This window comes from Microcoleus sp. T3_B1, from assembly GCF_036700445.1.
Lineage (GTDB): Bacteria > Cyanobacteriota > Cyanobacteriia > Cyanobacteriales > Microcoleaceae > Microcoleus.
The window spans coordinates 1-51850 of sequence record NZ_JAUBOX010000055.1; the positions used below are offsets into that span (position 1 = coordinate 1).

Here is a 51850-nt window from a genome sequence, read left to right on the forward strand (position 1 = left end):
ACTGAGGGATAACCGCTCCCATGCTCCCGATGAAGTAAGAAGCAAATGTCGAGACTTGTCTAGTATTTGTGTAGCAGAGTAGGACACGGCGCCATGCCCATAGGTGTCAACTTAGCGTTAAACCCGCACTCCGGCAGTCCGGCAGGGGTTGAAACCCCTGCCTCAAAGCCGAAGTCCTCTGAAGAGGACTGAAAAACTCATTAGTCCTCTTCAGAGGACTTCAGCTATTAGACAGGGACTTCAGTCCCTGGCGGACTGCCGGGTGGGAGGACTGGCGGACTGATAGATTAAGTTGACACGACGAAAGGCAGTGCCGTTTTCCTACATAATGATTATTTTGGGGTAGGGAAACGGCGAAAGCCTTTGTCCTCCGTTGCCTTACTGCCAAACAAACACTTTGGCTTCGTATTCCGGCAAGTCAATCATAATATTGTCATCGCCCGATTCAATATCATAATTCCCCGTCCATTCGTGCCAATTTCCGTTTGCAGGGAAGTGGGGAACGCTGTAACCTGCCAGATAATTTTCCGACCAATTCACCACTACTACAACTCTCGAACCTTCATCGTTCCAGCGAGTGTAAGCAAAAACTTTCGATTCGGGGTCTTCGTGGAAAAAGTCGATGTTTTCTGTGTAAAGTGCTTGGTTATTTTTACGCAGGTGAATCAAGCCTTTGTAGTATTCCCACAAACTTTTATTGAGGTCATTTCCTAGCAGCGTCCAGTCAATTTTAGCTTGCTCAATTGTTTTGGCTTTGTATTCGCCAAATTCTTCGCCCATCCAAATCAGCGGCACGCCAACTGCTGTCATTAACACCACCGTTCCCAACTTCGCTCGCTTGAATGCTGCTTCATCCAAAATCCCGCACGAACCCAATTCGGCAAAAAGGCGATCGTGGTCGTGATTGGTCAAATAATTCACTACATTCGTAGCACCCAAGTAACCTTGCCGCTTGCAGTCAATCACATCTTTAAGGCGTTCTAAATCAAAAAAGTCGCCGCACAGTTGTGGAACGATGCAGTGATAGAAACTGTCGTGCCAGCAGCCGTCCATCGGCCCGTCTACATTCGTGATGCTGGGATCGTCGGGAATGTATTCGGCAACGGTATAAAACGGTTTGGGGCCGGCGGCATTTTTGGCTTCTTGAACTACCCAGTGCATGAAATCGTAGTTAGCAATTTGTCGCGCCGCGTCGAAACGAATGCCGTCGAGATGATATTCTTGAATCCAGAAGCGGACTGTATCGCCAGCAAATTGGCGCGCCGGGAAAGTTCCTAAGTTTTCGTCGTAGAATTCGTAGTTAAATTCCGGGCCCCAATTGTTGTCAGGATCGCGGGGTTCGTGGTGGTACCAATAATCGTGATCGATTTGAGTGAGGGGGCTCGATGCTTCCGAGTGGTTGTAAATCCCGTCCATGATGACGCGAATACCGCGCCCGTGACACTCGTCTATCAGGTTTTTGAGTTCTTCTGTGGTTCCGTAGCTGGACTCGGAAGCGAAGAAGTAGCGGGGGTTGTAGCCCCAACTGTAGTCGCCTGGGTATTCTTTGATGGGCATGAGTTCGATCGCGTTGATGCCGAGTTCGACTAGGTAATCGAGTTTTTCGACGACGTGCTTGTACTGGCCGCGGGCGAAGGGATCATCTTCGCCACCGGAAAAGTCGGCAATGTGCATTTCATAAATCACTAATTCCCGATCGGCTGGCAGCGGTTTGTCGTCGTGTTTCCAGACGTAGGTATCGATAATGCGATCGCCATCTTTGATCCGAACAATGCCGTTTTGACTTGGATCGTCGATGTCAGTCGCGTAGGGATCGACCACATCTACCCACTGATCTGGTTCCACAAACCAGCTTTTCGACTGAACGCGAAATTTGTATTGATAAACGCCATCCTCCAACTCAACTCGCGTGCGGAAATACCCCTCTTTGTCCTTTTCCATCGGAATATCTTCCCAATTAGAAAAAGAGCCAATCAAGGCAACTCCTTTGTTGTAGGGAGCAAATAACTTGAATTCAATTGGAGCGGCCATAATACCTCTTTCTAAAATATTTCAGTAGCAGTAGATACTTTTAATTTCGCAAATTTAAGCGAACTCAGCATCACTCTACGGATATAATTTCTTTAAGGCTTAACTATTCCTAAAAGTATCGTCATCTGGCCTGTGCCTGCGCCTTTTATGAAGTGAAATCGCGCAATATCGGCAGTGCGATCGAAGTTTATTTAACTGGGGATCGCTCAACAATAAGTATTGGTACTACGATAGTTTTTTAGCATCTATCTTAAGGTAGATTCCTTTTTTTAAATATTTAAAAAAATATCTGTACTGGGATAGATGCGGGTTTAAACTTTATCACTTTTTTAACAACCAACAATTGCTCGGCTAGTGCACACTGCCTGCCCTAATTTTTTGGTAACAATTAGTCAGTCGGTGTACACTGCACACCATAAATCAGTGGCAGTAAGGTGCGCCCAGCGCACCCTACTTTTAACTTGATTTGGCCTGATGATAAGGCTTCATCCAACCAAGCCAGAACGCAGGGCGAGAACGGCTGCCTGAGTGCGGTCATCAGCGCACAACTTGTTCAAAATATTGCGGACGTGAGTCTTGACTGTACCGACAGTAATGTACAGCTTTTCGGCGATTGCAGCATTGCTGTAACCCTGCACGATCAGTTCCAAAACCTCTAATTCCCGCTCGGTTAAAGGGTAAGTCTCAATGATGTGACTAAACTCAGGTTCGGCCGCCTTAATTGTGACTCTTTTGCCCTCAGCCTTCGGTTCTTCCGGCGCAGGTTCCTGAGTGCGAGCTTGTTTCAGGACGATACGGGCGATCGCTGGATCGATCCAAGAGTTACCTTCGTGAGTTACTTTTACTACATCTAATAACTGATCGAAGCTAATATCTTTCATGCAGTAAGAATCAGCTCCGGCGGCAAAAGCTGCCAGAACTTCTTCTTCATTGTCCTGAAAAGTCAGAATCAAAATTTTGGTATCGGGATCGGACTCCGCTACCGATTTTTTGAACTTTTGTGTAAGTTCAATGCCATCAAAATCCGGCAAGCCAATGTCTACAATTGCCACGTCAGGTTTTGAAGACTGAAGCAGTTTCAATCCCTCTGTAGCGTTAGCTGCATCGCCGACAACTTCTATCGTGTCACGCTGTTGTAAAGCAGTGCGGATGCCGACTCTTGTCAGGTCATGGTCTTCTACCAAAGCAACGCGAATTTTACTCATCTTTCTTCCAATAGCCCGCTAAATTTTTAAAATATCGTCAACTGACTCAGCTAAACTGAGAAAATTTGAGAATGTGTCCTGATTTAGGGTTTTACAGGTCGCACATCATTTTAAAGCATACTCATGCAGCCGCCAAGAATGCAAGTTAATTTTTAAGTTATTTTGCCGCGATGCCTGCACGAGCCCGATCGGGACAGGTAAGCTCTCAATGTTTCAATAGTTTAACTGAATTATCTCATTGTCCGCCCGTTGATAGAGGTAAGGATACCACTACCCAGATAAATTTAAAGTATAAAAAATTTTGATGCACTTGGGCCCTCAAAATCAATAAAGCTAGCAGCACGAGTCTTTAATCGGTGTTAGGGCTCTAGTCCAACGCTTATTTATATAACCTGTTATGACTCAGTATCACGGCAATAAGTCTTTTCCCTCGGAGTTTTCCGACTCGGAAATCTTACACAAAGTATCTGAAATAACATCCCCCCAACCGCAAGTTGGCGACTGCCAAACTCAGGACGATCGCCTGTGCTCGGCAATTCCTCAGATAGTTTGGAAAACAAATGCTGACGGCCGGGCGACTTATTTCAGTCAGCGCTGGGAGGAGTACACCGGGGTACCAGCAGCAGCAGCTTTAGGTTTCGGCTATCTGGCGCGCGTCCACCCAGAAGACCGCCCTCGTCTGTTGGCGAGATCGCACACTTCTAAGTTCCCGCCGCCAAGCTACGAAATTCTATTTCGTCTGCAGACGCGAGAAGGCACATACCGCTGGAACGTGGCCAGAGGATGGCCCGCTAACCCCGACAGTCAGGAAGTTTTGGAGTGGGTGGGAACCTACATGGATATGGAACCGATCAAACAAACTCAAGCCGAGCCCCAAGCAGAACCAGAGTTTTGGCGCCATCAAGCGCGCTCGGAAGCTAACTTCAAAGCTGAAAAATTGTGCGAAACCCGGACGGTAATAGAGGCTGGGCGGGATTTACAGGTGATAGAGCGGTTTACAAATATATTGAGCCAGCGCGCGGGTAATTGGGGTGAATTGTTGCAAGCCATCGCGGACGCGACTGTGGAGGCGATCGCCGGAGCGGAATTTTGCCTAGTTGCTCTCCTGGAGTCGGATTGCAGCGGCCTCAAACTCAGCGCTGTCGGGGGCACGGAAAACTTTGGTAAGGGCAAAACCCCGCACGTGCAAAACAAGCTGCTGTGGAAAGCATTTGCGACGGGAGAGTCTGTACTGTGGCGGTCGGAGTACCGCAAAGGCTTGTTGCCGGCGGCGGCTTGTGCAGCGGCGATCGAGTCGGGGCCAAGCGGGCGTTTGGGTGTGTTGGCCATCGGCAACGGGAAAGACAGCACGGCGATTGACGCGCATACTCAGGAACTGCTGGCGGTTATGGGAAAACAAGCTGCGATCGCGATTAACAACGCGCTGGCGATCGAAAAATTAAAAAAGCAGGAACAGCTTTTAGACTTGCAAAACGAGCTGCTAATTCGCCAGCAGGAAGAACTGGAAAATCAGGCGCGACGCCTTCAACAGCAAAAATTGGAACTGCTAGAAGCAGCCAAGTTAAAATCGCAATTTTTGGGCATCATGTCCCACGAATTGCGAACTCCAATGAATTCGATTATCGGCTTTTCCCAATTGCTGCTGCGCCAGCACAAACAACTGCTGACCGCCCAGCAAACAGAAATGGTGGGGCGCATTTTACATAACGGCAAAAATCTGCTACTGCTGATTAACGATATCCTCGACCTCTCCAAAATCGAGAGTGGCCGCACAGAATTAAAAATTGAAAAATTTCATTTAGCGCATTTAGTAATGGATGTGGCCTTGGAATTCGGAAATCAAGCCACCGATAAGAATGTGGCCATGTCCGTCAGCGTGTGCTTGCAGGAGCAGTTTATAGTTAATGACAAGTTGCGCCTGCGGCAAATTTTGGCCAATGTCGTTTCCAACGCGGTTAAATTCACCCATGAGGGCAGCATCTACATTGAGGTGCGGGAATTAAATTGCGATCGGCTAATTATCACCGTTCGGGATACAGGAATCGGCATCTGTGAAAAGGCTCTTCCCCACATTTTCGACAAGTTCCACCAAGGCGACCAAACCACAACTCGCAAATATCCAGGCACCGGTTTAGGACTAGCTATTTGTGCTTCTTTAGTCAAAATGATGAAGGGCACAATCACGGTCGAAAGTCAACCCAAAAAAGGTTCGATATTCCGGATCGAATTCCCGCGAAAAATTTACCCGAAAAAACTCATTTGCTGACTGAAAACTTTTTTATATTTCAATACGGTGCAGTTAATCCCGATCCCCCCTAGCCAAGGGCGGGCACTCTTGGCACCGCCCCTACGAATGGGGGGACAAGAACTTATTCAAAGTCAACCCCTACTCCCCTTCTTAAGGGGGATGCGAGGGGGAACTCCGAGGAATAAACAGTTTTAACCCAAGCGTATTGTTTTATATTTATTAGAATGGCCGGTTTTCACGGCTCATACAAAAACTTTCGTCCCTCTCTATAGCAATCCTAAATGATTTGTGTAATTCTTGTAGGGGCAAAACCCACGCCCGGTTGCCCCGCCTTGGCAGGGGTAGGCACTCTTAGCACTACCCCTACATATTTTTACAACTGATGCGAGGATTGCTAAGTAGGTGTGCAGAATTAATTACACAATATTTCTACTGAAACCCTTGCCTAGCAAGGAGTCTTTATGTAATTAATTTTGTGTGGTTACTTATAAGACACGAAAGAATAAATAAGACTAAGAGCAAAAAAAGGTTTTACCGAAAAATTGGGTCTAAAGCCCCGTCCTTTTAGGACGGCTTTTCCTCTTTAAGCTTATCAATCCAGTCCTCTACAAGTTGGGTCATTGTTTTTTCTTTCTGTTTGGCAATTCTCCGCAACTTCTCTAGCCGACTCACGGCAATGCGAATACTTAATCTTTCTCTGACCATTTGGCTACCCAATTGCTACCTATTATGTTATCATAGTTAGCATGAAAACATTGAAGTTCAAGCTATATCAAAGCAAGCGGAATAAACACCTCAAGCGAAGTATCAATGCTGCGGGGGTGATTTATAACCATTGCATTGCACTCCATAAACGGTACTACCGGATGTGGGGAAAGCATTTGAATTGTGCAAAACTTCAATCGCATATTGCCAAACACAGAAAGCGTAAAGCGTTCTGGCAAACGGTCGGCTCTCAAGCGGTGCAGGATATCTGCCAACGAATCTCGATCGCCTACCAACTTTTTTTTAAGCATCACAAGAAAGGAGTTAGACCTCCCGGATTCAAGAAAGTTCGCAGATACAAATCGTTCACTCTCAAGCAAGCTGGCTACAAATTATTAGGCGGCAATCGAATTAAGATTGGGAATCGCGTTTATCAGTATTGGAATTCCAGAGAGATAGAGGGGACGGTCAAGACGTTAACCATTAAACGCACGACATTAGGAGAGCTATTTATGGTTGTGGTCGTTGACAGCGTTGAAGGACCTGAAACCAAAGTCGAGACGAGTAGAATCGCTGGCTTTGATTTCGGCTTAAAAACGTTTCTCACCTGCTCAGATGGAACGAAAATCGAATCACCGCAATTCCTGAAACAGTCCCTTAACGCTATTAAGAAAGCAAATCGTCAGCATTCCCAAAAACGGAAAGGCTCAGCGAACCGAGAAAGAGCAAGACTTAATCTAGTTCGCAAACATGAAGCCGTAGTGAATCGTCGCTCTGATTGGTTCTGGAAATTGGCTCACGAACTAACTGATAAGTTCGACGTGCTGTGCTTTGAGACGTTGAATCTAAAAGGAATGCAACGACTTTGGGGACGTAAAATCTCAGACCTGGCATTCGGCGAATTTCTCCAAATTCTCGAATGGGTTGCCAACAAGAAAGGAAAACAAGTAGTTTTCATTGATCGTTGGTATCCATCTAGTAAGACTTGTTCCCATTGTGGACACGTTCTGAAAGAGTTGGATCTGTCAGTTCGTGAATGGCGCTGTCCGTCCTGTCAAAAGGTGAATGATAGAGACGAGAATGCAGCTAAAAATAACTTGCTTGTTTTCCTTGGTGGGGCATCAACCGTTAAGTTAGGTGATGTTAGACAGGCTATGCCTGCAATTGCTGTTTGAGCTTAGAATCCCCTCGCCTGAAGGCCCGGGAGTATGTCAACTACTAATTATAGCGGTAGGGTGCGCCTCGGCGCACCCTACATATAGAGGTTTTGGGTAATTCCTTTATTCTTGAGTCCCTCTCTGCTAGGAGGAGAGTTTGTGTAGGATAGGTTGCAACAGCAGACTCTTATCTAAAGACTAGAAGTTTTCCCGACTTCGGCCTGCGTAGCAATTGGTTTAACATCGGTGTAGCCCATAGTATTAGCTACGTCGCGCAGCACTGTAATTTGTTGTTCAAACTCAAGACCTTCAATTTGACCCAACACGCCATTGACAGCCTCAGTTGCCTCATATCCTTCGGGGATATCGACAATTGTTTCCCCCATACCAATAGCCCAAGCATACCAAACCACCAACTGATTGTTAGCAGTTAAAGCTCCGTAAGCGTGAGAATACGGCGTGTCGTCGCCGTTGACAATCCCTCGCATTATATTCAGTTGTTGGTCATGGGAAAGCTTGCAAAAATCATCCAGCAGCATGGGAGCTAATTGTGGGTCGGCAGCGGCGGGAGCGGCTGGTGTAACTGAATCTCCCATTTTTTCATAAACAAAGTAGAGCAGCGCCAGCTTTTCATCTGTACCCAACCCGTTGATTGTCTGAACGATGTTTTGAGTGTCGTTGGAGAGAGAGTGAGGATTGGTCGCGGCGGGTGAGTTCATAAATAAAATTCCTTAAAAATGTTTCCCGAATATATAAGTATCAAGATTTGTAAGTGCAAGTCACCATCCCCTAGAGGTAATACGATTTGAGATTTGAGATTTGAGATTTGAGATTAAACAATGGGGAATGGCTGAGTATGTATGGGTTTGGAGCTTGCCTAAAGTTGCATTATTTTCAGAAACTTGTGTAATGTTGAGCCGCCACCCTAGAAGAAATCATCCTTAAGATAGAAGCCAACGATACATCTGCGGGTAGATGAAAAAGCTGGGGATTCAAGTGATAATTAATAAAGTGCATTGTTAAATAAAACTAGCAAGGAGTCGGCTATGTCTGAAATTAATCCAGAAGTCAATAACATTGAAAACTTTGACGCTCAGCAGATCACTGAAAGCGCGGAAGCTGGAGAACAAAAGTTGCCGACCGTTAATGTATCAGCAGACTACGAAGCTTCAAAAAAATTCAGCGTTAGTGACATCGATCGCACGGGTGCCGGCGCCGAAGCTGCCGCCGCTGCAACTGCACCTAAATTTGATATTCCCGCTCCTACAGAGATCCCACTGCCTGCCGATTCAAGCGGCAATCCCGATGCTTTTCGTTCGATGGCTCACGACATTACGCCTGCAGGTACACCGGGCGAAGTTACCGACGATTTGATCCAGAAAGCGATCGATCTTGGTACTCCCGGCAGTTAATTTAAAAATTCTCCATCCTCGATGCAAAACCTCTGTATTGTAGGGTGCTTATGGCGCGCCTTACCCCTCTAATTCGCGCGTCAAACCACTTTTTGCATAAGTCCTGAGTTCTCAATTGAATGCACGATAAGCTGCAATACAGTAGGGACACAACAATGTTGTGTCCTTAAAGGCTGCAATAAGGTAGGGACACAACAATGTTGTGTCCTTAAAGCGTTAATTTTAACTCTCCCTAATCGCTTAATTTTAAGTCGATCGCCCGACAGATTTTGCCAACAGTGCGATCGCTCAAAACTTCAATTACTAAATCCACCCGATCGCCCTCCAGCATCGACTTAATAAATAATTCGGGATGCAGCGCTTTCCAGAAATATTCGACAAACCGATTAATTTCGGCTTCTGACATTCCCGACTTCCCCGCAGCCATCATTTCCCGTTCCGCCTGATTGCGCCACACTTGAGAAATGCGATAATCTTGGGGATACAAAACCATCAATCGATCTAATCGGTTCCACAGCGGCAGATAGTCGTGCAGCTTTGCATTCATATCGCGGGCAAACTGACAGTCGCCCTCTGTGGAAATCGGAAACGGTGCAGCCGCCAAAAACTCGTTCAATTTGGCATCAACCACCGGATTGACGCCGACAAACCAACCTTCAAAAAGTACAATATCCGCACCGGAAATAATTTCGGGTTGACTTCTATCTCCTGCACCTCCGTAGGCAGATTTGTCAAACCGGGGAATTTCTATATTTTTAATTATATCCGGTTTTATGGCATCAGATTGGGGATTGTCAACTGCTGCTAATTCGCGAGTTTGAGAACCGCGCAACTTGTCTAAAACTGCGATTCCCAAGTCAATATCGTGAGTGCCGGGGGGGCCGCGCCAAATTAAACGCGGGTCTGCTTTTTGGAGTTGTTGGCGATCGGCATAAGTCTTATAAATATCGTCTAAAGAAAGGCTGACAGTAGAATATCCCAATTTTCCCAGAATCAGCCTCAAAACTTGGCATAAAGTAGTTTTTCCCGTTCCTTGCCCTCCTAAAATTCCTTGAATTAAAGGACGGTTTAAACTTTGTTTGGCAGTCGATAATTGCATTGCCAGTGGCAGCCAAAGATTCCACAAAGTTTCGAGGAAAACAGTTGACTTTAGGGGGAAAGTATGCAGTTCGTCAAGAAGAGAAAAGAATAAATCGGTTTTGCAGCGGACAACATCGGCTGCATTATCGGGAGTAATGCCAAAAGCGCGCGATCGCACATCATCCGCAAGTTCCCAACTTGCCAGGTGATCGAAGTCGGAAGCGATCGCGCTAACGCCGCCTTGCCACCGATGTAAAATTTCAACAGGGGTTACAGTCGATCGATTCATCAGCTCAAAACTCTCGCTAGCGGGGGCTGGTTTTGTACAAATACTATCCGCAACTGACAAATATTTCATCTTAAACCCGCGCCGATTCAAAAAGTTTTTAACTACCAGCCGGGAAGTCCCTCGGTATATTTAGAGGGGATTAATCTGAGCGCTGCGCGAACTACCCCGTTGGGAATTACCGCAGGGATGAAAGGCTCGTCGGGTGTAGGTACGGAAACCGACAATTAGACATTGCGAGTACCTTTAACTTTGATGTACTTCCTACAATAGTCCGGACAGTTTTTAATCACTAACGGCAGAATGCGAGTTTCAGCCTTCTCAGGGAGGTCAAATGCTAACGGTAGAATGAGGGTTTCAGCCTCTGTCTCAAAAACTGTCCGGAGTATTGGTCCCTAAATCCTGTTTATTGCAGAGACAAGGTAGATAAGGGAGATAAGCAACATAAGGATTTTAAAGAATTTAAGCATTTTAAAATTCCCAAAGAAGCATCAAAATATTTATTTTAAAAGACCGTATCTTCCCTCCTCAAAAAATTAAAATATTCAACAATGATTACATAACTGAGGGGAAAGCTAGTTGGGCAGAAATAAATCAGCCTATCAAAAGCTTACTTTTCCTCAATAAAAAGCTTGTGTAAATTGGAGAATCAAAAAATGTCTGTATTACATCGCATTAAATCTGGTACATCTGTTTTATTAACACTGGGAACCGTTGCCGGAACCGCAGCGCCGATGCTAGCTCCCGCGCCTGCTTTTGCTCAGACAGCTTTTTCGGATGTTAATAATAACTACTGGGCAAAAGACTTTATTCAAGATTTGTCCGAAAGAGGAATTATCAAAGGATTTCCCGATGGTAGTTTTCGCCCGGATGCACCGGTAACGCGGGCTGAATTCGCGGCAATGGTGCGTTCTGTGAAAAAGGAAAAAACCCGCGCTGCTGTAAGGTTTGCCGATGTTCCGTCTAATTTTTGGGCAAGCGGGGCGATCGCCGAAGCTTACGAAATGGGATGGATGTCTGGCTATCCCGGCAATGTTTTTAGGCCGACACAGCAGATTCCTCGCGTTCAAGTTGTAGTCGCTTTAAATAACGGAATGGGCTATGAGCCTAGGTGCGATTTTCAAGATGTTCTCAGTTACTATAATGATGCGGGTGAGATTCAAAGTTATGCTGTCAAAAGCGTTGCTGCTGCTACTGAAAAACAGTTAGTTGTCAGCTATCCCAATCCTAAATCTCTCAAGCCGAACAAGTCAGCAACACGAGCTGAAGTAGCTGCTTTTATCTATCAAACATTAGTCAGTACCAATCAAGCAAGAGCAATTAATTCTCCTTACATTGCCAAGATTGATGTTAGCGAGTCTGTTGCTGTGCAAATTCCCAGGGGGGTGACTATCCCAATCGAGTATGCAAAAGGCAAGATTTTGCTCGGCCCCAATGACAAGTCTCCAATTACGCTGACTGTAGCTGCGGATATCACGGGCAATAATGGTCAAGTGCTGATACCCGAAGGCTCGAAAATTAGTGGCGAATTGCGATCGACTGCTTCGGGCGTTCAGTTTGTGGCTCAAGAATTAAGTATACTCAACGGCAGCAGAGTGCCTCTCAATGCCACTTCGCAACTGATTACTAGGAAAGAAACTGTTACCAAGGGCGTTAATGTTGGTAATCTGGTTAAGAATACGGCCTTGGGTGCAGCAGCAGCGGCGGCGATTGCAGGTGTTACGGGCGATCGGGCGATCGCGACAGAAGAGGTGCTCGGCGGTGCGGGAATCGGGACTTTGATCGGGGTATTTTTGGGTAGAGATAAAGTCGATTTGTATGCTGTTAATCCCGACACCGATTTAGATTTGCTGTTGAATTCCGATTTGGTAGTTGGTACTGCCAGCACAGACATTTGTAGCGCTCGATAGAGCCGATACTTGGAAATTTCCTCAAACCCCTCGCCTTGCAGGAGAGGGGCTTTAATTTGTGTATTTTACCTCGCTACAGGTGCATCTAATCAAACAATTACTCAGGATTTTTTTTACTTGTAAATTTCTACGGACATCCCAAACTTTCGCGGGTAGAAACTCCCGTCACGGGATTGACCCCATCTGCTTTCTCGCACAGGATACTCACTTGATAAGCGTCGATAATCGCGTCAGTAAAATCAGCGCCGGAAATTGCAGCATCAAAAAACCGAGTTCGAGTCATAATTGCCTCGGTAAAATTAGCATTCATCAAATTAGCGCCGTCGAATGTAACTCTATCTGCCAAAGCACCGGAGAGGTTGGCACCTGACAAGTTGGCATTCAGCAAAACTCCCTTAGTCAAAATCGCATTAGTTAAATCAGCACCTTGAAAATTTGTTCCCCGCATTTCAGCAGCGACAAATGTTCCGCCCGCTAAATCCGAGTTGGAAAAATCGCGATCGGACAAATTAATATTTGTGTAATTAATACTTGTTTTCGGCAAGGCAAATGCCGGAGTAGCACTCAGCAGCACCCACCCAACAGCCAACACTAAACTTAAAACCAGGCTCAGGAAAATTCGGAAAACACTTTTCATGATGATGGGAATGGGGAATTGGGCATAGTTGACTGTTGACTGTTGACTGTTGACTGTTGACTGTTGACTGTTGACTGCTGACTAATGACTAATGACTAATGACTAATGACTAATTAAAATCGTTTTACCCAATCTTCGCCGACGCGAAGCGTCAAGTCAGAATTGATTTCACCCGTAGAAGATGCTTCAATTTTACCGCCGCCTAACTCTTTTCGCAGTAGATTGGCTGCCTCTAAATCTCCTTGCTGAACAATAATTTGACTTTGACGCTGCTTCTGGGGCGAATCCTGCACTACAGATACATTAAAAAAGCCCTTTTTTCGGAGAAATTCAGCAACGGTTTTTGCGGTTGTCGGTTTGCTAGAAGCATTTTGGACAGCTATTTTGAGGTTTTTGGGCAACAGGGAGTCGCTGGGATTGCGAATTCGTCCTTGTTCAAAATCCGGCACGCTCTGGTTCAAGTATTGTGTCATAATGCGATCGCGCCCGATCGCATCTACAATCCAATAACTCCTCAAATCCCCTGTTTCTGAACTCGATCGTCCAGGCAACATTACCATTTTAAAATTATCTCGCTCCAATTGCAAACCGAAATTGGCCAGCGTCAATATTTCCTCATAACTTAGGTTTGTATCCACATATTTTTGCATCAATCGAACAATTTGTGGCAAGCGTACCAATACTGATGGACTTGCGAGGCGATCGCGAATAGCTTGAATTAAAGATTGCTGCCGCTGAATGCGGCCGATATCTCCTAAACCGTCGTTGCGAAATCGAGCAAATTGTTCTGCTTGTTCTCCGTTGAGAGTTTGCCATCCCTGGCCTAAGTTTATTTTTAACTTTTGGGCGGTATCTGTATAGGACATTGGGCGAGGTACAAATACCTCAACTCCGCCTAACAAATCGACTAATTCCCGAAACGCATTGCTGCTGACTCGCACGTATCGTTCAATTGTCGTATTGTTCAGCATACTGCTAACCAATCGCGTCGCCAAAGCTGCTCCTCCTCTAGCATTGGCTTCGCTAATTTTGCTGAAGCTAATTCCGGGAACTTCGACTTTAGTATCTCGTGGAACTGAAAGCAAACTAATAGATTTATCTCTAGGATCGAGGTGGAATAAGAGTATTGTATCGCTGCGACCGTTAAATATCTTAGGGCCATTGGCTGCTGCTTCCGGCACGCGGTCAATTCCCAACATCAAGATAGTAACTGGCCGCGATAGGCGGTATCCTGAGCGGTTGGAGGATAGATAGTCAAAGCCAGTCGCCTCTAATACTCTATTGATAATTGGCGGTTCCACGGGAGCTAACAGGGCAGTAATTGCCCCCAATGTTGCCGAGATGGCGGCTGTGAAAACTAAGAAAAATAGCCCCACTATATAGAGGAAGAATTTAGGCTTTTTTCGAGATGTTTGATCGACTGGTGTAACAAAGTCTCTTTTAAAAATTGACAAGTTTTTCATTGACTTGCTGTTGGTTATTGCAGTTTTTCAGCTTTGCAGTAAAACTTGGGTGGTGCTTCGGAAAAGTATTTCAACATAGCCGGACACAGCCAGCCTTCGAGATTTTTCGATTCCCACCGATACCAGTTACCGCCGTATTCTGCTTTCAACCACAGCATTTCTGCTTGATATCCGGGAAATGGATTGGCTGAAAATAAAAGTCGGAAACCTTGAGCGGCATTGGGAATGTCTGCGACAAGCGTGTTAATCATTTCGGGGACGCCCTGAACAAAAGGTTCTCGGACAAGTCCGACTCTCTCGTCGTCAAAAACCCAGGTGTACTGTTCGCGATAGGGGTAAATTACCATCATGGCATTGGACATGGTATTCGCCTCTTTTTATTTCCTTTGTTTTGTCTGCAAAAATGCAAGTGTGGATACATTATATTCTAATACCGTTTAGTTAAGGCCGATCCCCCCTAACCCCCCTTAAAAAGGGGGGAACAAGAACTTGCTCAAAGTCAACCCCTACTCCCCAACAACCAGGGGGATGCTGCAAGGAATCTCCGAGGAATAAACAGTTTTAACCCAAGCGTATTGCATTATATTCTGTGGCGCGGAAATTGTTCACTATCCGATTTGACAACCCTGTTTTAACTTAGGAAATCTTGCGGGTTATTTACAAACTTTGTTTGGGTTGGGCGGATTGGTGAAGTCTAGGCAGTTCGGGCTTTAGAGCTGTTTTTTTAGTTTTTTTAGTTTCGGTAAATGGTAGCAAAATCAAAGACGCTTAAGGGTGATTTATTGCAGGATGTTTTCTTTTAATTGTGCCTAGTTTTATAACCCTTATTACCTTTGTAGTAATGACGAATAGTCTGTATTCTCCCAAACTATGAGGACGGACACCCTAACTACAAACATTTAAAGGTTTGTAGTTGGGTGTTATGTTTATTTTCGGGAAGCTCCTACTCAAATTCTCGTCAGCTCAACCAGCGCCTTAGCCAAATATTGATACTGCGGCAAAGTATTGTATAACTGAGCCGAAATCCTCACCAACTGCTTACTAGCATCCGGCCAAGGAATCACCGGAACTTCAATTTTAAAAATCTCCCACAGCGCCTCTTGCAAAGGTGGAATTCCTCCCTTTGCAACCTCATCAGACTGGCCGTCTGCCAGTGGCACAACAGCCATCGAACCCACCATTTCATCAGGACAAGGCAGCGGCAAATCTAATTTGTCAGCCAATATTTTTCTCCCTGCCAATGCTAAAGCATGATTCTTTGCCCTCAATTCCGGCCAGCCGCCACTCAACAAAGAACCCATAAAATCAATAGCCACAGGTACGCACAAATAGGGACTCGGATCGACTGTTCCCATCCAGTCAAATTCTAATTGAAAGCGCGATTTATCAGCGCGCGGCGAATTAGCACCGTGACTGATTGTAGTTGGCCGAATGGCATCTTGCTTGTCGCGCCGCACGTACAGAAAGCCCGCACCTTTCGGCGCGCACAGCCACTTGTGGCAATTTCCCGTATAATAAGCCGCGCCAATTTCATCTAAATTCAGTGCTACCATTCCCGGCGCGTGAGCTCCGTCTACCAATACATCCACGCCACGGTTAGCTAACTCGCCCACTAACTGTTTGATGGGAAAGATTAAACCAGTTTGACTCACAACGTGGTCTAATAAAGCTAACTTTGTTTGCGGTGAAACGCACTTAATTATTGCTTCAATAATTTGGTCGGGTGACTCAATGGGAAAGGGGACTTCTGCTACTATTACTTTAGCGCCTGTACGCTCGGCTACAAAATTAAGTGTGTTCCGGCAAGCGTTGTATTCCTGATTTGTAGTGAGCAATTCGTCGCCCGGAGAAAAACAGAGCGATCGCAAAACAGCATTTACTCCCGTCGTCGCATTCGGCACAAACGCCAAGTCCTCGTCAGCCGCACCAATAAATGCTGCTAACTGATTTCTGGCATTATCCAACAATGGTTCAAATTCCCGCATTAAAAAGCGCAAAGGTTCTCTTTCCAGTTGTTCCCGAAAAGCGGTTTGCGCTTCGAGTACGGGAATCGGACAAGCCCCAAAAGAGCCGTGATTGAGGAAAGTTATATCGCGATCGAGCAACCAATATTGGTTAATCATTAGTAATTAGTCAGTAGTCAGTAGTCAGTAGTCAGTAGTCAGTAGTCAGTAGTCATTAGTCAGTAGTCATTAGTCATTAGTCAGTCAACTGTCAACTGTCAACTGTCAACTGTCAACTGTCAACTGTCAACTGTCAACTGTCAACTGTCAACTGTCAACTGTCAACCGTTAACCATTTTACCTTTTAATTGCTCAAACTCTTCTAATGTATTGCAATTCGATAACATTACTGCTTCTCGTTCCCCTACAGGTAGAGGGATTGCGGAGATTTGATTTAACCACACTTGAAAGGAACGTCCCCCTTTGTCAATAAAACTTTGCAAGCTGGGCAGAGCTTTTTGGCGGTAGAAGCCACACAAAGGCTCCCAGCGCGAATTTTGATAAGGCACAACTGCTAAAGTTGATGGGGGAAATTCTGTTAACTGACTCGCCCACTTCAGAATAATCTGGGCATCCAACAAAGGCAAATCGCAAGCTAACAGTAAAATCCACTCGGCGGCTATTTCTTTCAATCCCTGAGTCAATGCAACCAAGGGCCCGGAGCCCGGATTGTACTCTACCAGAAATTGGGATGTTTCGGTTAAGGTCGATCGATAGCGATCGGGCCAAGCAGTCAGAACATAAACTTCGGGGGTTACAACTGCGGCAACTTCCAACGCCCGCTGCAAGAGGGATTTCCCCTCTATTTCCAGTAGAGCTTTATCCCTACCCATCCGCGAACTTTGACCGCCTGCAAGCACAATTACGGCAATTTTATGATTGGTCATTAGTCATTAGTCATTAGTCATTAGTCATTAGTCATTAGTCATTAGTTATCGCAAGAATTGTCTGTTTTGAACAGGCAAGATGCCTGTTCCACAATTATTGGAGATGTCTAGTAGTCAGTAGTCAGTAGTTAACTGTCAACTGTCAACTGTCAACTGTCATTCTAAACTCAAAACACTAACGGCTTGGCTAACTTCCTCAAGTTTTTGCACGACTTGACCGCTACTCAATAAAGTTTCTGCCTCAATTAAACCCGAACTCATATCCAAACAAACTCCGCTGCGCCACAGATAAAAGCCGCCGTTCCAGATAGCTGACTGCATCAATTCCGAGGGTTTTCCCAGCAACACTTCCTGCATTTGTTTTAATAACTCAGAGGTTGATTCCAAGGCCGGATTTGTGCTGCTAAAACCGTAATCTCCGTGGGCTAAAAGCACTCGTTCAAACTCAGCGTCCGGCTTAGCAATGCCGATAATCGCAGTACGATCGCGCGGCAAATCGCAGCTTCCCTCCAATCCCTTGACGGTGGTATAATTTTTGATTCCCCGCAGCTCAAAGGCTTTTTGAAACATACCTTCTGTCGGCGGGTGGACATAACCCGATATAACGTTAACGTCGCCAGCACAGGGACACCACATCAACTCCATTGTCGAAAAAGGTGGCCGTTTACCAATTTCGCGGCGGTAGGGAACTAAAGCGGCGGCTTGAGGAAAATGCTTGGGAAGATAAACAAAACCCAAACCCGTATTGTCAAAAACTTGCTGGACTTTTTCTAAACTCAGTTTTCCCCAATTCACTCCCAAACCGCGCCAAATTTCCATCAGGGGGATGCCTTCCTTGGTTGGCATGGTATCGCCCCCGTGCATGATGGTTGGGACGCCAGATGCGGCTAAAATTAGGGCGGTTATTGGGCTAATTGGAGCCGTGCGCGATCGCCCGTCGTAAGCAACGCCAAACACGGCGACGGTAGAGACGGAAAACCCTTTTTCTCGGTTTGGGGGGGCAAGAAGGGGCCCCAATTGTTCATAAGCATCGAGCATTCCGGCTAATTCTTCCCCAGTGGGCCGTTTAATGCGGTGGGAAATCATAAAAGCTCCGATTTGAGCCGGTGTTGCTTCTCCCAGCAGCATCATCCGCGTGGCTGCTGCTGCTTCGGAGCGAGTTAAGTTGTCTCCTGTGTGTACTCCGCTGCCAATTTTTCGCAGCAATTCTCTAAATGCGTCACTCATAACTTGTGAAGTTAGTAATGGGTAGTTGGTAGTTAGTAATTGGTAGTTAGTAATTGGTAATATTTGAACCGTTTTAAATTTAAAATTCCCAAAATTCAATTCAAAATTATCGAATTATACCAGTTCCCAAAAAGAAGGCAATTGTTGGAAATATCCAAACCATTATTTCATCAGTCATTCCCAATCTAAAATCTAAAATCTAAAATCTAAAATGGTATTAACTCCCTGATTTTTCTAGCTTGATTACATCACATGGCGGCACAAATTCGCGTACCAGATTCCAGAAATGGGCGATCGGCGGAATTTGCATTCGATCGTGAGTTGTCACCAACACCACTTCGCGAGTCCAAGTGGGCTCTGCTGCCAATTGACCGATCGTCGAAACCTTGGAATTTGACCGATCTGGGGCGATCGACCGAATTGCTAAAGTGCGATCGCCCTTGGCGTCCACCAAAGCTGAATGCGGCAGTAAAGCAATCAACTCTCCCTGTCGCACCACACCCCGAAAAGCATCAAGAGTGTTGAGTTCCAAAACAGCATGAAGTTTAGCACCGATGCGTCCAAATTGTTCTTGCACCATCCGCTGCATTCCGTACCCGTCCTTAAACACCACTTGCGGGTAACAAATCAATTCCGGCCAAGGTACTCGATCGTACTGGGCCAGGGGATGACCCGCCGCCATCAACACCTCGATCGGCTCATTGTAGAGCACCTCAACCAACATTTCCGGGGCTTGAGTAAAATAGCGGTTGTTCATCACCACCGCTATGTCCACCAAACCATCTTTGAGGACTTTCAGAGCTCGATCGCTACCGAGGGCAGTCACCCGCAATTGTACGTCTGGATAGTCGCGGCAAAACTTTTGCAGCACAGGTGGCAAATAAGCAGCGCAAACCGAGTGAATCGCAGCCACGCAAAGTTCCGGCTGCTTTCCCGCCCGTAAGTCTCCCAATTCTTCAGCAGCATTTTGCCAAGTCTGACAGATTTTGCGAGCGTGAGGCAGTAGGCATTCCCCTCCCACAGTCAGTTTCGCGTGGGCCGTGCGGTGAAACAGCGACAAACCCACTTCCGCTTCTAATCCCTGCACTTGGCGGCTAATAGTCGATTGGGTAACGCCACACTTCCGGGCCGCTTGCTGAAAGCTACCAGTTTCAGCAACTGAAAGAAATGCTTGAAGCTGCTCTAAGCGCATGGATGTTTAATTCGAGATGGTTTCAGAAATTTTACTGGAAGATAATCTGTGACATTAACCGATTTAGTAGCAGAATTTAGTAGACTTTGATACAGGTACAGATTAGTTTTGATTCCGGGGCCAGAGGCGGGGATGCTACGCTCCAAGCATCAATCTGCTCCGGCAGGATTTCTGAGCCTCCAAGTAGAGGTCGATTCTCCTATTATGTTGAAGGGATTTCTGAATCGGCAAACTTCTCAAAAAATAGATTCCATAAAGATGAATTTATCGAATATTGCAAGCTTCTAGCTAAACCGTTTCAATGAACGGCACTTTAGTAATCCCTTCCTCAAGTGCGCTCGATTGCTCTGTTTTTTAGTAAGTTGTGAATTCAAAATATAGCATTGAATTTCGTACCTCCTTGGGAATTATAGTATCTGACTCTCCCTAAACCTCTCAATAAATGTACGAATATTGTAGGCAGGTTAAAACCTACTGTGAACTTTGCTCCCCAGACTAAAGTTACTCTTGTTTTAGGTTTTTTTGTGTATAAACTAGAAATTAGCGGGTCAGCAACACAAGTGCAACTAGGATCGATCGCACAGGAAAGCCGAAATGCTGCCATTTATTAAGCATTTATTAAGATTATGTCATTTAACCACAATTTTATTCCCCAAGATGGCTGTTGCCAGTGGCAACCCCAGTTGATGGGACTGCACGCCGTCAGCGATGTGTTAATTGCCTTGGCTTATTATTCAATTCCAGCACTTCTGACATACTATGCCCGGAAGCAGCGAGACGTGCCTTTGAGCAAGGGCTTTCTCCTATTGGGAGCCTGGTTTTTCTGCGGCGGGACAACTCACTTGATGCAAGTTTGGATGCTGGTGCATCCCAGCTACTGGCTGTCAAGTTCGATCGCAGCCTTAACCGCTATCATCTCTTTGTGGGCTGTAGCATCCCTGATACCCTGGGTTCCTCAAGTGTTGGCTTTGGCTGGGGCAGCCTTTTCACCAGGAAATACGGCGCTGGGAACCCAAAAGGTCGATCGACTGCAAGCCGACTCTGCTATTAAAAATTCCCTCCCCTCCCTCACAACCGAACTCCAGCAAATTAACCAGCAATTGCTTGCAGAAATAACGCAGCGCGAGCGAGTCGAGGATCTCCTGCTTGACACTGTAGGCAAGCTGCAAGAAAGCGAAGAACGCTTCCGCGTTTTTCAGGAATTATCTCTAGACGGATTTAACGTATTCCGCAGCATCCGCGACGAATCCACAATTGTGGATTTTGAATGGGAATACGTCAATCCCGCAGCGGCCAAAATGCAACACCGTACTCCTGAAGAATTAATCGGCAAGCGATTGCTGCAAGTGCTGCCGGGCCATAAAGATAACAATTTATTCGACAGTTACGTGCAAGTTGTAGAAACAGGAATTCCCCTCGATACCGAGATTTATTATAACAACGAAGGCATTGTCGCCTGGTTTCGGATTATGACCGTTAAATTGGGAGACGGCATTGCTATTTCTTTTAGCGATATTACTGGGCGAAAGCAAGTAGAAGCATCCCTGCGCGAGGCGCTGCAAAAACTCACTTCTCATTTTGAAAATACGCCCCTAGCGGTGATTGAGTGGGATGAAAACTTTCGTCTCAGCGGGTGGTCGCCGGCGGCACAGAAGATTTTTGGATGGGAAAAGATAGAAGTTTTAGGCAAGCATTTTAGCGACTGGGACTTTATTTCAAAGGGCGATTTATCAGAGGTAGAATCGGCAATTTATAGTTTAAAAAAACCAGAAAATCGCTGCAATGTAGTTCGCAACAGCAATTATAATAAGTCGGGTTCGTTGGTACACTGCGAATGGTACAATTCGGCTTTTTACAGCGATTCGGGACAGTTGGTATCGGTGCTGTCTCTGGTTTTGGACGTGACGGAACGCTTTAAATTTCTGGAAGTGCTGCGACAGTCTGAAGAGCGGTTTCGGATTGCTGCAGAAAGTGCCAGTGATTTAATTTACGAATGGGATATCGAAACCGGGATCGTGCTGTGGTTCGGTCACGTTGACGAACATTTGGAGTACGCAAAAGGCGGATTTCCGAGGACAAGAGCAGCTTGGAACAGTATCTTGCACCCGATCGACCGCGATCGAGTTTTAGCCGCAGTCGATCGGTATTTGAGTGCCCCAGACAGTTCTGCCGCCCCATTTTTTCAGGAATACCGCGTTCAGTGCCAGGGGGGTGGCTTGCTCCATTGGATCGATCGGGGCAAAGCAGTGCTTGACAAACAAGGTAATCCCTGCAAATGGATCGGCGTGATTAGCGACATCACCGCTCGCAAAGAGGCCGAAGAACAGCGGAATTGGGCATTGGCGCGGGAACAGGCCGCCCGTCGCCACGCCGAAGCCAGCGAACAGTTGTACCGCGTCCTCGCTGAAGCCATCCCGCAAATAGTTTGGACTGCCAGACCCGACGGCTGGCTCGACTACTACAACCAGCGCTGGTTTGAATATACCGGCTTGACGCTGGAGGAAACTCAAGGCTGGGGGTGGCAGCCAGTTTTGCATCCAGATGACGTGGAAAACTGCCTAGAACGCTGGAATACCTCCGTGGAGACGGGGAGGACTTACGAGGTGGAATACCGCTTTAAACGGGCATCTGACGGGGCTTACCGCTGGCATCTGGGCAGGGCATTGCCCGTGCGGGATGCTGAGGGGAAAATTATCAAGTGGTTCGGGACTTGTACGGATATTGACGATCGCCAGCGAGCGACCCAAACAGCCTATTTTCGCGCTCAAGCTTTGGCTGTGCTGTCGTCGGCTTCCCTGGATTACGAGGAGGCGCTGCAAGGTTTGGCAGATTTAACAGTACCGGCGCTGGGGGATTGGTGCTGCGTGCATTTGGTCGAGGCCGACGGCTCGATCCGCTTGCACGCAGTTGCTCATTCAGATCCGAGCAAAGTCGCTCTGCTGTGGCAAATCGATCGGCGTATGCCGCTAGACCCCCAGGGACGGCACGGAGTAGCAAAGGTGCTGCGGACTGGGGAGTCGAAGCTTTACGCCGAAATACCGGAATGGGTGATCGAGGCGGTTGTGCCCGACAGGGAACTGCAGTTGGTGCTGCGAGCCCACTCCCAGGTGCTGTCGGCAATCTGCGTGCCACTGATCGCTCGCGGGCGGACGCTGGGAGCGATTTCGTTGCTGTGCGGGGAGTCGGGCCGCCGCTGCAGGGAGAGCGATTTAGTTTTGCTGGAGGATTTGGCGCGGGATGCGGCGGTGGCGATCGACAATGCGCGGCTTTACCGGGAAGCAGCGGAGGCCAACCGAATTAAAGACCAGTTTTTGGGAACGCTTTCTCACGAGTTGCGGACGCCTCTGAACGCGATTTTGGGTTGGGCGCAGATGCTGCGGCAGCGCCAGATGAGTGCTGAAAAAACGGCTGTCGGTTTGGAGACTATTGAGCGAAACGCGCGGTTGCAGACTCAGATGATTGAGGATTTGCTCGACGTTTCCCGGATTGTCAGCGGCAAAGTGTGTTTGAAGCTGTTCCCGGTGGATTTGGCACGGATTGTAGAAACGGCGGTGAAGGCGCTGAGCCTTGAGGCTGAAGCTAGGGGAATTGAATTGGTGAGTTTTTGTGGCGAAGGGGTGAGCTCGGTGAGGGGCGATGCTACTCGTTTGCAGCAGGTGGTGTCTAATTTGCTCTCGAATGCTATTAAGTTTACGCCGCCGTCGGGTCGCGTGGAAATCACGCTCTCGGAGGATGGGGAACCGGGAACAGCGGGTGGCGCCATCTTGTCTGGGCCGTCTCCGGTTCACTCTGTTTCGATCGTTGTCAGAGATACGGGAATTGGCATCAGCAAGGAGTTTTTGCCGTTTGTGTTCGATCGCTTCCGCCAAGCTGACAGCACTTCTACACGCAATTACGGCGGGCTGGGACTGGGATTGGCGATCGTCCGTCATCTCGTGGAACTCCACGGTGGCAGTGTCTGGGCCGAAAGTCCTGGGGAAGGACTCGGCTCGACTTTCGGAGTGCGGCTGCCAATAACAAAAGTCAACAGTTAACTGTTAACTTTTGTTATTGGTTACTGGTTATTCGTTATTTTATTGATGCCAGGACTCTGCTCTTGAGCGTAAGATTCATTGGTAAAATAGTAATGGCTGTGCGGTTCGTTTTTAGGACTTACTCCATTTACCACTAAGCCCAGAACGTGTTGGCTTGATTTCTTCAATAGCTCCTTCGCAAAAGCCACAGTACCAGAATGAAGAACTCCAGGTCGCACAACCAATAAAATCCCATCTGCTTTATTCCCGAGAATCAGAGCATCAGCAGCAACATTCAGAGAAGGAGCATCAATAATCACTGCATCATAAGTAGCCGAAAATTGCTTAATCAATAAAGTGATCCGCTGTGAATCCAAGAGAGCCATTGGATTAGGCGGAATTACCCCGCAAGTGAGCACATCTAAATTATCCATGACTTGGGCGATCGCATCCCCAAACCCAGCTTGTCCAACTATCACATTGCTCAAGCCTACTTGATTGGGAAGATCCCAAATCCGATGTTGAACAGGACAGTGCATATCCGCATCTACCAGCAAAACCTTCCGTCCTAATTGAGCTATAGCTACAGCCAAATTAGCCGATACAGTAGACTTGCCTTCTTGCGGTAGCGAACTACTGACAACAATGACTTTCAGCTCTTTATCAGAACTCAGGAACCTCAGATTTGCCTGAAGCATTCGGTAAGCAGCACTGCTCGCAGTATGAGGAGTATCTCTAACAACAATCTGTCGGGGAGATTGTTCTAAATCCTGCGAAGCAGACTTAAGTCGCCAGGAATTGCGCCGAGGATTTTTTTCAGACTTTCTATGCAAAGGAATCACCCCCAACAAAGTAAACCCAAATAATTCCCTCGCCTCTTCAATAGTTTTGACAGACTTATCTTGAGATTCTAAAAGCAGCGCCGCAGCTATAGCCAGCAGAGTTCCCAACAAGCCGCCAGATACCAGCAATAAAGACTTGCGAGAACGCACTGGTTCTTCAGGAACACTCGGCTTTTGGATAATCCGAGCATTCCCGACTTGCTGATTTTCTGTAATCCGAATTTCCTGGAGTTTTTTTTGCAATTCCTGATAATCAGCTTCGGCTTCTTGGAGTTTTCTTTCTAGTTCCCGCTTTTCCTTCTCTAGCTTCGGCAAAACTTTTACCCGCTGCTTGTAAGCAGCTAGAGCATTTGAGAGAATAGTAACTCGCTCAGCCAAACCCTGGCGTTCTACATCTACCTTGATAAATTCTTCGATCAGTTTTGGTTTCACATCTCCTATCTGTAAACTTTGATTTTGCAACGGCTGTTGCCCGCCTAAAACTTGTTGTATTTGTTGGTCTAGTAAAGCTTTCATCGTAGCTTTCTTAGTTTCTAACCTAGTGATTATAGGCGAATTGTCCTGGTAGCGATTTTGCTCAATTGCTAACTGACGCTCTATTTGTTTGTACTCTCTCAGAGCTTCCTGCACAGTGCTAGATTGGCTGAGAGTGCTGGCGGTCAATGCTTGCTGGGGATTCATTTGTAATTCGTCTTCAAATGCTTTAGACTGAGCACGTGCCTTGAGCAAATCCGACTTAGCTTGGTCGATTTGACTTTCTAGTCCCGCCATAACTCTTACTGCTGAGCTAGCTTCTTCTTCAAGATTTACAACTTTATTTTCTTCTTTAAATTTGCTCAATTCGGCCGCTGCTTTCCGCATAGCTTGGTCGGAATTAGGCAGTTTTTTTTCAATAAACTGTCGAACAGACACAGCTTCTAGGCGATTCACTTTTTGATTGTTATCTATATAAAAATTCATCAAAGTTTTTACGACATCGGCTGCTACTTTTGGGTTTTTGTCTTTGTATGAAACCGTTAGGATATCAGCTCCCCGAATAGTAGCTACTGTCAGTTTCTTTAAAACCTCTTTTGTTTTCACAGGATTATTTGTTTCGTCTTTTAACTGAAGCCTATTTATCGTTTTTTCAACATTTTCTAGAGAACGAATCAGTTCGATCTCGGTAGTCAGAGGGTTACTTTGCTCCGCCGCCGGAGTCAACTGTCCGATTTCTTTTCCCAATTCTGTTAAAGCAGAGCCAGCAGTTGTTTTCTTAAATAACAGCTTTCCTTCTGCTTCATAAACTGCTTTTTCCTTCAGCGTGGCGTAGGTGGTGAGTGCCACAACCGAGGCAAATACAGCTAAGGCTGGCAGCCACCGGCGCTTGAGAATCTGCCAGTATTCCGGAAATCCGATACCACTTTCAGTTGATTCCATCTGTTACTCCAGAAAAATGATTTTTTGTAAACTCTAACACCCTAGGGCGTGTTTTTAAACTATAACCACAACAGACAAAGGCGAGCGTAATCATGGCTGTATAATTTCCAGCCAATTTCTCATATCGGGTAGCAATAGCTGGCAAAAGTATAGTCATTTATAGACATGGGAGGCTTCAAGCCCCTCCCCTTTCACTTTTACTTTGAACGGATTAACCCGCATTGGCCCAACTACGCAGCTCCCTATCAAGAAAGCTGAACGCATTTGGGATTGCTTTTCTGAGAATGTTGTACGAAGCATTCACGTCAGAATTAATTAATTGACCCGTCGATGTTTTGTACAAACCACGCTTAATCCGTTTACCAGTAAACACAGGCTCTTTTTCTGTTTTACCGTAAACAGGAATTGGATCTAAACCCAGAAAGTTGGAGCGGGACGTGTAGGATTCTTCCTTCACAATTACCGTGATTCCCGCCAACCGAGCTTTGTACTCCAACATTTCAATTAATCGAGAGTGAGGAATGCTGACAAAGTTTTGATTAGTTCTCTTCCCTAACTCGATTTCAGTTTTCCACTGGGCATTCTTGCCAATTACTAACGTCCCAATTTGTTCTGCTGTCAAACGATCAACAATCACACGACTGGTATGATGTAAGTAATTATCGACTTTCTGATTGCGACAGCGTGTTAAGCGCTGAATCCGTGGTGAAGTTTTGCGATTTCCTCTCAATTGGGATTGTAATTTTGCTTGGCGTTTGTTGTAGAACTGGTTGATCGATTTTAAGGGTCGCCCGTTAATCAACAAAGGGATAAATCCCGGTTGATTTGAAGTTAGCGCTACTAAATTATCCAGCCCCAAATCAATACTAGCTACAGAGTTGGCCTCGCCAAGGGTGGACTCCGGTTCATCGTAAATTACCTCAATTACATAGGAATCACATTTCGGAACCAGTCTAACGAAAGCAAACCAGGTCGGGGCTGACTTTGGTTTTAATTGAAAGCTCAGTACCCGAAAGCTTAATGATTCCCTTTTTCAACTGTTTGCTACTAATCGCTTGAATTGTGTAGATGAGAAGGTTTCGCCCTTTGATTTTATCTTTGTACTTTGGCAGTTTTGGGCGACCAGTGAATTTGGAAGAATCAGCCTTGTAAGCTTTAACCGCCTCAAAAAAAGATTTCCAATTCTTGTCTAGCACCATCAAGATTTGCTGGCTGACTTTGGCAGGCAAAGCCTTGTAGGCTTCATGAGACTTCATCAAGCGGTTCATTTCGTTATAACTGACATACTTCCATCCATAAATAAAGCTCTGACGAATGACGTAATTGGCGGCATTGTAGAGGTTTTTGGATTTGAAAGCTAATTCGTCAATTTGGGCGAAACGGTGTGACGTTGATTTAATGATGTGCCTCTGGAGTTAGTTGCATTTAAGGCTTCCATTTTTTAACCTATGTGTAGTTCACTCGACCACCATGATAATATCATACTACTATTGTTTATAATTGCTTATAAACTCAACGAAGTTTTACAATACGTCTCCATTGCTTGAGTCGGTTGATAGCAGATTCAACTATATTGCGTTGACGGTAGATTTCACGGATAAAAGGATCGCGACGCAGTTCATTTGAAAGTCGTGGGATGGTAAAACGGATACCTCGCCGACGTAGATCGCGAAGGATGCGACGACGTGCGATCGCCTTTGTCTCCTACGAATCTTTCAGGGGGTTGACGCGGAGGACCTGCACCAGAATGCGCTTACTGCTCCTTGTTCCATCAATGGTTCTAAAAAAATTGACTTGTTACGTTGACAAGCTACTCAGAATAAAAGTTATAGGTTTACCTTTACCCTCACTTTAACGGATGTGTATTTTGGTACTAAAACCACCACGAGAACGGCCTAGTTTTTCCTGTGATTCGCCTCCTTTTTTCCACCATAGCCGAGGGTTGGTGGGCACGAATCACGGTTCGAGTGACGTAATGAACCGGATAGTCTAGCTTTCGGAGTTGGTCCGTATCGGCTTGTAGGCCTTATAAGACTTATTTCCTTCGATCGGCTTTTTGCCACCGATAAAACCGTGTTGCCACCCTGAACCCACTTACTATAACGTTTTGGCGGGTCTCACCACGGAGTCCCGGTTGTGAGTATCGACATAATGCCATTGACAACTTGTCGATGGTCGTGGCGCAGGCTTACCGGTTTTGGGTTGGAGCGGTGGTAGTAGCGGTTTTAACTAATCCCACTGTTCCGTACTTAAGTCTCCAAGGGTTCCTCAAGACTCCCTGCCGGAGCACGCCTATTTTCGAGGATACAACGAGGCAAGAAAACACGCCCTAGGCTTTTAAACTCATTATTGAGGATATCCACTGTATCACTTAAGTCAAGCATTGTCATGGTTTTAACACATATATTGTTTGCCATCCCCCTAGAGAAATATTTTTGGGTGAAATTATGTAAATAATTGTAAAGTTCTGAGCGATCGAACCAGTAGTAGGAGAAGATAGACGCAGCAATAAGGTGGCATCTATAAATTTTAGCTGAAAAAATCCTCTCCAAAATGAAATTAAGAGACGGGACATCTTCTTGATAATCTCTCCTTAACCATAATATCACTTGAGTGAGGCCCGACGATTAAAAGGTTGATTAATATCAGGGGAGAGGGTGGTATAAAAAACTACCTCAACATTAGGTACTCGATCTACTTACGGTAAAGTTGTTGTCTAATAGCGTCGGAAGAATATGATCAGAAAAAAAATTAGCAAAGTGTTGGTGGGATTAAGAACCCGTCATTTTTTGATAATCGATGCAATTTGTTTTGCGATCGCACCGTTACTGGCCTTGGAAATTCGTTTAGATGGCATATTGGATCTGACTCCCTACTTACAGAGCCTAGCGGTAGTTACAGTATTATTTGTAGCAGTCAAACTTCTAGTATTTTATGCCGGCGGCTTCTACAAGCGTTACTGGCGGTATGCGGGCCTGGAAGAAATGGCACAAATAACGATGCTGATAGGTATATCCCTAGCAGGGGAAATTATCTTGTTCCAAGAACTCTACCAGCTAAATAATTCGCCGATCGCAAATCTGCCACGATCGCTGCCGCTACTAGACACTATGATCAGCTTTTTGTTAGTGGCGGCGATTCGTTTCAGCATTCCAGCCCTGGAAAGATGGAACCAAAAATCGTGGAAAGTTCAGCAACGCGAGCGCGTCCTGATAGTCGGTGCGGGCAGTGCAGGCACATCTCTGATGCAAACGATGCAGAGGAGCCCAGAGGTAGGACTAGAGCCAATCGCTTTCATAGACGACGACCGCAAAAAAATCTCCAAGCAGATTGGCAGACTGACTGTAGTCGGCAATCGCTGTAACATTCCGGAGGTAGTTCGATCGCTAAATATCGACAAAGTTATGATTGCCATCCCCTCAGCTCCGGGAAAAGAGATTAGGGAAATCGTAGAAATTTGTCAGTCAATTGGGATTCCAACCAGCACGCTCCCCGGCCTCAATGAAATCATCAACGGTCGTGTCAGTTTAGGTAGCCTCAGAGAAGTACAGATTGAGGACTTGCTCCGCCGCGAACCCATTCAAACCGATGTTGAGAAAGTCTTGGGATTGATTGGAGGCAAGAAAGTTCTAATTACCGGTGCGGGTGGCTCCATCGGCAGCGAACTTTGTCGGCAAATATTAAAGTGCGCTCCTGCGGAAATCATCATCGTCGGACACGGAGAAAATTCTGTATTCAACATTCAACAAGAATTAGGAAAAGTCCTGTCAGAACTCAAAAAAACCAGCAAAATCCCAACAGATATTACTCGCGTGACAGCCTTTATGGCCGATATTCGCTTTCGCGAGCGCTTAGAGTACGTTTTTCTAACAATGAGACCAGACATCATTTTTCATGCGGCCGCTCACAAACACGTACCCATGATGGAATTAAACCCGCCGGAAGCGATTACTAACAACGTGCGGGGGACGAAAAATCTGCTGGATCTGGCATTGAAATACAATGTGCAACAATTTGTGATGATTTCCACCGACAAAGCGGTGAATCCAACTAGCATTATGGGAGCTAGCAAAAGAGTTGCCGAAATGCTGGTGCTGCAAGCAGCCAAAAAAAGCAAAAACCCATTTGTAGTGGTTCGTTTCGGTAATGTTCTTGGCAGCCGCGGTAGCGTCGTACCTACTTTCAAGCGACAAATTGCTGAGGGCGGGCCGATCACAATTACCCATCCAGATATCACTCGCTATTTCATGACCATTCCCGAGGCAGTTCAACTGGTTTTGCAGGCAGCAGTCATCGGCAAGGGCGGGGAAGTATTCATGCTGGAGATGGGGGAACCAGTCAGAATTTTTGATTTAGCAAAAGATTTGATTCGGCTCTCAGGATATGAAGTGGGTAAAGACATAGAAATCGCGTTTACAGGGCTGCGGCCGGGAGAAAAATTGTTTGAAGAACTGTTTATTCCGGGCGAGAAATACAACCGCACTAAACACGAAAAAATTCTGAGTCTCGGCAATGCCAGCCGCCTAGTGAAAGAAAATATTGACCAGGAAGTAGAAGCCCTTTGTCAAGCGAGCGATCGCAATGATGCGAATTTAATTGTCTCAATGCTACAGCAGTTAGTGCCTGAGTATGTACCAGGGTATTCAACCGCCAATTTGCACGCCAATACAGCCCAAAAAACAACCCCTGTGGCAAAGATTAGCAGTGCAGCATCTATTCAGTTAGAGAATGAGTTGCGGGTGGCTCTGGCAAATGAGGAGTTTCGGATTCACTATCAGCCGATCGTCTGCCTGGAAACTAATAAGATTAATAGTTTTGAAGCGCTGTTGCGCTGGCAGCACCCGAATCGAGGTTTGCTTTGGCCAGACGAATTCCTACCAGCGGCAGAAGAAACCGGCTTGATTGTTCCTATTGGCGAGTGGGTACTGTGGCAAGCTTGCAGCCAGATGCGGATTTGGCAGTCGCAATTTCGTCTTAACGCTCCTTTAACAGTCAGCGTGAATCTGACTAGCAAACAGTTTTTCCAAGCTGACTTAATTGAGACGATTGCCAAAATATTGAAAGAAACAAATCTCGATGCTCAGAGTTTGAGGTTAGAAATTCCTGAGTATGTTGTGACGGAAAATTCCGAGTTGGCTGGGTCTGTTTTTCTCAAACTTAAAACTTTAGGGGTGCAAGTACAAATCGACCACTGTGGTCTTAGTGATGTATCATTAACTCAGCTCTACCAATTGACGCGGCTGAAGTATGGGAAATTCGACAGTTTGAAGCTAGATTGCTCTCTAGTCACCGGCCTGGATGCTAGCAACCCCAACTTAGAAATTTTTCACAAAATTATTGCCATAACTCAAGAGTTAGGTATGGGGATGATTGCCACAGGAGTAGAAACGAGCTGGCAAATAGCTCAGCTAAAATCTATGAAGTGCGTCTACGGACAGGGATACTTTTTCTCGAAGCCTGTAGAAGGCTCTAAGGTAGAAAAATTGATTGGGGGTATGGCTGTTAAAAGTTAAGGGGCCTTACAGCAATAGTCCGGACAGTTTTTATATTACCCAATGGCTTATTCTCGGTTGACTTCGCAGCCCCTGTGGATAATTAAATCAATGTCAGCTCCACCCCGCTCGTTGCATTTAATTGGACTTTATTTATGATCCTTGCGCCGCGTAAGCTTGTAGTCTCGTTCCAAAAACTGTCCGGAGTATTGTTACAGGATTCTGGTGTGCTTGTAACTGAAGCTATGCTAGTAGAATATTATCTGCCAAAATTTACCGAATTCGGATCTATCTCTCATGAAAATTTGGCGATATCAGAAAGGGCTCGATTTCTGGAATAAGTTGACAAGTGGCTCCACCAATCGCCAAATTTTTGGTGCGGCTGTTACGGTTGGTATAGGAACCGGATTCGTGAAAGTGGCATCTGTCGGCAAAGAATTAGTGGTTGCTTGGAAATTTGGTACAGGGGATGCTCTGGATGCGTTTTTAATCGCGTTAGTGGTTCCTTTTTTGATTACCAATGTTATAGCTGGCTCTTTTAAAGCAGCTCTCATACCTACTTACATTCGAGTAAGAGAACAGTCAGGTATAAAAGCAGCTCAAAAACTTTTTTCTGGAGCCATAGCCGGGAGTCTGGGACTGTTAGGAATCACAACGGTATTAATGCTGGCTACTGCACCAATGTATATGCCAAAGCTGGCGGCAGGCTTCAATGCTGAAAAATTAGATCTGACTTACAAGCTGCTGTGCGCGATCGCTCCGATTATCCTGCTGAGCGGTACGATCACGATCTGGGGTGCTGTTTTGAATGCAGGAGAGCAGTTCGCTTTAGTGGCTGTTGCTCCGATTATTACTCCTGTTATTACGATGCTATTTCTTTTCGGGATTAATTCTTGGGGTGTCTTTAACCTGGCATCTGGGTTAGTCTGTGGCCAACTGCTGGAAATGATTGTGCTGGGAATCACACTGCGGCGACAGGGTATTTCATTGCTGCCAAAATGGTATGGATTTGACACTCATCTAAGTGAAGTAGCTGGTCAGTATGCTCCGATGATTGCTGGCGCATTTTTAATGTGTAGCACTGGTTTAGTCGATCAATCAATGGCAGCAATGTTGCCATCAGGAAGTGTAGCTTCATTGAACTATGGTAATAGAATAATTTCCTTGCCGATTACAATAACTAGCACAGCATTGAGTACAGCAGTGATTCCCTATTTTTCAAAAATGGTTGCCCGTGAAGACTGGACAACTTTACGTCATACCCTTAAGCAGTATCTGGGGCTAATTTTTGCGGTTACTATACCCCTAACTGGGTTAATAATCTTATTTTCTGAGCCGATAGTCCAAATCCTCTTACAAAGAGGTTCATTTACGGCTAACGATACTCATTTAGTAGCTCAAATTCAAGTTTGTTACGCATTCCAAATCCCTTTTTATATTTCTGGTATGTTGGTGGTGCGTTTAATTTCAGCTATGCGAAACAATCAAATACTGATGTGGGGTTCGGGCTGCAACCTAATTGTCAATATTAGTTTAAACTATTTATTTATGAAATGGTTGGGAGTTCCGGGTATTGCTTTGTCCACCAGTGGCGTTTATCTGTTTTCATTTTCATTATTATTTTTTGTAGCAATCCAAAAGATCAAACTAACCGAACGAAATTTACAAGTGTGAGAAAATATAGGACCCCAAGAAAATGCGTTGTACATTGATTATTTATTCACTGACTTCTGGTGGTGCGGAGCGGGTAATATCGAACATGGCTAATTATTGGGCAGCAAAGGGTTGGGAAATAAATCTATTAACTTTTGATGACGATAAGAAAAAACCATTTTACGATCTTGACTCCCAAATTTCCCATATTCCTTTAGATATAGCCGGACAGTCTCCTAACCCAATCATAGGTATCTGGAATAATTTAACCCGCATTCAACCACTGCGAACTGCGATAATTAGGAGTAAACCTAATGTTGTCATTAGCTTTATGAACCAAACAAATGAAATCGTTTTGTTGGCAACTCGATGGTTGAACGTACCAGTGGTAGTGTCAGAGCGTAACGATCCGGCAAGCCAAACTACAGGTAAGATTTGGGTAAAACTGCGCCAATGGACTTATCCATTTGCCAATCGCATTGTTGTTCAAACCAAAAGGGCAGGGGATTATTTTTCATCTAAGCTACAAGAGCGTATTTGTGTTATACCTAACCCAGTATTGTTGCCTCCAGATGAAAAAAAAATATCTGACAAGCTGTTGAGTGATCGCTCGCTAATTGGGATTGGTCGTCTCGAACACCAAAAAGGCTTCGATTTGTTGCTGGAAGCAATGGCAAAACTGAAAGACGGTTATCCCGAATGGACATTAACCATTTTAGGAGAAGGAGAGTTACGCCCACAATTAGAATCTTTGCGTAATGAATTGGGATTGGGCGATCGCGTTCATCTCCTTGGACGAGTAACAAACCCCCATGAATTTCTCAAACAGGGAGATATTTTCATTATGTCTTCGCGCTTTGAGGGTTTTCCCAATGCCTTGTGTGAAGCGATGGCTTGCGGGCTACCAGTCATTTCCACAGATTGTCCTAACGGGCCAAGAGAGATTATCCGCGATGGTGTAGATGGTATCTTAGTCCCGAATGAAGATGTGTCAGCATTAGCCGCTGCAATGGAGCGCTTAATGTCCGATGAAAAAGAACGCCAACGTTTAGGCGATCGTGCTAAAGAGGTAACAGAAAAGTTCGGTTTAGAAAAAGTGATGCTGATCTGGGAATCATTAATTCATGAAGTAATCAAGGAGTCATAGAAATGTTCACAGAAGATAGCAAACCAGTACAAAACAATCAAAAATACCAATATGTATTTACAGGTGGCACTGCAACTTATAACCGTCGCCATACTCTCCATCGGGTTTACGAGAGCCTGAAAGCACAAACTTACCGTGATTTAGAGTGGTTAATAGTCGATGATGGCTCCACTGACAATAGTCGTGAATTAGTCGAGCAATGGCAGCAGGAAAACCTATTTCCGATTCGCTATATCTATCAAGAAAATGCACACCTACATATTGCTTTTAATCGAGGTGTAGGAGAAGCTCAGGGAGAATTATTCATCAAGCTTGACTCCGATGATTCCTGCGAACCGCAAGCCTTAGAGCGTTTTAAATACCATTGGGACGCAATTCCACTAGAGCAAAAAGAAAAGTTTTCCGCTGTTACCTGTGTGTGTAAATATACAAATGGTAAAATCGTTGGCGCTATTTTCCCATTTAATCCCACCGATTCTGATTCTCTAGAAATTCGTTATCGCTTTAAGCTCAAAGGAGAAAAATGGGGTTTTCATCGTACTGAGGTACTCCTGAAATTTTTATGCGCTGAACAAATAATTCAAACTAACTTGCCCGAATCCGTGCGATGGAGTAGGATTGCCAAAAAGTATAAAACTAGGTTTGTTAAGGAAGCTTTAAGAACCTATTGGACAGACCAGCCTTCAATCATGCGGAATTCTCAAAATTCAAGGAAGGTTGCTATTGGGGCGCAAATCAACCATTTAGATATTTTAAATGACTACACAGAATGGTTTCGTTTCGAGCCGTTGAGTTTTTTGCGCTCTGCTGTCCACTACCGTCGATTTTCTTTCCATCTAGGCAATAAAATTAGGCAACAAATCGGCAATATTAAGACATCTATTGGTAAAATTTTATGGCTAATAGCATTACCTGTGGGATACTCAGTTTACCTCAAGGATAACTATACAAATAAAGCATCATAAATGGGAGTAGAATATCAACTATTACGAATACCAATTAAAAATACCAGTAGGTATAAATATGTATCAAAAACGAATCGCTTTCTTTCTTCCTAGTTTAGCTGGTGGCGGCGCCGAAAGAGTCGCAGTGAATCTGCTCCAAGGTATGGTGAAACGAGATGTGCCTTTAGATTTGATTTTAGCTAGTGCAGAGGGGCCTTATTTAAAACAAGTACCCGAACAAGTGCGTTTAATTGACTTGGGAGTAGGAAGGGTGATGAAGGCTGTTTTGCCTTTGGCGCGTTATTTAAAAGAAAACCAACCTATTGCGCTACTTTCACACATGAACCATACTAACGTCAGCGCCATATTAGCCAGAGATTTTGCCGGCGCAAAAACTCGGTTAGTCTTGGTAGAACATAATACCTTATCATTCTATAAATCTAAGTTATTTCGGAGTAAACTTGTTCCTCCATTTATGAAATTGCTTTATCCTCGTGCAGATGTCATTGTTGGAGTTTCTCAAGGCGTAGCGGAGGATTTGGATCGCCAAATGGGTTTTGAGCCAGGAAAAGTTAGGGTAGTTTACAATCCAGTTGTCGATCGTGAGATGCTTGCTAAATCAAAAGCATCTCTAGAGCATCCCTGGTTTCAACCCGGAAATCCTCCGGTATTTTTAGCAGTGGGGAGGTTAACAGAGCAGAAAGATTTCTTGAATTTGATTAAAGCTTTTGCGCTGCTAAGAAAGCAAAGACTGGCTCGTTTAATTATTTTAGGTGAAGGGGAATGTCGGAGCGAATTAGAAGCAGCGATCGAGCATTTAGAAATCTCTGAAGATGTTGCATTGCCCGGTTTCGTGCAAAATCCTTATGCTTATATGTCTCATGCTAGTGGTTTCGTGCTTTCCTCCCGCCATGAAGGATTGCCCACAGTATTAATTGAAGCGATGGCTTGCGGTTGTCCGGTGGTTGCTACTGATTGTCCCTCAGGGCCAAAAGAAATTTTAGAAGCGGGAAAATATGGTGCTTTAGTACCTATTGAAAATCCAGCAGCATTGGCAGAGGCTATGCTCAAAAATCTGGATGCACCTCTAAGCCGAGATGTCTTGGTAGAACGGGGAACGTATTTTTCGTTCGATCGAGCAGTTTCAGAATATCTGGAACTCATGCACTATTAATCAACTATATTAGTAAAATATGCCCCCATGAAAAATTTACTTCGGAGAGCTAAATACCTGATTAGGCGTTTTTATAAAGTGGCAATTGTTGCTATATGTATAATTGCGATCTGTGTGGGTTATGCAAATACACAAGGGAAAACTCAAGCAAATATACCAGCCCAAAAAGTACAGCCTAAACTGATCCAATTTGGCTGGGGGGTACCTACACCTACCTTTGTCAAGCAAAATATTCAAGAAATGGAAAAGCGCCCCTTTGACGGTATGGTGATGAAACTTAGTGTGGGAAAACAAGTATTTCTGCATAAACCTTATGCTCCTCAAAAATTCACTGAAGATTTAGCCAGCTTGCAATCGACTAAGTTTACTAAGTTTACAGATAACTTTGTCGTAATGTGGGCAACAACAGAAGAGGGATGGGATTGGTTTAATGAGAGCGATTGGCAAGCAGCCGAACAGAATATTCGTTTGTTTGCAAAAGCAGCACGAGCGGGAAAATTGGCAGGTATTCTTTTCGATCCGGAACCTTATGGTGAAAATCCTTGGATTTATCCCAAGCAGCCCAGTGCCAAAGAAAAATCTTTTGCAGAATACTCGCAGCAGGTACGCCAGCGAGGGTCCCAATTTATGCAAGCACTTCAACAGGAATTACCTGGAGTCAAAGTGCTTGCTTTATTTCAATTGAGCTATTTACACCGTTTGCTAGATGAATCAGATCCTCAAGAGCGGAGGCGCAAGCTTTCTACACATCAATACGGGCTTTTAGCTCCTTTCCTGAATGGTATGTTAGATGCTGCCAGTCCAAATACAAGGATATCTGATGGGAACGAGCGTTCTTATTATTATACAAATAGCCAGTCTTTTTTCGAGTCATACAAGTTAATTAAAGAGAAAGTTCTCATTTTTGTAGATCCCGAAAACCGTTCAAAATACAACCTGCAAGTACAAGTAGGGCAAGCTCTCTATATAGACCAATTATTGGCCCTGCGCAAACCTCCTGAAGAACTCCTCAGTTACCATCTCACACCCGAAGAAAGAGCCAAATGGCTCGAACACAATACATATTATGCCCTGTCTACTACGGATGAGTATGTCTGGTGTTATAGTGAGGAAATGAATTGGTGGAAAAATCAGGTGCCTGATGGAGCTGAAGAGGCACTCCAATCGGCTCGGAAAAAGATAGATAGCGGCAATCCTTTAGGGTTTAACATTGAAGCTATGCTTCAAAAAGCCAGACTTATGCAAAAAGTTCAAAAAATGACGCACACAAGCACAGACATTGACAAAAGATAATCTTAAAATTTTCCCCTACTATAAATTTTGGAGGTATGAATTATGGTCGAAGTAAAAAATGTTTACTTGCCTAAATCTAATGGGGTACTTGAGAATTTTAAAAAATGCTTGATATTAGCTCCACTGCCAGTTATTTCTCTGCTAATTTACATGATCTTAAAAAGCACTCAAATTTTTCCTGACGATCGACCATTAGCTAACCTATGGCATCCAGCCTATTTGGGTTGGTATGATTTTATGTTAGGAATTTCTGTTGCGATCTGCATGCTCAATGGTATTGTTAAATTAGATGTAAAGGATTTATTGTTTGTGCTTTCATTAGTAACAATTCTTTTATTGAGTTTTACAAACGCCAGCCAGCTAGGAGATGAATATATAGTAGATAGTATAGTTTGCTTTTTGAGGTTTGTATCGATTTTTTATCTAGCTAAAGCGCTAGTTATTCGACTGGGTACAGAGACAGCGCAAAGTATATTAATGATTTTATTTATTATTTTAGCAATTAGCGCTTTGTTTGTTTACAGACTGCAATTAGGATCTTTTAATAGAATTTATGCCTCCGCAATGACTGTGGCTAGTTTTAGTCAGGTATCGGTAATAGTATGTTTGATAGCTGTCAAAGGCAAGTATAATAAAATGGCATTGTTTTCTTTGCTGTTTTTATTGCTGACATTTAGCCGCACGTCCCTGGTATTGCTACTATTTTTGTTTGCAATTTATTCTCGCACATTACCATTAAAAACCACAATCAAATATTATAGTGTAATGATAGGTGTTACGATTGTTTCTCTGTTTTTGTTGCTTACTTTTGGGGGAGATATTTTTGCATCTGTCATTGCCGAGCGCACAGATACAGAAGGACTTTCTACTTTAAATTCGAGAGACGCAATCTGGGGCCACGCTATGATGATGTTTGACTCGGGATACATTCCCCTGTTCGGGATTGGTTGGAACGCTACACCATACCTGATAGTCAATACAAACCTGAGCTTTATCGATAAAGATGGAGTTTATTACCCTCCGCACTTTCACAGCATTGTGATAGAATATGCTTGCGGACTCGGGATTTCTTCTTTATTTATCTGGTTCTGTCTCATAAAAAGAATCTGGCAAACATTTTATCATAATCTTTATCCAGCCTTTTTTATTTTTGCATTCTTTTTGATGAGTCAATCAGGAGATTTTACTTTTTACCGTCCCAAGGAATTAATTATTTGGTCGCTAATGCTAGGACTTGCTGAAGGTCAATGGAGATTGGAACATGGATAATCAATTTGCGATAGTTCATATTATTACTGGACTTGATACAGGTGGCGCTGAAATGATGCTGTATCAGATGCTTACCAAGACCGATCGAGGACGCTACAATCCAACTGTGATTTCTTTGATAGATCTCGGCACCTTGGGCGATCGCATTGAAGCATTAGGTATCCCTGTCTATACAATTGGTATGGAACCGGGAAAGATACCTACACCAAATATCATTTGGAAATTGGTTAACACCGTCCGTAAAATTCAGCCCGATTTGATTCAAGGTTGGATGCCTCACGGCAATTTAGCGGCGCAGTTAGCTGCGATTTTTTCATCGCGGAAAATACCTGTTTTGTGGGATATTCAGTCTTCTCTTTATTCCTTGGCTTTAGAAAAGAAATTGACGGCCATTGTTCTAAAAATTGGTGCTTATCTATCGCGCTTGACTTTTAAGATAGTCTATGTATCTAAAGTTGCTCAAGCTCAACATGAAGCTTTGGGTTTTGCCAGCGATAAAAGCTGCTTCATTCCCAACGGAATTGATATTAACCGCTTTGTCCCTTCCCGCGAAGCCAAATTAAAATTCCGCCAAGAACTAGGTTTGCCTCAAACAGCATTTTTAATCGGGTTAATTTGTCGCTATCACCCGCAGAAGGATCATCCTAACTTTATCAAAGCTGCTGCCTTGCTCTTAAAAAATCAGCCGGATATCCATTTTATTATGGTGGGCAATGCAGTGGAGGCAAAAAATCAGGATTTGCATCAGTTAATTCAGGAGTTAGGCATTGCCGATCGAATCCACTTGTTAGGAGAGCGGAAGGATATCTCTTACATAACGGCTGCACTCGATATTGCTTGTTCTGCTTCTGCTTTTGGTGAAGCTTCTCCTCTGATCGTAGCAGAATCCATGTCGGCCGGTGTCCCCTGTGTCGTCACAGATGTGGGAGATTCAGGCTGGATGATAGGCGACACGGGACGGGTAGTACCTCCCAAAGATCCCGAGGCACTGGCGAAAGCTTGGGAAGAGTTGCTCGATTTAGGCTCCGACTATCGAGAAACATTAGGAAAATTAGCGCGGGCGAGAGCTATCGAATGCTTTTCTTTAGACTCGGTTGTCGCTAACTATGAAAGCTTGTATGAACGTGCGATAACTCAAAAACAAATCGATGATATATAGAGGAATTAAGACAAATGTGTGGCATTACTGGTTTTTGGGCTTTATCTAGGGATCTAAAAGGTGAAGAAATACATAATATCATCCAGCAGATGCTCGTGCCTTTACTGCATCGAGGCCCTGATAGTAGTGGCATCTGGGCAGATGAATCGCTGGGAATTGCCTTAGGGCATCGACGGTTGGCAATTGTAGACCTTTCGCCAGAAGGACATCAACCAATGTTGTCTGCTGACGGACGTTACGCGATCGTCTTTAATGGCGAAATTTATAACTTTTTAGAATTACGGCAGGAACTTACCAAGTACGGTAACAAGTTTCGAGGGCATTCCGATACCGAAATCATGCTAGCAGGTTTTAGCCAATGGGGAGTAAAGGCTGCGATCGAACGCTTTAACGGTATGTTTGCCTTTGCCTTGTGGGATCGTCAAGAGCGACTTTTGCATTTAGGGCGCGATCGCTTAGGAGAAAAACCCCTCTACTATGGGTGGATGGGGCAGACTCTCTTATTTGCCTCCGAATTAAAAGCCCTGAAAGCTTATCCCAATTTTCCAACTGAAATTAACCGCGATGCTTTAGCACTATTTTTCCGGCATAACTACATACCCGCGCCTTATTCAATCTACAAAGGCATCTATAAATTACCGCCAGCAACAGTCCTCACCTGGAACGGTACAGCTACTCATCCCGCACCAGTTCCCTATTGGTGTGCCAAAGAAGCAGCAGAATTTGGCGTTGCTAATCCCTTCACCGGGTCAGAACAGGAAGCAATAGACCAAATGGATGCACTACTGCGAGATGCAGTCGCATTGCGCATGGTGGCAGATGTGCCTTTAGGTGCTTTTCTTTCCGGAGGTATTGACTCCTCCACAGTGGTTGCGCTCATGCAAGCGCAAAGCAGCCAACCCGTAAAAACTTTTTCCATCGGTTTTTATGAAGATGAACGGAACGAAGCACCCTATGCCAAAGCCGTCGCGCAACACCTCAAAACAGACCATACAGAACTTTATTTGACGGCAAAAGATTCGCTGGCTGTCATTCCCAAACTGGCCATTTTATATGATGAACCCTTCTCCGACGTTTCTGCAATACCTACTTTTTTGGTATCTCAAATGGCCAGAGAGTACGTAACAGTAAGTCTTTCGGGCGATGCTGGCGATGAATTATTTGGGGGATACACACGCTATTTTTTAGGTAAGAGAATTTGGCAGAAAATCGGCTCGCTACCAAAAACGCTACGCCAGATAGTTGCCTCCGCCTTGACAAGCTTATCGCCTCAAACTTGGAATCGCTTCTTAGCTAACTTTAATAATTTACTGCCTATCGTACTTAAGCAACCAAGCCCTGGGGACAAATTACATCTAATTGCCGAATTTTTGGCAGCTTCCGATCGCGAATCTATGTACAGAAATCTTGTTTCTTACTGGAAACAGCCAGAAACATTAGTAATAGGATCATCTGAACCAACAACAAAGTTAAGCGATCGCCAATCCTGGGCAGAAGTACCCTCGTTCATCGAAAGCATGATGTACCTCGACACAGTAACTTATCTACCGGACGACATCTTGGTTAAATTAGATCGCGCAAGTATGGGTGTCAGTTTAGAAGGTCGAATACCATTTTTAGACCATCGCGTGGTAGAATTCGCTTGGCGCATACCATTATCAATGAAAATTCGGAACGATCGAGGGAAGTGGCTATTGCGTCAAATTTTGGATAAGTACGTGCCAAAAAATTTAATCGATCGCCCTAAAACTGGTTTTGGCGTTCCCATCAATAGCTGGTTGCGCGATCCTTTGCGGGATTGGGCTGAATCCCTCCTCAATGAAGATCGGTTGCGTCGAGAAGGGTTTTTGAATCCCCAGCCAATCCGTCAAAAGTGGGCCGAACATCTGGCGGGCGATCGTGACTGGAAATATGATTTATGGGATGTGTTGATGTTCCAAGCTTGGCTAGAGGAAAATCATTAGCCTGATTTAAGAATGATTTATGAAAGATAACTTGCCACAAAATTATCCATCAGTTTCTCCAGAAACAATAGAACAAGTAATTGATTCAAAAAAAATTGCCATTATCGGCAATCAAGGGGCTGGAAAAACAACTCTTGCCCTCAAATTAGCTGAAATTATTCAACTCGATTACGTTGAAGCATTTATATTTTGGAAGGGAAATCAAATGACCGCAGCAGAAATTCAGGAACTCAAGGATCGAATGAGCATGCGAGAAAACTGGATTATTGATGGCGACTTCGGATTGCTCGAATTGGCCGAGACAGTCATCTTGCTTGATTTTCCACTAATTCTTTGTCTGTGGCGTGCTGGCAAGCGCAGTTTTAAGAATATTCTGAATTGGAATTTTAATTCCCTCAATGTATACCGACAAATACCAGCAAAGATTGGGGAACGGCTGCACTTTTTTGCAGATGTTTATAAATATCCCTCAAAATCCGGAAAAACTCATGTGGCAAAATTTGAGGTTTTAGCGGCAAAACAAAACCAGATAGTTCTGAAATCACCAAAGGAAGTAGAGATTTTTTTGCAAGCTTTAGAATTACAAAAATCCCGACAATAAATAGCGAAAAATGAACAGACTGTTAATCGTTACGACTGTACCTGAAACTCTTGACTTTTTCGTTCCTCTTACCCACCACTTACGTGCCAAAGGTTGGCGGATTGATGCTATGGCTAGAGAGGTTTCAGCTAGCCCCAGCCATTTAAAAATTTTCGATCGCGTCTGGGATGTAGAATGGTCGCGCAACCCGCTAGAACCCCAAAACCTAATAGTCGCCCCACAACAAATTCGAGATGTGTTGAGCCAACAGAAGTACGACATAGTAAATGTTTCCACGCCCGTAGCTGCTTTTGTTACCCGGTACGCCCTTAATGATTTGAGAAAGCAGGGAAAATTAAAGTTAATCTACACTGCTCAAGGTTTTCACTTCTACCAGGGAGGCGCACCCCATAAAAATGCGATATTCTTGGGACTAGAAAAGATTGCTGGGCCTTGGACAGACTATTTAGTAGTAGTTAATCGGGAAGATGAGTCAGTGGCAAAGCGCTATGGCCTCATTTCTGCCGATCGAGTTCGTTATATCCCCGGAACGGGTTTAAATCTCGATGACTTTAATCCCCATGCTATTTCCGAAGCTGAGATCATGCGAGTACGTCAAGAGTTGGGATTAGCACCAGAAAACTCTTTGTTTTTATCGGTGGCTGAATTTATTCTCCGCAAGCGTCCTGGGGATATTTTAAAGGCATTTGCCCAACTCGGTCGGCCTCAAGTACATTTAGCCTTCGCCGGAAATGGACTAATTTTCGAGGAAATGCAGCAACTCGCAGCCAAGTTGGGAATTCAAAACCAAGTGCATTTTTTGGGGTTTCGTCGGGACATTCCTGTTTTGATGCGGGCCTCAGCAGCAACAGTCCTGGCTTCTGAGCAAGAGGGGCTTCCCAATTGTGTTATGGAGTCGCTGTGCCTGGAAGTTCCGGCGATCGGTACAGATATTCGTGGCACTCGCGACTTACTGGAAGGAGGTTGCGGCCTTCTTGTCAAGTTGGGAGATATCGACGGGTTGGCTCAGGCTATGGCTTGGGTGCTAGATCATCCTCAAGCAGCTCGCGAAATGGCACAGCGCGCTAGGAAAAGCATACTTGCTTACGAACTCCAGAACATCCTGAAGCAATACGAGGCTTTGTACGCTGAAATCAACAATCAACAATTAACAATTAACCAATGAGTAATATAGTTACAGGCGCGGCAGGTTTTATCGGCTCTCACTTAGTAGAAACTCTCTTAAAGCAAGGTGAGAAAGTTATCGGAATTGATGAAGTCAACGATTATTACGACCCAGAATTGAAGAGAAAAAATCTCGCTCATTTTGCGAAAAATCAAAATTTTCAACTGCTGGAGGAGAATATTTTATCTTTGGATTGGCGAGCGCTCTTAGCTAATACAGAAGTCATTTATCACCAAGCCGCGCAAGCCGGCGTCCGCGCTAGTTGGGGAGAGGGTTTCCGCAGCTACACCGATCGCAATATCAATGCAACTCAGGTACTCTTAGAAGCAGCCAAAAATGCACCGCAACTGAAAAGATTTGTGCTAGCTTCTTCTTCTTCGGTGTACGGCAATGCTGAAACTTTCCCTACCAGCGAAACTGCATGTCCTCAACCAGTTTCTCCCTACGGAATTACTAAGTTAGCCGCTGAACGTTTGTGTTCGCTTTATTATCACAATTTCGGCGTTCCGGCAACCATGTTGCGCTATTTCACGGTTTACGGGCCTCGCCAGCGTCCCGATATGGCATTCCACATATTTTTTAAATCAATTTTGCGCGGCGAAGCGATTTCAATTTACGGAGACGGACAGCAAACCCGAGACTTCACGTTTATCAGCGATTGCATTGCTGCTAATTTAGCTGCTGCTAAAGTTCCAGAATCTGTGGGCGAAATTTTCAATATAGGAGGGGGAAGTCGAGTTGCTTTAGCAGAAGTTATTCACACAATGGAAAACATTGTCGATCGCCCGATTCGCATCAATTACCTAGAATCGAGTAAAGGAGATGCGCGGGATACTAGCGCTGACGTATCCAAAGCTCAGAAAATATTGGGATATCAGGCACAGGTTTCTTTGAGGGAAGGATTGAGACAAGAATGGGAATGGGTGCAGTCTTTGTATGGTTAGGGCATACTTAACCTACTTGGCGGATGCAGCTACCGGCAGGGATTGTACCGGAAAGGAAATTTATTGTTTATTAGAGGAAAAAATGAAGATTCGAGTAATTAATTTATCAGACTCTTTGTGGTTAGAGACTCTGCAAAAACTTCGCCACGATATTTATCATTTGCCTGAGTATCTATATTTAGAGTCTGTTAGGTACAACGCCGTAGCAGAAGCTATTTTGATAGCGGAAGATGACAAAATATTTTTTCTGCCTTATTTGTTGCGTCGGTGCGATCACATATTTGACCAAAGCTTAGCAACACAAGAAGCTTTTGATGTAGTCTCCCCTTATGGTTATCCGGGAATTCTGTTGAGTGATAAGGCAGCTAGTACGAAAGAGTTTTTAGATGGGGCAATCAATCAGCTAATCTCTGCATTGCGTGCCAAGGGGGTGTGTTCGGCATTTTTTCGGCTGCATCCGATACTTAACAGCGGCTTCAATGAGTTTTTATCTCCCGATATTTGCAACGTTAATGGAGAAACTGTATCTGTTAATTTGAAACTCTCCGAAGCAGAAATATGGAGTCAAACTCGATCGGAACACCGCACCAGTATTAATAAGTTGAAACGTTCGGGAATGACTGCTAGAATGGTTCCATTTCAGGAGTATATCAGCGAGTTTATTTCAATTTACTATGAAACAATGGATCGGTTAGGGGCTGGGCGATCGTACTATTTTGATGATGAATACTTTTCGCATTTCTCTAAACTCGGTGAAAAAGTCCACTTGTGTATAGTTGAATTAGAGGATAAAGTTACTTGTTCAGGGATATTTACGGAGTGTGGTGGAATAATTCAATATCATTTGGGAGGAACCAGAAACGAGTTTTTTAAACAAGCACCCAGCAAGCTAATGTTCGATTATGTTCGATTTTGGGCTAAAGAACGTGGCAATGAAGTTTTTCATTTGGGGGGAGGTGTTGGAGGTGGCAAGGATAGTCTCTATCATTTTAAAGCAGGTTTTTCTAAGCAGACGCATACCTTTCTGACGCTGCGCTTAATTATAAATGAAGAAAAATATCGCCATCTGGTTGAATTGCAGGCAAAGTCTTTAAATGCGGAGGTTGAAGAACTACTGAGTACAAAATTTTTCCCTGCTTATCGCTGCACCAAATAAAGTTAAATAAAATTGAAATTTGCCAAGATTTTTGAATAGGAATTGAAAAGTATATGTCACTCATCAACAACAAAGAAGTTTACAGTACAGTCGAATTTGAGCTGTGGGCCGATAAAAAAAGTCTCACCGAAGACGAAAAGTATCTAATTGTCAAGTATTTGAAGAAAAATGAAAAAACAGTTGAAGCTGGCACGGCAGCGGGAAGAATTTTGTGGGAAATGAAAGATTTAGGTTTTCAAAAGCTTTACGGGTATGATTATGTGCCTGAATTTATCGAAGAAGCAAAGCAGAGAGATAGAAATCAGATGATCTCTTTTGAAGTGCAGGATGCAACTGATTTAACTTACGCAAATTCAGGTTTCGAGCAGATAATTTACTTGCAGCAAATTGTGTGTTTTATAGAGGAAGAGGAAAAAAGATTAAAAGCTTTGACAGAGGCTTATCGGATTCTCAAAAATGGGGGAACAGCAGTCTTCTCATTTTTAAGTTTTGAATCGAGAATCAAAAGTCCGTTTGTATTTTATTTAGCATATTTAAGTATGTTGAGGAGGTTATCTGGATCGAATCGCTCAATTCAATATATCCCTTGGCTTAAGCTGGGCGGAAAATATAACTTTTTGGCGCTACTCGATCGCGGGCCTTACCCATATTGGTATAAAGTACAAGAGGCTCACCAAATCTTGACACAAGTCGGGTTTAAAATAGTTTCCGTTGGTTCTAGTTATCAAATTGGCAAAGGTAAGATGTGTGATGACATAGAATCCTTAAAACATGAATTAATTGCAGGGATGCTTTACTTTGTTTGCAAGAAGTAAATTCTAGTAAAGTGAGTAACTTTATGAACAACTACGATCGCGAGCGTGTCAAGGTGGATTAGCCGGACATAATATTACAGGTTGGACACTGGTAAACGATCGCACCACGATCAATTATACCTCGTTAAGCGTGCAGTCCGCCCGATCGCGGCCATAGATTCTTTTGACTGTAGAACTAGGTATGCAACCATAATTAACGTTTTTTTGAAAAGTCAGCGAGCGTCCCCATCCTCAAAATGTTACAAAAAATTCATAAAACAGCGACGTTTTTTAAATTTTATGTAAAAGTCAGCGATTGTCCCAACCATAGGTTCACAAAAGCTTCATCAAACACCGAAGTTATTTAAAGTTTCTGTAAATTTGAGAGAATTCATTATCGTATAAACCCGGAGTATGCAAAAATCAGGGAAGTACAGTAAATTGCTGTTGGAGTGTAGAATCATGAGTATTTACGAATTACTACCGCTCAAATCAAACTTACCAATATCGCAACTTAATAAACTAGTAAATCCCAAAAAATTCAGCCAATTGGTTAAGTGGGTATTAGATAGATTATGTGCAGCGATCGCCCTTTTGGTTTTCTCTCCCGTAATATTAATAGTTGCGCTCGCCATTTACATCCGCATGGGCGGCCCAATCTTTTTCTGCCAACCCCGTCCCGGTAAAAACGGTCGCGTTTTCAATTTCTACAAGTTTCGCACGATGACCAGCGATTGCGATGCTGATGGCAATTTGCTACCCGACGAACAGCGTCTCATACCCCTGGGTCAATTTCTTCGCAAAACCAGTCTGGACGAACTCCCTCAACTCTGGAACGTTCTCAAAGGTGACATGAGTTTTGTCGGGCCTCGTCCTTTACTCGTCAGATACCTCGATCGCTATACTCCAGAACAAGCACGCCGCCACGAAGTTATGCCTGGAATTACGGGTTGGGCTCAAGTCAATGGTCGCAATACTATTAGCTGGGATGCTAAATTCAAACTAGATGTTTGCTATGTCGATAATTGGAGTTTGTGGTTTGACTTGAAAATTCTGTTTCTGACAGTATTGAAAGTCTTGAAAAGAGACGGAATTAACCAAGAAGGTTATGCTACAGCCCCAGAATTCACAGGTGTGCTTGACGATTCCAAAACTAGCAGTGAGATCCGGTAGCGGTTCGTTTATTAAAACAGACTAAAGATTTTTGAAAGTCCTCTAAAAAAGACTTAAGCTATGAGCCAGGGGTTAAATCCCCTGGCTTCTCTGATTGCTCAATCTAGAAGAAACTAAAACGACACAAAGAAAAATATAATTATTTAGTGGGAGGGCGGGTCAAATTTTTAAACATTCAGCCTAAAGAACTCCTCAAGTCAAACTTTTTTCCAGCCTATCGTTCTCCTAAATCAGAGTAAAATGACAAAACAAATTCTCCTGTCAACACCTCACATGGGTTCCCTCGAACAAGAGTTCGTCAAAGAAGCCTTTGATACCAACTGGATCGCCCCCGTTGGCCCCCATGTAGATGCTTTCGAGCAAGAATTCTGCGAAGTAGTTGGCGCTAAACACGCAGCGGCTGTTAGTTCCGGAACCGCAGCTTTGCATTTAGCTTTACAATTAATTGGTGTCGGTTCGGGAGATGAGGTTTTTTGCTCGACTCTGACTTTTATTGCAACTGCTAGCCCGATTACTTATCTTGGCGCAAAACCAGTTTTTATTGATAGCGATCGCACTTCTTGGAACATGAATCCCGAATTATTGCGATCAGCGCTTGACAAACGAGCCAAAACTGGTAAATTACCCAAAGCTGTTGTTATCGTACACCTTTATGGTCAAAGTTGCGATATCGACCCCATTCTGGAAGCTTGCAATACTTATGAAATTCCGCTAATAGAAGATGCGGCAGAATCTCTAGGGGCTACCTATAAAAATCGATCGCCTGGAAGCGTCGGTAAAATCGGCATTTTCTCATTCAACGGCAATAAAATTATCACCACTTCCGGCGGCGGAATGTTAGTTTCCGATGACCAAAAACTGGTAGAAAAAGCTCGTTTTTTGGCGACACAAGCCCGCGACCCCGCTCCTCATTACCAACACTCAGAAATTGGCTACAATTACCGTCTCAGCAATGTTTTGGCTGGAATTGGTCGCGGTCAATTACGGGTTTTGGAGGAGCGAGTTCAAGCTAGACGACGCAATTTTGACTTTTACAAACAAGCTTTAGGAAACTTGCCGGGAATTGAATTTATGCCGGAAGCTGCTTTTGGACGCGCGACTCGCTGGCTGACTTGTTTGACGATCGATCCAGCCACTTTCGGTGCAGATAGAGAACAAGTTCGCCTAGGGCTTGCTCAAGAGAAAATAGAAGCGCGTCCTGTTTGGAAACCTTTACATTTACAGCCAGTATTTGCTGATTGCGAATGTATGGGCGGTGCGGTGGCCGAAGAGTTATTCGAGTACGGGCTTTGTTTGCCTTCTGGCTCTAATTTAACTGATGAAGATTTAGAGCGAGTGACAAGTGCGATCGCCCAAATTCACAAAGAACATCGATAATATAGCCGAAGGAAGTTCGGCAACGGATTTTGTAACGGATGTAACGGAGGCAGGAAGAAGAAAGATGCGATCGCTATTATATCCCCGACTTATTCAAGAAGTTGGGGAGTTGGGTATTTTGTCTTTTGATTAATTTTGTTGCCATTCTTGCAATGCGATCGCAATTCCCTGTTTTAATCTTGGTTCGAGACTCTCTTGCTTAACTAAGTTTTCTAATTTCGGCCTAGCCTCCATCGCATTTAGCTGTTTGAGCGCAGCCGTGCAGTGCAGCCTGACGCTGCTGTCTGCGTCGCCCAACATTGAAATCAGAGCATCTAGCCCTCTCATATCTCCTAATTTTCCTAAACCTAAAGCTAAAGATTTTTTGCTGACTGCCTCCTGCAGGGCCGGATGATTTGTTTTCAACAAATCAATCAGAATTTCAGCAGCAGCAGCTTTTAATTCCGGCTTTTCCACTCGCCCTAAAACAGTGACAATCTCTTGACAAACAGTAGAATTTATGTTAATAAATTGCGCCATTAATGTCTCATGCAAATATGCTAAAGCGGTTGCAGTTTCCATCCAGCTTAGGGCGCGCACAGTTTCGATTTGCAATTCAACCGGAGTTATCGGCGATCGCAGCAATTCAAATAAAGCAGTGGCTGCAGCATCGGTTTTCACTCGTCCGATCGCGATCGCCGCTTGCTGACAAACTTCTAATCGGATGTCCGAAAGCAAAGGTTTGAGCAAGTTAACTAAATCTAATTCTGCATCTAAATAGGCTCGCACACCCAGAGCTCGCACGGCTTCTTTTCTAACTGCTGTCGCTGGATCTTTGAGTGCTGCTACCAGTACCGGCGGGATGCGGGAGTCGTGAAAGCTGCTCAGGGCCTCGATTGCGGATGCCCGCACCGCAACTTGAGAGTCTCCGACTACGCTCAACAGCGGTGGGATGGTTTCGGTGCGCCGAATTTGAGCGAGTGCTGCTGTGGCAAACTGTCGCGAGTCTTCTTGGAGTAGGAGAGTTGCGAGAGATTCTATGGCTGTCGGGCCGAAATTCCCTAGGGTTTCGGCGGCGATTTGGCTCAATTCTTCGTCGGAATTTTTGACTAATTCTACTAAAGCTTGAATCACTTCCGGGGGATCAAACTTTCCGAGAATGCGGGCGGCGAACCACCGGGGCTCGGTGTCTGCGTCTTCGTCTTCGAGCACGGCAATTAAAGGTGCGATCGCGCCATCTCCCAGATTTGGCAATACTTTAGCAATTTCCCAACGGTCTTGAAAATCGCCCCATTTTAAGGCTTCTATTGCTAAACTGACAGCTTGCTCTAAAATGTGTTGTTCCTGCGGCTTGCTACCGTCGGCTGTCACTTGCTGCAAGCATTCGACTAACCCAGGCCAGTTTTGGCGATCGGCAGCGACTTGCGCTTGTTCTAAAAAGTTAGACATGATTTTAATTTAGTGGCGATCGAGAAGCGAGGTTTTTTGCTGCTAGGTCAGAGCGGGAGGGAGCTACTTTTTACGAATCTTTTGCTACAATTATCCATTTTTTAACATTTTTGTCAATCCATCATAACTGCTAAAATGGAAGTAAAGCATTAATTTCATGCAGTTAAGGCATCAAGCTATACTTTTTGTAATTTAAAATACGCAATATTCCTAATTAAAAATTAACAAATGAAGAAAGCTCTACTTTTAGTAAACCAGCACTCCCGAAAAGGGCAAAAGCTATTATCTCAAGCCACTGGAGAATTAGAAGCACTGGGTTTTGAGTTAATTATAGAATCTACCGACCACGCCCACGAAATTCCCCAAACAATTCGGCGCTACCAAAATCAAGTCGAATTAGTAATAATCGGCGGCGGCGACGGCACTCTCAACGCCGCCATAGAAGGTTTGATAGACACCAAGTTACCCTTGGGTATTTTGCCGATGGGAACTGCTAACGACTTAGCCCGCACTCTGAAAATTCCTACAGCTTTATCCGCAGCTTGTCAAGTAATTGCCAGCGGTAAAGTTCGGCTAATAGACTTAGGTTGGGTGAACGGCCAACATTTTTTTAATGTTGCGAGTTTGGGACTAAGCGTGGAAATTACCCAGCGACTGACTAAAAACGTCAAGCAGCGCTGGGGAGTGTTAGCTTATGCTTTTACTGCTTTGCAGACAATTTTGTCAGCGCGACCGTTTCGAGCAGAAATTAAGGTAAAAAACCAATCTTTTAAGGTTAAAACTATTCAAATTGCCATTGGCAACGGCCGCTATTACGGAGGTGGCATGACAGTTGCCGAGGATGCCACCATCGACGACTGGCGACTGGATTTGTACAGTTTGGAAACAATACACTGGTGGGAAATCATTGGTTTGCTGCCGGCTATGAGGCAAGGAAATTATACCAGTTCGCCTAACGTTCGCGCCTTGTACGCTCAAGAATTTGAGGTTAATACTAGCAAACGCCGTCCGATTAATACTGACGGTGAAATCACAACTTACACGCCTGCCAAATTCCGAGTGATTCCCCAAGCTTTAGCAGTTATAGCTCCTTGATGACTCACAACTAATATAATTATGTTGTGGAACAGGCATCTTGCCTGTTCATATATAATTATGTTGTGGAACAGGCATCTTGCCTGTTCAGATATTAGCCACGGGCAAGATGCCCGTGCCACAATTAATCAATAAATTATATTATGTTGTGGAACAGGCATCTTGCCTGTTCAGATATTAGCCACGGGCAAGATGCCCGTGCCACAATTAATTAATCAATAAATTATATTGTGTTGTGGAACAGGCATCTTGCCTGTTCAGATATTAGCCACGGGCAAGATGCCCGTGCCACAATTAATTAATCAATA

The 51850-nt window shown here is 44.6% G+C and carries 35 protein-coding genes and 1 pseudogene; 22 read left to right on the plus strand and 14 right to left on the minus strand.

The features are described from left to right. Positions 1-378 precede the first annotated feature (378 nt). Both QT990_RS24205 and QT990_RS24210 read right to left on the minus strand, forming a co-directional pair. Positions 379-2031: an alpha-amylase family glycosyl hydrolase gene (locus QT990_RS24205; RefSeq protein WP_333465843.1), complete on the minus strand. Its 1653-nt coding sequence runs from the start codon at positions 2029-2031 to the stop codon at positions 379-381. Positions 2032-2516: 485 nt separating this feature from the next. Continuing rightward, a complete protein-coding gene (locus QT990_RS24210; protein ID WP_333057024.1) occupies positions 2517-3236 on the minus strand; it encodes a response regulator transcription factor in 720 nt (239 codons plus the stop codon). A 397-nt stretch (positions 3237-3633) separates the two neighbouring features. On the opposite strand from QT990_RS24210, the gene QT990_RS24215 reads away from it, so the two are divergent. Next, positions 3634-5502: a PAS domain-containing sensor histidine kinase gene (locus QT990_RS24215; protein ID WP_333465844.1), complete on the plus strand. Its 1869-nt coding sequence runs from the start codon at positions 3634-3636 to the stop codon at positions 5500-5502. A gap of 728 nt (positions 5503-6230) precedes the next feature. Beyond that, positions 6231-7364, plus strand: coding sequence for an RNA-guided endonuclease TnpB family protein (locus tag QT990_RS24220; protein ID WP_333465845.1), 1134 nt, complete (start codon positions 6231-6233; stop codon positions 7362-7364). 173 nt (positions 7365-7537) lie between these two features. Here QT990_RS24220 and QT990_RS24225 read toward each other — a convergent pair whose 3' ends face one another. After that, entirely contained in the window at positions 7538-8065 is a 528-nt protein-coding gene (locus QT990_RS24225) for an orange carotenoid protein N-terminal domain-containing protein (RefSeq protein ID WP_333465846.1), read from the minus strand. A 327-nt stretch (positions 8066-8392) separates the two neighbouring features. Between QT990_RS24225 and QT990_RS24230 the strand changes: the two genes are divergently transcribed. Beyond that, positions 8393-8758 (plus strand): hypothetical protein, encoded by a 366-nt coding sequence (locus QT990_RS24230; RefSeq protein ID WP_333465847.1) that lies wholly within the window; start codon positions 8393-8395, stop codon positions 8756-8758. A gap of 232 nt (positions 8759-8990) precedes the next feature. Here the strand turns inward: QT990_RS24230 and QT990_RS24235 are convergent, their stop codons facing one another. Further along, positions 8991-10127 (minus strand): glycerate kinase, encoded by a 1137-nt coding sequence (locus QT990_RS24235; RefSeq protein ID WP_333465849.1) that lies wholly within the window; start codon positions 10125-10127, stop codon positions 8991-8993. A gap of 653 nt (positions 10128-10780) precedes the next feature. Here QT990_RS24235 and QT990_RS24240 point away from each other — a divergent pair. Continuing rightward, positions 10781-12034 carry an S-layer homology domain-containing protein gene (locus tag QT990_RS24240; protein WP_333143390.1) on the plus strand — a complete coding sequence of 418 codons (1254 nt, stop codon included), beginning with the start codon at positions 10781-10783 and terminating at the stop codon, positions 12032-12034. 127 nt (positions 12035-12161) lie between these two features. On the opposite strand, the gene QT990_RS24245 is transcribed toward QT990_RS24240, so the two are convergent. The 7 genes from QT990_RS24245 to QT990_RS24275 all read right to left on the minus strand — a co-directional run bounded on the left by QT990_RS24245 (position 12162) and on the right by QT990_RS24275 (position 19443). Then, positions 12162-12671: a pentapeptide repeat-containing protein gene (locus QT990_RS24245; RefSeq protein WP_333143389.1), complete on the minus strand. Its 510-nt coding sequence runs from the start codon at positions 12669-12671 to the stop codon at positions 12162-12164. A 113-nt stretch (positions 12672-12784) separates the two neighbouring features. After that, a complete protein-coding gene (locus QT990_RS24250; RefSeq protein WP_333412342.1) occupies positions 12785-14134 on the minus strand; it encodes an LCP family protein in 1350 nt (449 codons plus the stop codon). Between the two features lie 14 nt (positions 14135-14148). Next, complete coding sequence (locus QT990_RS24255) at positions 14149-14496, minus strand: DUF6717 family protein (RefSeq protein WP_333412344.1); 348 nt, start codon at positions 14494-14496, stop codon at positions 14149-14151. Positions 14497-15081: 585 nt separating this feature from the next. Then, complete coding sequence (locus QT990_RS24260) at positions 15082-16257, minus strand: aminotransferase class V-fold PLP-dependent enzyme (protein WP_333143386.1); 1176 nt, start codon at positions 16255-16257, stop codon at positions 15082-15084. A 161-nt stretch (positions 16258-16418) separates the two neighbouring features. Continuing rightward, positions 16419-17024, minus strand: coding sequence for a molybdenum cofactor guanylyltransferase (locus tag QT990_RS24265; protein WP_333143385.1), 606 nt, complete (start codon positions 17022-17024; stop codon positions 16419-16421). A 156-nt stretch (positions 17025-17180) separates the two neighbouring features. Further along, positions 17181-18251 (minus strand): anthranilate phosphoribosyltransferase family protein, encoded by a 1071-nt coding sequence (locus QT990_RS24270; RefSeq protein WP_333143384.1) that lies wholly within the window; start codon positions 18249-18251, stop codon positions 17181-17183. 217 nt (positions 18252-18468) lie between these two features. Next, entirely contained in the window at positions 18469-19443 is a 975-nt protein-coding gene (locus QT990_RS24275; protein WP_333143383.1) for a LysR family transcriptional regulator, read from the minus strand. A 626-nt stretch (positions 19444-20069) separates the two neighbouring features. On the opposite strand from QT990_RS24275, the gene QT990_RS24280 reads away from it, so the two are divergent. Beyond that, positions 20070-23477 carry a PAS domain S-box protein gene (locus tag QT990_RS24280; RefSeq protein ID WP_333143382.1) on the plus strand — a complete coding sequence of 1136 codons (3408 nt, stop codon included), beginning with the start codon at positions 20070-20072 and terminating at the stop codon, positions 23475-23477. Between the two features lie 20 nt (positions 23478-23497). On the opposite strand, the gene QT990_RS24285 is transcribed toward QT990_RS24280, so the two are convergent. Continuing rightward, entirely contained in the window at positions 23498-25714 is a 2217-nt protein-coding gene (locus QT990_RS24285; RefSeq protein WP_333310330.1) for a polysaccharide biosynthesis tyrosine autokinase, read from the minus strand. Positions 25715-25867: 153 nt separating this feature from the next. Then, positions 25868-27139: pseudogene (locus tag QT990_RS24290) on the minus strand (RNA-guided endonuclease InsQ/TnpB family protein). A 1310-nt stretch (positions 27140-28449) separates the two neighbouring features. Here QT990_RS24290 and QT990_RS24295 point away from each other — a divergent pair. From QT990_RS24295 to QT990_RS24370, 16 genes are all read left to right on the plus strand, one after another. Next, positions 28450-31227: a polysaccharide biosynthesis protein gene (locus QT990_RS24295; protein ID WP_333309123.1), complete on the plus strand. Its 2778-nt coding sequence runs from the start codon at positions 28450-28452 to the stop codon at positions 31225-31227. A gap of 276 nt (positions 31228-31503) precedes the next feature. Further along, positions 31504-32880, plus strand: a complete 1377-nt coding sequence (gene murJ / locus QT990_RS24300; protein WP_333309120.1) for a lipid II flippase MurJ — start codon at positions 31504-31506, stop codon at positions 32878-32880. A gap of 22 nt (positions 32881-32902) precedes the next feature. Further along, the gene (locus QT990_RS24305) at positions 32903-34006 is read left to right on the plus strand and encodes a glycosyltransferase family 4 protein (RefSeq protein ID WP_333309118.1); all 1104 of its coding nucleotides are present in this window, start codon (positions 32903-32905) and stop codon (positions 34004-34006) included. Positions 34007-34008: 2 nt separating this feature from the next. After that, complete coding sequence (locus QT990_RS24310) at positions 34009-34971, plus strand: glycosyltransferase family A protein (RefSeq protein ID WP_333309117.1); 963 nt, start codon at positions 34009-34011, stop codon at positions 34969-34971. 58 nt (positions 34972-35029) lie between these two features. Further along, positions 35030-36124 (plus strand): glycosyltransferase, encoded by a 1095-nt coding sequence (locus QT990_RS24315; RefSeq protein WP_333309115.1) that lies wholly within the window; start codon positions 35030-35032, stop codon positions 36122-36124. Positions 36125-36151: 27 nt separating this feature from the next. Continuing rightward, positions 36152-37417 (plus strand): hypothetical protein, encoded by a 1266-nt coding sequence (locus QT990_RS24320; protein WP_333309114.1) that lies wholly within the window; start codon positions 36152-36154, stop codon positions 37415-37417. Between the two features lie 42 nt (positions 37418-37459). Continuing rightward, complete coding sequence (locus tag QT990_RS24325; RefSeq protein WP_333309113.1) at positions 37460-38686, plus strand: O-antigen ligase family protein; 1227 nt, start codon at positions 37460-37462, stop codon at positions 38684-38686. Next, positions 38679-39845 carry a glycosyltransferase gene (locus QT990_RS24330; RefSeq protein ID WP_333309111.1) on the plus strand — a complete coding sequence of 389 codons (1167 nt, stop codon included), beginning with the start codon at positions 38679-38681 and terminating at the stop codon, positions 39843-39845. Before QT990_RS24325 ends, QT990_RS24330 begins: the two co-directional genes overlap by 8 nt. A 14-nt stretch (positions 39846-39859) precedes the next feature. Beyond that, positions 39860-41809: an asparagine synthase (glutamine-hydrolyzing) gene (gene asnB, locus QT990_RS24335; RefSeq protein ID WP_333309109.1), complete on the plus strand. Its 1950-nt coding sequence runs from the start codon at positions 39860-39862 to the stop codon at positions 41807-41809. 19 nt (positions 41810-41828) lie between these two features. After that, positions 41829-42410, plus strand: a complete 582-nt coding sequence (locus QT990_RS24340) for a hypothetical protein (RefSeq protein ID WP_333309108.1) — start codon at positions 41829-41831, stop codon at positions 42408-42410. Between the two features lie 10 nt (positions 42411-42420). Next, the gene (locus tag QT990_RS24345; protein WP_333309106.1) at positions 42421-43575 is read left to right on the plus strand and encodes a glycosyltransferase; all 1155 of its coding nucleotides are present in this window, start codon (positions 42421-42423) and stop codon (positions 43573-43575) included. Continuing rightward, the gene (locus QT990_RS24350; RefSeq protein WP_333309105.1) at positions 43572-44519 is read left to right on the plus strand and encodes an NAD-dependent epimerase/dehydratase family protein; all 948 of its coding nucleotides are present in this window, start codon (positions 43572-43574) and stop codon (positions 44517-44519) included. Before QT990_RS24345 ends, QT990_RS24350 begins: the two co-directional genes overlap by 4 nt. 82 nt (positions 44520-44601) lie before the next feature. Continuing rightward, the gene (locus tag QT990_RS24355) at positions 44602-45675 is read left to right on the plus strand and encodes a GNAT family N-acetyltransferase (RefSeq protein WP_333309103.1); all 1074 of its coding nucleotides are present in this window, start codon (positions 44602-44604) and stop codon (positions 45673-45675) included. Positions 45676-45728: 53 nt separating this feature from the next. Then, the gene (locus tag QT990_RS24360; protein WP_333309100.1) at positions 45729-46490 is read left to right on the plus strand and encodes a class I SAM-dependent methyltransferase; all 762 of its coding nucleotides are present in this window, start codon (positions 45729-45731) and stop codon (positions 46488-46490) included. Between the two features lie 441 nt (positions 46491-46931). After that, complete coding sequence (locus QT990_RS24365) at positions 46932-47642, plus strand: sugar transferase (protein ID WP_333309098.1); 711 nt, start codon at positions 46932-46934, stop codon at positions 47640-47642. 240 nt (positions 47643-47882) lie between these two features. Next, on the plus strand, positions 47883-49019 hold the full coding sequence (locus QT990_RS24370; protein WP_333309096.1) for an aminotransferase class I/II-fold pyridoxal phosphate-dependent enzyme: 1137 nt from the start codon (positions 47883-47885) through the stop codon (positions 49017-49019). 129 nt (positions 49020-49148) lie between these two features. Here QT990_RS24370 and QT990_RS24375 read toward each other — a convergent pair whose 3' ends face one another. After that, positions 49149-50447 carry a HEAT repeat domain-containing protein gene (locus tag QT990_RS24375; RefSeq protein ID WP_333309092.1) on the minus strand — a complete coding sequence of 433 codons (1299 nt, stop codon included), beginning with the start codon at positions 50445-50447 and terminating at the stop codon, positions 49149-49151. Positions 50448-50675: 228 nt separating this feature from the next. Between QT990_RS24375 and QT990_RS24380 the strand changes: the two genes are divergently transcribed. Next, positions 50676-51542 (plus strand): lipid kinase, encoded by an 867-nt coding sequence (locus tag QT990_RS24380; RefSeq protein ID WP_333143363.1) that lies wholly within the window; start codon positions 50676-50678, stop codon positions 51540-51542. The last annotated feature ends 308 nt before the right edge of the window (positions 51543-51850 follow it).

Excerpts from the sequence above, each read along its gene's own strand:
- QT990_RS24205 (WP_333465843.1), bottom strand. The coding sequence starts at position 2,031 with ATGGCCGCTCCAATTGAATTCAAGTTATTTGCTCCCTACAACAAAGGA.
- QT990_RS24210 (WP_333057024.1), bottom strand. The coding sequence starts at position 3,236 with ATGAGTAAAATTCGCGTTGCTTTGGTAGAAGACCATGACCTGACAAGA.
- QT990_RS24215 (WP_333465844.1), top strand. The coding sequence starts at position 3,634 with ATGACTCAGTATCACGGCAATAAGTCTTTTCCCTCGGAGTTTTCCGAC.
- QT990_RS24220 (WP_333465845.1), top strand. The coding sequence starts at position 6,231 with ATGAAAACATTGAAGTTCAAGCTATATCAAAGCAAGCGGAATAAACAC.
- QT990_RS24225 (WP_333465846.1), bottom strand. The coding sequence starts at position 8,065 with ATGAACTCACCCGCCGCGACCAATCCTCACTCTCTCTCCAACGACACT.
- QT990_RS24230 (WP_333465847.1), top strand. The coding sequence starts at position 8,393 with ATGTCTGAAATTAATCCAGAAGTCAATAACATTGAAAACTTTGACGCT.
- QT990_RS24235 (WP_333465849.1), bottom strand. The coding sequence starts at position 10,127 with ATGAATCGATCGACTGTAACCCCTGTTGAAATTTTACATCGGTGGCAA.
- QT990_RS24240 (WP_333143390.1), top strand. The coding sequence starts at position 10,781 with ATGTCTGTATTACATCGCATTAAATCTGGTACATCTGTTTTATTAACA.
- QT990_RS24245 (WP_333143389.1), bottom strand. The coding sequence starts at position 12,671 with ATGAAAAGTGTTTTCCGAATTTTCCTGAGCCTGGTTTTAAGTTTAGTG.
- QT990_RS24250 (WP_333412342.1), bottom strand. The coding sequence starts at position 14,134 with ATGAAAAACTTGTCAATTTTTAAAAGAGACTTTGTTACACCAGTCGAT.
- QT990_RS24255 (WP_333412344.1), bottom strand. The coding sequence starts at position 14,496 with ATGTCCAATGCCATGATGGTAATTTACCCCTATCGCGAACAGTACACC.
- QT990_RS24260 (WP_333143386.1), bottom strand. The coding sequence starts at position 16,257 with ATGATTAACCAATATTGGTTGCTCGATCGCGATATAACTTTCCTCAAT.
- QT990_RS24265 (WP_333143385.1), bottom strand. The coding sequence starts at position 17,024 with ATGACCAATCATAAAATTGCCGTAATTGTGCTTGCAGGCGGTCAAAGT.
- QT990_RS24270 (WP_333143384.1), bottom strand. The coding sequence starts at position 18,251 with ATGAGTGACGCATTTAGAGAATTGCTGCGAAAAATTGGCAGCGGAGTA.
- QT990_RS24275 (WP_333143383.1), bottom strand. The coding sequence starts at position 19,443 with ATGCGCTTAGAGCAGCTTCAAGCATTTCTTTCAGTTGCTGAAACTGGT.
- QT990_RS24280 (WP_333143382.1), top strand. The coding sequence starts at position 20,070 with ATGTCATTTAACCACAATTTTATTCCCCAAGATGGCTGTTGCCAGTGG.
- QT990_RS24285 (WP_333310330.1), bottom strand. The coding sequence starts at position 25,714 with ATGGAATCAACTGAAAGTGGTATCGGATTTCCGGAATACTGGCAGATT.
- QT990_RS24295 (WP_333309123.1), top strand. The coding sequence starts at position 28,450 with ATGATCAGAAAAAAAATTAGCAAAGTGTTGGTGGGATTAAGAACCCGT.
- murJ (WP_333309120.1), top strand. The coding sequence starts at position 31,504 with ATGAAAATTTGGCGATATCAGAAAGGGCTCGATTTCTGGAATAAGTTG.
- QT990_RS24305 (WP_333309118.1), top strand. The coding sequence starts at position 32,903 with ATGCGTTGTACATTGATTATTTATTCACTGACTTCTGGTGGTGCGGAG.
- QT990_RS24310 (WP_333309117.1), top strand. The coding sequence starts at position 34,009 with ATGTTCACAGAAGATAGCAAACCAGTACAAAACAATCAAAAATACCAA.
- QT990_RS24315 (WP_333309115.1), top strand. The coding sequence starts at position 35,030 with ATGTATCAAAAACGAATCGCTTTCTTTCTTCCTAGTTTAGCTGGTGGC.
- QT990_RS24320 (WP_333309114.1), top strand. The coding sequence starts at position 36,152 with ATGAAAAATTTACTTCGGAGAGCTAAATACCTGATTAGGCGTTTTTAT.
- QT990_RS24325 (WP_333309113.1), top strand. The coding sequence starts at position 37,460 with ATGGTCGAAGTAAAAAATGTTTACTTGCCTAAATCTAATGGGGTACTT.
- QT990_RS24330 (WP_333309111.1), top strand. The coding sequence starts at position 38,679 with ATGGATAATCAATTTGCGATAGTTCATATTATTACTGGACTTGATACA.
- asnB (WP_333309109.1), top strand. The coding sequence starts at position 39,860 with ATGTGTGGCATTACTGGTTTTTGGGCTTTATCTAGGGATCTAAAAGGT.
- QT990_RS24340 (WP_333309108.1), top strand. The coding sequence starts at position 41,829 with ATGAAAGATAACTTGCCACAAAATTATCCATCAGTTTCTCCAGAAACA.
- QT990_RS24345 (WP_333309106.1), top strand. The coding sequence starts at position 42,421 with ATGAACAGACTGTTAATCGTTACGACTGTACCTGAAACTCTTGACTTT.
- QT990_RS24350 (WP_333309105.1), top strand. The coding sequence starts at position 43,572 with ATGAGTAATATAGTTACAGGCGCGGCAGGTTTTATCGGCTCTCACTTA.
- QT990_RS24355 (WP_333309103.1), top strand. The coding sequence starts at position 44,602 with ATGAAGATTCGAGTAATTAATTTATCAGACTCTTTGTGGTTAGAGACT.
- QT990_RS24360 (WP_333309100.1), top strand. The coding sequence starts at position 45,729 with ATGTCACTCATCAACAACAAAGAAGTTTACAGTACAGTCGAATTTGAG.
- QT990_RS24365 (WP_333309098.1), top strand. The coding sequence starts at position 46,932 with ATGAGTATTTACGAATTACTACCGCTCAAATCAAACTTACCAATATCG.
- QT990_RS24370 (WP_333309096.1), top strand. The coding sequence starts at position 47,883 with ATGACAAAACAAATTCTCCTGTCAACACCTCACATGGGTTCCCTCGAA.
- QT990_RS24375 (WP_333309092.1), bottom strand. The coding sequence starts at position 50,447 with ATGTCTAACTTTTTAGAACAAGCGCAAGTCGCTGCCGATCGCCAAAAC.
- QT990_RS24380 (WP_333143363.1), top strand. The coding sequence starts at position 50,676 with ATGAAGAAAGCTCTACTTTTAGTAAACCAGCACTCCCGAAAAGGGCAA.